The 57,671-nt window shown below is 58.5% G+C and carries 46 protein-coding genes (2 of these 46 only partly in view); 27 read left to right on the forward strand and 19 right to left on the reverse strand.

The genetic code is table 11. The annotated features are described in order from the left end of the window. Nucleotides 1-284, reverse strand: partial view of a sialidase family protein gene (locus ACSQ3J_RS05605; RefSeq protein ID WP_060500464.1) — the 5' portion only. It extends 919 nt beyond the left edge of the window; only the first 284 of its 1,203 coding nucleotides appear in the window; it begins with the start codon at nt 282-284; the stop codon falls past the left edge of the window. 13 nt (nt 285-297) lie between these two features. Continuing rightward, complete coding sequence (locus ACSQ3J_RS05610; RefSeq protein ID WP_060500466.1) at nt 298-1,203, reverse strand: dihydrodipicolinate synthase family protein; 906 nt, start codon at nt 1,201-1,203, stop codon at nt 298-300. 291 nt (nt 1,204-1,494) lie between these two features. Between ACSQ3J_RS05610 and ACSQ3J_RS05615 the strand changes: the two genes are divergently transcribed. The 12 genes from ACSQ3J_RS05615 (at nt 1,495) to ACSQ3J_RS05670 (ending at nt 22,478) form a co-directional block, all read left to right on the forward strand. Then, nucleotides 1,495-3,150, forward strand: coding sequence for an ABC transporter substrate-binding protein (locus ACSQ3J_RS05615; protein WP_060500468.1), 1,656 nt, complete (start codon nt 1,495-1,497; stop codon nt 3,148-3,150). A gap of 143 nt (nt 3,151-3,293) precedes the next feature. Further along, complete coding sequence (locus ACSQ3J_RS05620) at nt 3,294-4,250, forward strand: ABC transporter permease (protein WP_060500471.1); 957 nt, start codon at nt 3,294-3,296, stop codon at nt 4,248-4,250. A 2-nt stretch (nt 4,251-4,252) separates the two neighbouring features. Beyond that, complete coding sequence (locus ACSQ3J_RS05625) at nt 4,253-5,212, forward strand: ABC transporter permease (RefSeq protein ID WP_060500472.1); 960 nt, start codon at nt 4,253-4,255, stop codon at nt 5,210-5,212. Further along, nucleotides 5,212-6,246, forward strand: a complete 1,035-nt coding sequence (locus ACSQ3J_RS05630; protein ID WP_200954868.1) for an ABC transporter ATP-binding protein — start codon at nt 5,212-5,214, stop codon at nt 6,244-6,246. Before ACSQ3J_RS05625 ends, ACSQ3J_RS05630 begins: the two co-directional genes overlap by 1 nt. Next, on the forward strand, nt 6,246-7,238 hold the full coding sequence (locus ACSQ3J_RS05635) for an ABC transporter ATP-binding protein (protein WP_060500474.1): 993 nt from the start codon (nt 6,246-6,248) through the stop codon (nt 7,236-7,238). Before ACSQ3J_RS05630 ends, ACSQ3J_RS05635 begins: the two co-directional genes overlap by 1 nt. Continuing rightward, complete coding sequence (locus ACSQ3J_RS05640) at nt 7,235-8,335, forward strand: four-carbon acid sugar kinase family protein (RefSeq protein ID WP_060500476.1); 1,101 nt, start codon at nt 7,235-7,237, stop codon at nt 8,333-8,335. The genes ACSQ3J_RS05635 and ACSQ3J_RS05640 overlap by 4 nt, the downstream gene beginning before the upstream one ends. Before the next feature lie 8 nt (nt 8,336-8,343). Then, nucleotides 8,344-9,102: a FadR/GntR family transcriptional regulator gene (locus ACSQ3J_RS05645; RefSeq protein WP_060501350.1), complete on the forward strand. Its 759-nt coding sequence runs from the start codon at nt 8,344-8,346 to the stop codon at nt 9,100-9,102. A gap of 491 nt (nt 9,103-9,593) precedes the next feature. After that, entirely contained in the window at nt 9,594-17,177 is a 7,584-nt protein-coding gene (locus ACSQ3J_RS05650; RefSeq protein WP_060500478.1) for a type I polyketide synthase, read from the forward strand. After that, on the forward strand, nt 17,174-18,589 hold the full coding sequence (locus ACSQ3J_RS05655) for an aminotransferase class I/II-fold pyridoxal phosphate-dependent enzyme (RefSeq protein ID WP_436038872.1): 1,416 nt from the start codon (nt 17,174-17,176) through the stop codon (nt 18,587-18,589). The genes ACSQ3J_RS05650 and ACSQ3J_RS05655 overlap by 4 nt, the downstream gene beginning before the upstream one ends. A gap of 53 nt (nt 18,590-18,642) precedes the next feature. Beyond that, on the forward strand, nt 18,643-19,443 hold the full coding sequence (locus tag ACSQ3J_RS05660; RefSeq protein ID WP_060500482.1) for an SDR family oxidoreductase: 801 nt from the start codon (nt 18,643-18,645) through the stop codon (nt 19,441-19,443). Between the two features lie 124 nt (nt 19,444-19,567). After that, nucleotides 19,568-21,148: an LTA synthase family protein gene (locus ACSQ3J_RS05665; protein ID WP_060501352.1), complete on the forward strand. Its 1,581-nt coding sequence runs from the start codon at nt 19,568-19,570 to the stop codon at nt 21,146-21,148. Between the two features lie 31 nt (nt 21,149-21,179). Continuing rightward, complete coding sequence (locus ACSQ3J_RS05670; RefSeq protein WP_060501354.1) at nt 21,180-22,478, forward strand: capsule biosynthesis protein; 1,299 nt, start codon at nt 21,180-21,182, stop codon at nt 22,476-22,478. 30 nt (nt 22,479-22,508) lie between these two features. On the opposite strand, the gene ACSQ3J_RS05675 is transcribed toward ACSQ3J_RS05670, so the two are convergent. The 4 genes from ACSQ3J_RS05675 to ACSQ3J_RS05690 all read right to left on the reverse strand — a co-directional run bounded on the left by ACSQ3J_RS05675 (nt 22,509) and on the right by ACSQ3J_RS05690 (nt 26,960). Next, the gene (locus ACSQ3J_RS05675) at nt 22,509-23,132 is read right to left on the reverse strand and encodes a hypothetical protein (protein ID WP_156393804.1); all 624 of its coding nucleotides are present in this window, start codon (nt 23,130-23,132) and stop codon (nt 22,509-22,511) included. Between the two features lie 102 nt (nt 23,133-23,234). After that, nucleotides 23,235-24,563 carry a glycosyltransferase family 4 protein gene (locus ACSQ3J_RS05680; protein WP_244481787.1) on the reverse strand — a complete coding sequence of 443 codons (1,329 nt, stop codon included), beginning with the start codon at nt 24,561-24,563 and terminating at the stop codon, nt 23,235-23,237. A 498-nt stretch (nt 24,564-25,061) separates the two neighbouring features. After that, on the reverse strand, nt 25,062-25,778 hold the full coding sequence (locus ACSQ3J_RS05685) for a hypothetical protein (RefSeq protein WP_060500486.1): 717 nt from the start codon (nt 25,776-25,778) through the stop codon (nt 25,062-25,064). A 12-nt stretch (nt 25,779-25,790) separates the two neighbouring features. Further along, a complete protein-coding gene (locus tag ACSQ3J_RS05690; RefSeq protein WP_060500487.1) occupies nt 25,791-26,960 on the reverse strand; it encodes a glycosyltransferase family 4 protein in 1,170 nt (389 codons plus the stop codon). 194 nt (nt 26,961-27,154) lie between these two features. Between ACSQ3J_RS05690 and ACSQ3J_RS05695 the strand changes: the two genes are divergently transcribed. From ACSQ3J_RS05695 to ACSQ3J_RS05715, 5 genes are all read left to right on the forward strand, one after another. Beyond that, nucleotides 27,155-28,231: a polysaccharide pyruvyl transferase family protein gene (locus ACSQ3J_RS05695; RefSeq protein WP_436038873.1), complete on the forward strand. Its 1,077-nt coding sequence runs from the start codon at nt 27,155-27,157 to the stop codon at nt 28,229-28,231. A 15-nt stretch (nt 28,232-28,246) separates the two neighbouring features. Continuing rightward, nucleotides 28,247-29,290, forward strand: coding sequence for a polysaccharide pyruvyl transferase family protein (locus ACSQ3J_RS05700; protein ID WP_082511886.1), 1,044 nt, complete (start codon nt 28,247-28,249; stop codon nt 29,288-29,290). Between the two features lie 114 nt (nt 29,291-29,404). Then, nucleotides 29,405-30,601 carry a polysaccharide biosynthesis/export family protein gene (locus tag ACSQ3J_RS05705; protein ID WP_082511887.1) on the forward strand — a complete coding sequence of 399 codons (1,197 nt, stop codon included), beginning with the start codon at nt 29,405-29,407 and terminating at the stop codon, nt 30,599-30,601. A gap of 160 nt (nt 30,602-30,761) precedes the next feature. Beyond that, complete coding sequence (locus ACSQ3J_RS05710) at nt 30,762-32,057, forward strand: hypothetical protein (protein ID WP_060500496.1); 1,296 nt, start codon at nt 30,762-30,764, stop codon at nt 32,055-32,057. 30 nt (nt 32,058-32,087) lie between these two features. Then, nucleotides 32,088-32,879, forward strand: a complete 792-nt coding sequence (locus ACSQ3J_RS05715; RefSeq protein WP_060500498.1) for an ABC transporter permease — start codon at nt 32,088-32,090, stop codon at nt 32,877-32,879. A 134-nt stretch (nt 32,880-33,013) separates the two neighbouring features. Here ACSQ3J_RS05715 and ACSQ3J_RS05720 read toward each other — a convergent pair whose 3' ends face one another. The 10 genes from ACSQ3J_RS05720 to ACSQ3J_RS05765 form a co-directional block, all read right to left on the reverse strand. Then, nucleotides 33,014-34,258 (reverse strand): capsular polysaccharide export protein, LipB/KpsS family, encoded by a 1,245-nt coding sequence (locus tag ACSQ3J_RS05720; protein WP_244481809.1) that lies wholly within the window; start codon nt 34,256-34,258, stop codon nt 33,014-33,016. Nucleotides 34,259-34,453: 195 nt separating this feature from the next. Continuing rightward, nucleotides 34,454-35,464, reverse strand: coding sequence for a KpsF/GutQ family sugar-phosphate isomerase (locus ACSQ3J_RS05725; RefSeq protein ID WP_436038874.1), 1,011 nt, complete (start codon nt 35,462-35,464; stop codon nt 34,454-34,456). Nucleotides 35,465-35,605: 141 nt separating this feature from the next. Further along, nucleotides 35,606-36,070 (reverse strand): RrF2 family transcriptional regulator, encoded by a 465-nt coding sequence (locus ACSQ3J_RS05730; protein ID WP_060500504.1) that lies wholly within the window; start codon nt 36,068-36,070, stop codon nt 35,606-35,608. Nucleotides 36,071-36,221: 151 nt separating this feature from the next. Continuing rightward, nucleotides 36,222-36,452: a hypothetical protein gene (locus ACSQ3J_RS05735; RefSeq protein ID WP_060501359.1), complete on the reverse strand. Its 231-nt coding sequence runs from the start codon at nt 36,450-36,452 to the stop codon at nt 36,222-36,224. A gap of 499 nt (nt 36,453-36,951) precedes the next feature. Beyond that, nucleotides 36,952-39,483 (reverse strand): protein translocase subunit SecD, encoded by a 2,532-nt coding sequence (secD, locus tag ACSQ3J_RS05740; protein WP_060500505.1) that lies wholly within the window; start codon nt 39,481-39,483, stop codon nt 36,952-36,954. Between the two features lie 110 nt (nt 39,484-39,593). Further along, nucleotides 39,594-40,022 carry a hypothetical protein gene (locus ACSQ3J_RS05745; RefSeq protein WP_060508760.1) on the reverse strand — a complete coding sequence of 143 codons (429 nt, stop codon included), beginning with the start codon at nt 40,020-40,022 and terminating at the stop codon, nt 39,594-39,596. A 149-nt stretch (nt 40,023-40,171) separates the two neighbouring features. Continuing rightward, the gene (locus ACSQ3J_RS05750) at nt 40,172-41,782 is read right to left on the reverse strand and encodes a 5-guanidino-2-oxopentanoate decarboxylase (protein WP_060500509.1); all 1,611 of its coding nucleotides are present in this window, start codon (nt 41,780-41,782) and stop codon (nt 40,172-40,174) included. After that, a complete protein-coding gene (locus ACSQ3J_RS05755) occupies nt 41,779-42,969 on the reverse strand; it encodes a pyridoxal phosphate-dependent aminotransferase (protein WP_060500511.1) in 1,191 nt (396 codons plus the stop codon). Before ACSQ3J_RS05755 ends, ACSQ3J_RS05750 begins: the two co-directional genes overlap by 4 nt. 19 nt (nt 42,970-42,988) lie before the next feature. Continuing rightward, nucleotides 42,989-43,618 carry a TetR family transcriptional regulator C-terminal domain-containing protein gene (locus ACSQ3J_RS05760; RefSeq protein ID WP_060500513.1) on the reverse strand — a complete coding sequence of 210 codons (630 nt, stop codon included), beginning with the start codon at nt 43,616-43,618 and terminating at the stop codon, nt 42,989-42,991. Next, nucleotides 43,615-44,493: a dimethylarginine dimethylaminohydrolase family protein gene (locus ACSQ3J_RS05765; RefSeq protein ID WP_060500515.1), complete on the reverse strand. Its 879-nt coding sequence runs from the start codon at nt 44,491-44,493 to the stop codon at nt 43,615-43,617. Before ACSQ3J_RS05765 ends, ACSQ3J_RS05760 begins: the two co-directional genes overlap by 4 nt. A 210-nt stretch (nt 44,494-44,703) precedes the next feature. Here ACSQ3J_RS05765 and ACSQ3J_RS05770 point away from each other — a divergent pair, with 210 nt between their 5' ends. From ACSQ3J_RS05770 to ACSQ3J_RS05815, 10 genes are all read left to right on the forward strand, one after another. Further along, the gene (locus ACSQ3J_RS05770) at nt 44,704-45,477 is read left to right on the forward strand and encodes an ABC transporter ATP-binding protein (protein ID WP_060500517.1); all 774 of its coding nucleotides are present in this window, start codon (nt 44,704-44,706) and stop codon (nt 45,475-45,477) included. 28 nt (nt 45,478-45,505) lie between these two features. Next, nucleotides 45,506-46,288: a transporter substrate-binding domain-containing protein gene (locus ACSQ3J_RS05775; protein WP_060500518.1), complete on the forward strand. Its 783-nt coding sequence runs from the start codon at nt 45,506-45,508 to the stop codon at nt 46,286-46,288. A gap of 164 nt (nt 46,289-46,452) precedes the next feature. After that, entirely contained in the window at nt 46,453-47,181 is a 729-nt protein-coding gene (locus ACSQ3J_RS05780; protein ID WP_060500520.1) for an ABC transporter permease, read from the forward strand. Then, complete coding sequence (locus ACSQ3J_RS05785) at nt 47,178-48,017, forward strand: ABC transporter permease (RefSeq protein ID WP_112834483.1); 840 nt, start codon at nt 47,178-47,180, stop codon at nt 48,015-48,017. The genes ACSQ3J_RS05780 and ACSQ3J_RS05785 overlap by 4 nt, the downstream gene beginning before the upstream one ends. Nucleotide 48,018: 1 nt before the next feature. Then, nucleotides 48,019-49,188 carry a M20 aminoacylase family protein gene (locus tag ACSQ3J_RS05790; protein ID WP_060500521.1) on the forward strand — a complete coding sequence of 390 codons (1,170 nt, stop codon included), beginning with the start codon at nt 48,019-48,021 and terminating at the stop codon, nt 49,186-49,188. Nucleotides 49,189-49,728: 540 nt separating this feature from the next. Continuing rightward, nucleotides 49,729-51,147 carry a cytochrome ubiquinol oxidase subunit I gene (locus ACSQ3J_RS05795; protein ID WP_060500523.1) on the forward strand — a complete coding sequence of 473 codons (1,419 nt, stop codon included), beginning with the start codon at nt 49,729-49,731 and terminating at the stop codon, nt 51,145-51,147. After that, complete coding sequence (cydB, locus tag ACSQ3J_RS05800; RefSeq protein ID WP_060500528.1) at nt 51,137-52,141, forward strand: cytochrome d ubiquinol oxidase subunit II; 1,005 nt, start codon at nt 51,137-51,139, stop codon at nt 52,139-52,141. Before ACSQ3J_RS05795 ends, cydB begins: the two co-directional genes overlap by 11 nt. Before the next feature lie 326 nt (nt 52,142-52,467). Then, nucleotides 52,468-53,595 (forward strand): hypothetical protein, encoded by a 1,128-nt coding sequence (locus tag ACSQ3J_RS05805; protein WP_060500530.1) that lies wholly within the window; start codon nt 52,468-52,470, stop codon nt 53,593-53,595. Further along, nucleotides 53,592-54,746 (forward strand): DegT/DnrJ/EryC1/StrS family aminotransferase, encoded by a 1,155-nt coding sequence (locus ACSQ3J_RS05810; protein ID WP_060500531.1) that lies wholly within the window; start codon nt 53,592-53,594, stop codon nt 54,744-54,746. The genes ACSQ3J_RS05805 and ACSQ3J_RS05810 overlap by 4 nt, the downstream gene beginning before the upstream one ends. 74 nt (nt 54,747-54,820) lie before the next feature. Continuing rightward, nucleotides 54,821-55,585: a cephalosporin hydroxylase family protein gene (locus ACSQ3J_RS05815; protein ID WP_060500532.1), complete on the forward strand. Its 765-nt coding sequence runs from the start codon at nt 54,821-54,823 to the stop codon at nt 55,583-55,585. A 118-nt stretch (nt 55,586-55,703) separates the two neighbouring features. On the opposite strand, the gene ACSQ3J_RS05820 is transcribed toward ACSQ3J_RS05815, so the two are convergent. The 3 genes in view from ACSQ3J_RS05820 to ACSQ3J_RS05830 are tightly spaced (at most 22 nt apart) and all read right to left on the reverse strand, a layout consistent with a single transcriptional unit that may run on beyond the window. Next, entirely contained in the window at nt 55,704-56,393 is a 690-nt protein-coding gene (locus tag ACSQ3J_RS05820) for a metallophosphoesterase family protein (protein ID WP_060500533.1), read from the reverse strand. After that, nucleotides 56,390-57,385, reverse strand: coding sequence for an ATP-grasp domain-containing protein (locus ACSQ3J_RS05825; protein WP_060500535.1), 996 nt, complete (start codon nt 57,383-57,385; stop codon nt 56,390-56,392). The genes ACSQ3J_RS05820 and ACSQ3J_RS05825 overlap by 4 nt, the downstream gene beginning before the upstream one ends. Before the next feature lie 22 nt (nt 57,386-57,407). Next, a protein-coding gene (locus ACSQ3J_RS05830; RefSeq protein ID WP_060500537.1) for a class I SAM-dependent methyltransferase crosses the window boundary here: on the reverse strand, nt 57,408-57,671 show its end. Its footprint extends 462 nt past the window's final position; the window shows 264 of its 726 coding nt (coding positions 463-726); the start codon falls outside the window, past its right edge; the stop codon is at nt 57,408-57,410.

A 57,671-nucleotide genomic window follows, 5' to 3' on the forward strand; every position in this document is an offset into this window, starting at 1 on the left:
TTCTGCGGATCATCCGACATTTTTTCAGGTTGCGACCAGGCGTTAGAACCTGGCTTCAGCCGCGACATGTAGATCGAGATATCGCCCATGCCCTCCATGGTGCCACCGAACCAGACGCAGGTCAGAGTACCATCGGCGAGATAGGCCAGATTGGCGGCGTGGTTCTGCACACAGGGCGACGGCAGGAAGGCGTCAAAACGATGCTGCCGGGCGCCATGCGGACCAACAAGGCCGTTCATAAGCGGCGGAATTTCCTCATGCTTCAAACCCGAACCGGCTGTCATGACACAATCCTCTTTACGGCAGCTGCGCAAACTTGACCGCGAGATCAGCCTGATCTGCAGCACTCAAAGCCATCAGCGGCGGACGCGGGCGTGCCCAAGCGGAGTTGCCGTTCTTCAGTCCGACCATCGCCTTGATTGTCGGGATCTGGACATAAGAATTGGACAGTGAGCGATAGGCATTAATGCGCGCCTGCGCTGCCTCGACATCGGCTGCGCGTGCCGGATCCTTGGCATGGTCGTAAACGGTACGCAGGGAGTTTGCGACCAGGTTGGACGTTGCAGTGATGCACCCCGCCCCGCCGGCCTTGATCAGCGGCAAGAGCAGTGGATCAGCACCTGCAAGCACGGAAAAACCCGGGAATGCGGCAAGAAGCGCTTCCATATTGGCGAAATCACCAGCGGAATCCTTGATGCCGACCACCGTATCCGGGAAGGCTTCGATCAGCCGGCCGATCAGCGGCAAGCTGAGCGGAACGCCGGATACCTGGGGAATGTGGTAGAGCACGACCTGCAGCCGGTCATCGGCGATCGCTTCGATGATCCGCGCATAGGCGGCAAAAAGGCCCTCGTCCGAAACACCCTTGTAATAGAAGGGCGGCAGCATGACGACGCGGGTGACGCCAACGGACAGCGCATGCCGCGTCAGTTCAACAGTCTCGGGAATGGCGGCAACGCCGGTACCCGGCATCAACTGATCGCCGGATATCCCGACCTTCAGCGCCGCTTCCAGGATATCGCGGCGCTCGGCGGACGAAAACGAATTGGCTTCACCGGTCGTACCCAGCAAGGCCACACCGTGACACCCTTCACTCAAGAGCCGCTGGCAATGGGCCGTGAAAAGACCAAGATCCGGCGTGTCGTCAGCATTGAGCGGCGTCGTGGCGGCGCTGTAGACGCCGGTAATCCTGTGAATCGTCATTTTTGCAAATTCCTCCGCGGCGCCGCGCCATCCCGTGACTGCAGCCCTCCCGCTTTTTCCTCAACCATGACAACTTGTCAAGAAAAAATCCGGGTTAAAAATTTCAACACAAAATTATCATATTGAAAAATATGTATTTTATTTTTGATTCCTTACATCAATCGAATATGACTCGGAATTAATGTTGACATATTTACAATAAAAATCCAATGTCCGGCCTCATCATGGCGCGGCAGACTGTCCGGAACCGGCAGAAGGAGGGCGCGATGACAGCATCTATTGGAGGATCAGATGTCTAATCAGAACAAGGAAGGCGGCTCGTCGCAGCCGCAGATGACGCGCCGCAACGCCTTGAAACTCGGCCTCGGCACCAGTGTGGCGCTTGGCCTGTTCGGCCTGAATGCCCGGATCGTCATGGCCCAGGAAGGCCAGGTACTCAAGGTCGCAAACCCGGCCTTCAACCAGGATTGGTCACCATTGCGCGGCGGTGGCGTGCCGTATCGCTGGAATTCCGCCTGGTGGGCGTCGCCGATGTATTTCGACTCGAAGGGCGAACTGCACCCTTACGTCTTTACAAGCTGGGAGCCGGATGCCGACAGCAAGACATGGACCTTCAAGATCGATCCGAAGGCCGTTTTCTCGGATGGCAGCAAGATCACCGCTGAAGACGTCAAGGGTTCCTGGAATGTCTCAGCCATGCCGAACACCAAGAACCAGCGCGCCGACCAGGTCTTGAGCAAGGTTGCAGGCTATGCCGATGTCAGCGCCGGCAAGGCCAAGGAAATTTCCGGTATCGCAACGCCGGACGAAGGTACAGTCGTCGTCACCCTGTCGGAATCCGACCCGATCTTCTTCATGCGTCTCGGCAACCATATCGCGCCGATCACCAAGGCCTCGCAATCTCGAGGCGAAGATGGCGAGGAAATCACCGACTGGTACATGCCTGATAGCAGCGCCGTCTATTCCGGTCCCTTCAAGCTGACCAGCATCGATCTCGATGCCGGCAAACTGGTGTTCGAGCCCAACGAAAACTTCTTCGGTCCGAAGCCGAAGCTCGCCCGTATCGAGATCGACTCGATCGAAGACAACGTCACCGCGACATCGCTCCTGAAGTCCGGCGAATACAATGCCCATACGGAACTGGTCACCTCGACCATCATCCAGGACCTCGGCGCGAGCTTTGCCGAAGGCCCGCTGATCCCGACCAGCCAGCATTTCTGGTTCAACTCGGCGCGCGCGCCGATGGACGATCCGAAAGTCCGCCAGGCGCTGATTATGGCCGTCGACCGCGATGGCCTGATGAAGGCGTCCTTCCCGGATGGCCCGCACAAGAAAACCGACCAGGTCATCAACTCCGTTCCCGGCGCCGACAATTCCGGCTTCGAGCCTTATCCCTACGACCCGGAAGGCGCCAAGAAGCTGCTGGCCGAATCCAGCTATGGTGGCCCGGAACGTCTTCCCAAGCTGCTCTTCGTCGGCGTTTCCGGTCCCGCCATCGAGGCTGCCGCCCAGTTCATCGCCGAGCAATGGCGCCAGAACCTCGGCATCACCGCCGTCGATATGAAGCCGCAGCAGGATGCCTATGCAGGGCCTGACCAGAATGCGGTGCAGATCTTCCGCGACGACGTCGGCACCCGTGTTCCCGATGCGGTGTCCTATCTCGCCGGTTCCATCGCCTCGACTTCGTCGAACGCGCAGAACAAGCTTGGCGGCTACAAGAACGACAAGGTCGACAGCCTGCTGGCGGAAGCCGCCACCAAGTCAGTGGACGATCCGCAGCGTGTGGCTCTGGCGCTAGAAGCCCAGAAGGCCTTCCGCGAAGACTGGAGCTTCATCCCCTGGTACGCGCAGGCGATGTCGCGCTGGGCGACCGACAAGGTCACCGGCATGGACAAGAACCTCGACTGGCAGGTTGTTGCCCCCTGGGACATTTCGGTCGCTGGCTAAGGCGCCGCGCTGACACCTTATTCTGTGCGGAGGCGGAAACCGTTTCCGCACAGATTGCGAATGCTGGAGTATGATTGCGGCGCTTGACCCCGCAGGGCAAAGCTCGAAGCTTCATCTTCTGAAACCAAGGGTGGGAGACTGCCATGCTGCGTTACATCGCGACCCGTTTCGTCGTCTGGATACCATCCGTCCTTCTTGTCATGCTCGGCGTTTACGCGCTGGCCTATTACGGCGCCGGCGACCCGATCAAGTTGATCTTCCTGCGCGCGCCCGGCGACGTTGCCTATAATCCCGAGCGCATCGAGGCGATCCGCGAAAGCGCTGGCCTCAACCGGCCGTTCCTCATCCAGTTCGGCAGCTATATCTGGAACCTGCTGCACGGCAATTTCGGCAATTCGCTGAGCTCCGGCCGGTCCGTCTGGGCGATGATTTCGGCCGCGGCTCCCGTATCCTTCAAGCTGGCGCTCTGCTCCGTCATCCTGACCGCTGTCGTTGCCATTCCTCTCGGGCTGATCGCAGCGCTCAACCAGAACACCCGCACCGACTATGCCATTCTCGGCTCGGCGCTGTTTCTCTGGGCAATCCCGGCCTATGTCGCAGGCCCGATGCTGATGGTCATGCTGATCATGATCCTGCCGGGCTCCGCCGTACCCTATGGCTGGGGCGGTGTTTTCGACGTACGCATCCTGCTGCCGCTGCTCGTTCTTTCCTTCCAGCCGATCGCGCTGATCGTGCGCCAGACCCGCGCCGCCGTGATTGAAGTTCTGTCGGAAGATTTCGTCCGTACTGCCCGGGCCAAGGGCGTGCCGGAAATGATGGTGGCACTGCGCCACATCCTGCGGCCGGTCCTGACGCCCGTTGTCACCCAGCTCGGCCTGATCATGATCACCATCGTCAACGGCGCCATCTTCGTCGAGCTGGTCTTCGGCCTGCCCGGTCTTGGCCGCCTCACCGTTCAGGCGCTGACCAATACCGATTATCCCGTCATCCTCGCCATCACGCTGATCGGCTCGTTCCTGGTGATGATCTCCAACCTGCTTGTCGATGTGCTCTATCCGTTACTCGACCCGCGCGCCAACGATACAAGAAGGAGCCGCTGACCATGTCCGTCGTTCCCATGCCCGGCACCGCCGCCGAAATCGAACCACCCGTCAGCCTCTGGCGCGATGCCTGGCACCGGCTGCGCCGCAACAAGCTCGCGGTCTTCGGTCTCGCCGTCGTGGTCATCCTGGCTTTTACCGCATTGTTCGGGCCGTACCTGACGCCCTACGACTTCCTCAGCCAGGACCTGAATTCGCGTAACCTGGCCCCGTCCTTGTCGCATCTGTTCGGCACCGACGACCTCGGCCGCGATGTCTTCAGCCGCGTTGTCTACGGTACGCGCACAGCGTTCCTCGTCGCCATCGTCGTCACCTTCATTGCTGTGGTGATCGGCGTAACGCTCGGCGCCTTGGCGGGCTTCTTCGGCGGATGGCTGGACCGGATCGTCATGTGGCTGACCGACATGACCATGTCGATCCCCAACCTTCTGCTTGTCGTCGTCATCAATGCCTCGCTGAAATCGCCAATCACCAGCTGGATGGAAAGCCGCTACCTCGCAACGCTCAATCCGGTCTACCGCGAAACCATCTGGGTGGATTTCCTGCTGGTTTTCGGCTCGATGGCGTTGATCTCCTGGCCGCCCTATGCCCGTCTCGTCCGCGCCCAGGTTCTGTCGATCCGCTCGCGGCCTTATATCACCGCAGCCCAGGCGCTGGGGCTGACCAACCGCATCATCCTGATGCGCTATGTCGTGCCGAATGCGCTGGGTCCGCTGATCGTCGCCGTCAGCGCCGGTCTCGGCACCGCCATGGTTCTGGAAAGCGCCTTCTCGTTCCTCGGCGTCGGCGTCAACCCGCCGACTCCGAGCTGGGGCAACATGATCTCCGACGGCCTGCGCGTGTGGCAGCATTATCCGCATCTGCTGGCAGCACCTGCCGCAGTCCTCGGCCTTGCCTCCGTCGCCTTCTCCTTCCTCGGCGACGGCCTCAACGATGCCCTCAATCCGCGCGGAGCGAAGTGATGATGATGGCCAACGATATCCGCCCAGAACCATCGGCCAAGACCGGCGAGCGCCTGCTCGACGTCAAGGGCTTGACCATCGAGATCGACACCCGCAATGGTCCTGCCACCATCGTCGATGGCATCGACCTGCACGTGAACAAGGGCGAGACCCTTGGCATCGTCGGGGAATCCGGCTGCGGCAAGAGCCTGACCATGCTTAGCATGATGCGGCTTCTGCCCAACAAGATCAAAGTCACCAAGGGCGAAGCCAATTTTGCCGGGCGTGACCTGCAGAAAATGTCGAATTCGGACCTGCGAAAGGTGCGCGGTGGCGATGTCGGCTTCATCTTCCAGGATCCGATGACCTCGCTCAATCCGGTGATGCGCATCGGCCAGCAGTTGGCCGAGCCGCTGATCTATCACCGCGGCATGTCGAAGGCGGAGGCACGCAAGCGGGCAGGCGAACTTTTGAAGCTTGTCGGTATTCCCGGCGCCGAAGATCGTCTCGACGCCTATCCGCATGAACTCTCCGGCGGTATGCGCCAGCGCGTGATGATCGCCATCGGCCTTGCCTGCAATCCGCAGCTTTTGATCGCCGACGAGCCGACCACCGCGCTGGACGTGACGATCCAGGCGCAGATCGTCGATCTGGTGAAGGACCTGCGCGACAAGCTCGGCATGTCGGTTGTCTGGATCACCCATGATCTGGCGCTGATCGCCGGTCTGGTCGACCGCATCAACGTGCTCTATGCCGGCACGGTGGTCGAGGACGCACCGGTCGATGCGTTGTTTGCCAATCCGAGCCACCCCTATACGCAAGGGCTGCTCGCCTCGATCCCGAAACTGTCCGACGAGCGATCGACGCGTCTCAGTTCCATCGGCGGCACACCGCCAGAACCCGGCCGCCGCCCAAAAGGCTGTCCGTTCGCGCCGCGCTGTCCGCTGGCGGAAGCGATCTGTCATGAGCGCGTTCCGTCCCTGGAAGGCCTTGGCCAAAACGGCGCGCACCGTGTCGCCTGCTTCGTCGCCCAAAGAAAATTGGAGGCCGCGTGATGGGTGCTCAGCCGCTGATGCGCATCGAAAATCTGGTCAAACACTTCCACGTCCGGCTCGGCGCGTTCGGGGAGCGGGCCGCCACCGTGCATGCGCTTGATGATATCACCTTCGATATTCTGGAAGGTGAGACCTTGAGCCTTGTCGGGGAATCCGGCTGCGGCAAGTCCACCACCGGCTTCACCCTGCTCAATCTGCACCGGGCCACCGAAGGCAAGGTGATTTATCAGGGCAAGAATATCGTCGAACTCGGCGAAAAGGCCATGCGGCCCTATCGCCGCCAATTGCAGATCGTCTTCCAGGACCCCTATTCGACGCTCAACCCGCGCATGACCATTGGCGAAGCCGTCGGCGAACCGATCCTGTTTCACAAGCTTGCCACCAAGGCCGAGCTGAAGGACCGGATCGCGACACTGCTTGCCGATGTCGGCCTGCCGCCACGCTTTGCCTCCCGCTATCCGCACGAACTGTCCGGTGGCCAGCGCCAGCGCGTGGCGATCGCCCGGGCGCTCGCTTGCCAGCCGAAATTCATCGTCTGCGACGAGGCGATCTCGGCGCTCGACGTTTCCGTGCAGGCGCAGATCATCAACCTGCTGCTTGATCTGCAGCAGAAATACGGACTGACCTATCTGTTCATCGCCCATGATCTCGCCGTCGTCCGCCATATCAGCGACCGCGTCGGCGTCATGTATCTCGGGCGTCTTGCCGAACTGGCCACCCGCGAGGAATTGTTCGAGCACCCATTACACCCCTATACCAAGGCCCTTCTCTCAGCCGTACCGGAGGCCGATCCGGCGCATGAGCGCAGCCGCCAACGGCAGATCCTGCAGGGCGACGTGCCAAGCCCGCTATCTCCGCCATCCGGCTGCCGCTTCCACACTCGTTGCCCCATCGCTATGGAGATCTGTGCCAAGGCGGTGCCGGAATGGAGGGAGGCCCGCGCAGGCCATATGGTCGCCTGTCACGCCGTCACCGAGGGCCTGCCCGGATGACGCTGCAAGCCGCCATCATTGCCGACGACCTGACAGGCGCGCTCGATACCGGAACACCCTTTGTCGAAGCAGGCCTGAAGGTGGCGGTGGCGATCGACATCGAAGCCGTGGCCGAAGCGCTGGCGCGCGATCCAGATGTGGTCGTGATCAGCACCGCATCACGGGCGCTTTCGGCTGACGAAGCGGCGCGCAAAGTGCAGGCAGCTGTTGCCGCGCTGGGCTCGGTCATGCCACCCATTTTGTTCAAGAAGATCGATTCCCGGCTGAAGGGCAATGTCGCGGCGGAAAGCCTGGCGCTTGCGGAAGTTGCCGCCCGAAGCCGGATCGTCGTGGCGCCGGCCATTCCGGATCAGCAACGCTTCACTATTGATGGCGCCGTCACCGGCCGGGGCGTCGACACACCACTGCCGATCCACCTCTTGTTCCCTACCGGCGCGCTTGCGGTTGATGTTCATGATGCCCGTACCGATGCCGATCTGGATGATCTCGTTCGGCAAGCCAACTGGTCAACCGTGATCGCCGTCGGCGCGCGCGGCCTGGGGAGCGCCCTCGCCCGTTGGCTGACCATTGCAAACACCCCTGCTCCATCATTGTCACTGTCATCAAAGACGTTGTTCGCCTTCGGATCCCGTGATCCGATTACATCGGCGCAGATCAACCATCTCGCCGACCATCGCCACCTCGCAGCGATCGCCGATGCGCCTGCAGGCGAGCTGTCTGCACATGATATCCTCGCACTTCCAGCCGTGGCACGATGCTCCGGCGCACAGACCTCCAGTCCCCAACAGGTCGTTGCCCGCTTTGCCGACGGCATCCGGCATGTGGTAGAGAAAACACGGCCTGACATGTTGATGCTGGGCGGCGGCGATACCGCCCTGGCAATCCTGAAAGCGCTCGGTGCCAGTGTGCTGACCCCCAATGGCGAGATCGAAGCGGGCATTCCCTGGTTTCAGATCGAAAGCACCGACGGCGGGACAATCAATTGCGCGGTCAAATCGGGGGGCTTCGGGACGATCGATTCTTTGCTAAAACTCATTCCCGAGAATCGGTTAAGTCAAACAACATCCTCTCTGACAAGGATCGAAAAACAGGCGTGATGAAGAAAATGGCGCAGGATGTCCCCGCAGTCGAAGAGCCCGGCCCAAACGCCAAACCGGAGCGTGCTAAATCCGTGCGCCTGGTTGATCGCGTCGCTGACCAATTGCGTGAGCGTATCCGTTCCGGCAATTATCCGCCGGACTCGCGCCTGCCCGGGGAACATGAACTGGCATCTATCATGGGCGTTTCCCGGCCGATCGTGCGCGATGCGCTGGGACGATTGCGCGAAGAGGACATGGTCTATTCACGCCAGGGAGCCGGCACCTTCGTCAGCGCCCAGGCATCCCCGGCCACGCACCTCGCCTATTCGCCAGTCAAGACAATTGCTGACATCCAGCGCTGCTATGAGTTCCGCCTGACAATTGAACCGGCCGCCGCCTTTTTCGCCGCCCAGCGGCGCGACGAAGCCGCCATCCTGAAGATCGCCGCCGCCCTTGCCGACTTGCGCGAAGCGACAAGCCATCAGTTGCATCGCACCGACGCCGACTTCGTTTTCCACAGGAGTGTGACGGAGGCCGCCAACAATCATTATTACACTGCCTCCATCGAAGCTCTGAAGCCTCACATCGCCGTCGGCATGCATCTGCATGGCTTGTCGCTGATGGGCCCCCGTCTTGGACTGGAAAAGGTCTTCGACGAGCACAATGCCATCTATCAGGCGATCGCCGATGGGCGCGCAGACGATGCGCAGAAGGCCATGCGCCTCCACCTCGAAGGCTCCCGCAACCGCCTGTTCGAGGACCGCGTGCTGGACCTATCCTTCTGACCAGACGGAAAGGAAGAGGCCGGCGCTTCGGCTTTTCGTGTTTAGAAAAACACTGTCAGTCGCGATCAACCTGGACATCCTACACGACGCGCGCGTCACCAAACTTGGCGTTTGAATTTCGACCTGGGCTATTGTATTCCATGGGAATTCTAACGGCCAAAATTGTGATCACCTTTTTAAAACGACAATCATTGCTCATAATTCATAGACATATCCGACCAATGATGCCCAATGCGCCTTTCTGGCAACAGGTCCTCCAAAACGATTACCGCCTGACTTGATAATTGTCTTGGGGCCCACCATGCGCCGTGTATGTTCCCAGGAGAGGGGTTGAAACCTCGTGAACATGATTTAAAAAGCCACTAATATAGCTGACACCAAAGCAATGACGAGATGATCTGCGGACCCGGAGAAGAAGTTCCAATTGCTTTTTCGCGTATCAAGTGCAATCAGCAAGACAACTTACAGCAATCTAGAACGTTCGAGAAAATATGACAGTTGAAATCATAGGGCGCGCATGTCTCGCCCCTGGAGCGAATTCGCCACAGGCGTTGTTTCGAGTTTTGCGCCAGGGCAAATGCACGGTCACGCGCATTCCGTCTGATCGTTGGGACCTTGCGCGCTTTTGGCATCCCGTCATCGGCAATCCGGGCAAGACCTATTCCTTCGCCGCCGGGGTGCTCGACAGCATTTATGATTTCGATCCGGCAGTCTTCGGCATGTCGCAGCGCGAAGCCATGCACATGGACCCGCAACAGCGGGTTTTGCTGCAACTGGCTTGGCGCGCGCTCGAAGATGCCAACATCTCGATCCCTTCGCTGCACGGTGAAAATGTCGGTGTTTATATTGGTGCGTCGAACCTCGACCACGCCAATCTCACCGTCGAGGATCCGGCCGCCGCCGGCCCCTACTTCATGACTGGAAACACGCTCTCGATCGTTTCCAACCGTATTTCCCATATTTTCGGTCTGAGCGGACCGAGCATGACGGTCGATACCGCCTGCTCCTCGTCGCTGGTCGCGCTCGATCAGGCGATGAGGGCACTGAATGCAGGCGAAATCGACACTGCTATCGTCGGCGGCGTCAGTATTCTTGCCCACCCGCTGCCGTTTGTCGGGTTTGCGCAGGCGCGCATGCTATCCCCGGAAGGGCTTTGCCGCGCCTATGACAATGATGGTGCCGGCTATGTCCGCGCCGAAGGCGGTGTCGTGTTCGTTCTGCGCCGGTCCGACAGGGCACGGCAGGAAAAGGACCGCAGCTACGCCAAGATCGTCGCGACCGGCGTCAATTCTGCCGGACGCACCAATGGTATTTCCCTGCCATCGCGCGAGGCCCAGGCCAATTTGTTGCGCTCCATCTATGAAGGCAACAATATCGATTCCAACCAGGTTGCCTTCGTCGAAGGCCACGGGACAGGTACCAAGGTCGGCGACCCCTCCGAAGTCTGGTCAATCGGCACGGTGATCGGCGCCAACCGGCGTGCGCCGGTACCGATCGGTTCGATCAAGTCAAACATTGGCCACACGGAACCGGCGTCCGGCCTGTTCGGCATGCTTAAGGCCGTCATGGCACTTGAGAACAACTACCTGCCGGCATCGCTGCATTTCGAAACCCCCAACGAGAACATCGATTTCGACGGGTTGAACGTGCGCGTTACCGCAAACCCGATCGAACTGCTGCGCGGCAAGCGCGCCCGTCTTGCCGGGATCAACTCCTTCGGTTTTGGCGGCGCCAATGCTCACGTCGTCATCAGCGATCCGGATCCCGTCCAGGAAGAACGCAGCCGCAACAACGCGGCTGGCCATGTCTTCATGGCAAGCGCCCATACCGCCCATAGCCTCGAGGAGTTGCTGAAGTCGTACAAGTCGACGTTCGCCAAAACCTCAAAGGATGAAGCTCGGACTGTAATCGCCGCGTCCGGTGTCAACCGCACGCAGATGCGCCACCGTTTTGCGGCGCGCAGCGATCATCCGGAAGACATCATCCGCGCCATTGCCAGCCATCTCGAAAAGCCAGCCTCCGATATCGGTGAAACCGGTGAAGCCGTAACGAAGGATGCGAAGGTTGCGTTCGTATTCTCCGGCAACGGTTCCCAGTGGGCCGGCATGGGGGTTGAGGCCTTCCGCGAAAACCTGCATTTCCGCCAGTGTTTCACCTCGGTCAGCGCGCTGTTCAAGTTCCATTCGGACATCGTTCTAACCGACCTGCTGACAGACCCGGATCTGGACAAGAAGCTTTCCGACACGAAATTCGCCCAGCCGCTATTGTTCGCCGTCCAGGCAGCATTGTCGGATTCGCTTGTTGCCATGGGCATCAAGCCGACTGCGGTATTTGGTCATTCCGTCGGTGAAATCGCTGCAGCTTACGCGGCCGGCGCTCTCTCGCTCGTTGACGCCGTTTCGATCGTTGCCAAGCGCTCGCTGCACCAGGACCTTCTGGCTGGCCAAGGCACCATGGCCGCCGCCATGCTCGGCGAAGAGGCCGCAAATGCCTTCGCCAAGTCCCGCGGACTTGAGCAGATCTGTGTGGCTGCGATCAACGCGCACAACTCGGTAACGATCTCCGGCCCGGCACACGAAGTTTCCGCCTTCCGCGATGCCGCACGCAAGGCGAAGATTCCGGTTCAAATTCTCGATATCAACTATCCGTTCCACCACCCGATCATCGATCGCGCCAAGAAGGCCTTCCTCGCCGATATTCCGGACATCGCGCCGCGCAAATCGGAACTTGCCTATCTGTCGACCGTCACCGGCGAGCGGATGGATGGTACGCAACTGGATCCGGATTACTGGTGGAAGAACGTCCGCGAACCGGTCCGTTTCCAGGCAGCGACCGAAGCTGCCATCGAACTCGGCTGCAGCCTGTTCATTGAAATCTCCCCGCGGCCGATTCTATCGTCCTATCTCAAGGAAACGGTCAAGCAAGCGTCGATCCCCGGCACGGTCGTTGCGACCCTGTTGCGTGACGCCGGCGAAAAAGGTCAGGATCCCATTTCGCGTGCAATGGCGCGTGCGATTGCGCATGGTGCCGCCTTCGATGAAGCGCGCCTGTTTGGCAAGCGCAATGCGTTCGTGAGCCTACCAAGCCTGCCGTTTGAACTGGCCGAACTGCGTCCGGCATCGACAAGCGACGCCACCGACGTGTTCGGCCGTGGTGCAAAAACACCTTATACGCTGGCTGGCTGGCGGAGCGACCTCAATAGCGGCAGCTGGAAGAACCACGTCGACGCGCATCTGTTCCCTGATCTGGCGGAACACATCGTCGACGGCAAGGCTATCCTGCCAGGCAGCGGTTTCATCGAGATCGCCATTTCCGCCGCGCAGCAATACTATGGTACCACAGAGGTCGATATCACCAATCTGGAGATTGTGCGGCCGCTGGAGCTTGCCGACAATCGGATGATGGAACTTTCGACCATCCTGTCTCCAGAAACCGGCGATATCGAGATTCGCTCCCGCGAGCGCCTTTCGGAAGATGACTGGGCTGTACATGCGGTGGCAAGAAGCCGCAAACCGATCCCCGCCGATCCGGTCACCTCCGGCAACATCTTTGCCGGTGTGGAAAAGACCGCGACCGTGACACCGGCGAAGGCCTATGAAACTGCGCGTCAGTTCGGCCTGGATTACGGTCCTCGCTTCCAGCTGATGGCAAGGGCGGTCTGCTATGGCGACCGGTTCATCGATGTCGAATTGAAAGAGCCCGAGAAAACGGGCAATCCCTTTGTTTCCTACAGCCTCAATCCGATTTCCGTGGATGCAACCTTCCATGGACTGGTAGCGCTGTTTGATCGCTTTACCGGTGATGCCGGCGGTGCGCCTTATATCCCGGTGCGCTTCGGCTCCGTGCGCCTGACAAACTCCGGCCTCACGGTGAAACGCGCCGTGGTGGAGATCGAGCGCATTAGCGCCAACTCGATCAAGGCAAAATTCCGTTTCTTCGGCAAGGGTGGCGAAGTCATTGCGGCATTCGACGATTGCCGTTTCCGCCGGACCTATTTGCGCCAGCACAAGACGCTGGACATGCTGTCCTTCCACTATGAGGCTGTCCCTTCCGATCGGTCCCTACCGCTTGCAACGCTGGGGCAATCGCATGCGCTTCCGCTGCCGTTGCTTGCCGCAACGGAAGAGAGTGGCATCGACAATACGACGCTTCTGTTCAACGCAGCGATCTACCGCGCCTGCCACGAAATCGCGCTCAAGCTCGGCAAGGGCACGGCCAAGGTCGATACGCGGTCGCTTCCCGGCGATTTTGCCTTCCGCTGCTTCCTCGCCAATTGCCTCTATGTCCTGGAAGACGCCGGCTTGTGCGAACACAAGGGTGGTAGCTGGAAGATCGCCGCCGAGTTTTCGCTTCCTCCCGTTGGCGACATTCTCAAGGAACTCTATGGCGAACGCTCCGAGCGCGCCGTGGAAGCTGTGTTGATCAACAATTCCTACGCTGAAGCGCTGGATCGCATCGACAGTCTCTTTGCCGCCGAGCTATCGGGTAACGAAGTTGAAGCAATAAAGCCGCAGGGCTTCATCAGCGATGCAACGCTCGATCACCAGACCGTGCATTCCGAGTCCACCCGTCAACGCATGGATCTCATTCTGGCGGCGGCCGAAAAAGCGCTCACCAGCAAAGAGGGCAAAACCAACCTGCGGATTGTTGAAGCAGGCACCGTCTCTGCCGGCTTCACCCGCAAGCTCGCGACGTTGGCGGCAAAATATGGCGCCAGCCTGATCGTTGTCGAACCACGCGAAAATGCCCAGCGCAATCTGGAGATCGCCTTCGAGGAAGACGCACATGTCCGCGTTCTGAAAAAGGACGCATTCGCGTCGCTTCCGGCTTTCGATCTCGTTGTCAGCGCTTCGGATACGATTTTCACCCTGATCGATGAAGACGGCGCCATTCGCAATGCGCTGCGTGTCTGCCTGCGGGAAAATGGGGCTCTTGTCGCTGCGACCAATGCGCCGACAGTGTTCAGCGACTTCGCCTTCGGATTGACCGAAAGCTGGTTTGCCCGCACCCAGGCCGTCGAGTTTCCGATCGGCAAGCTGGCTACGATCACGCAATGGCAAAAGGACCTGACCGATCTCGGCCTTCGTAACATCTCCGTTGCAGATCGCGAATTGCCATACGGAAACATCATCACGGTCGAGGCGCAGGGCGGCCTGTTTACCGAGATCGCCCCAACTGCCGACGCCCAGCCCGCAGAGGTCGCAAGGCCGGTGCTTGTGCTGCACGAAGGTAATGTTTCTAGCCTGCAGAACACACTTCCTTCAGGCAAGGATGCCATTCAGGCTCCTCTTATCCAGGTTCAGTTGACTGGCGATTTCGAAATCGACAAGGACAAGATCACTGAGGCCGTCGCCGGATTGAACGAAAAACCGATCCGCGCCGTCTACCTGTCGGCAACCACTGCGGCGGATCGCAGCCAGGATTCGGCTGCTCTGCAAAATCGCGTCCTGTCGCTCAGTGCCTTTGCCGAGTCGCTTCGACAGTATTATGCGCATGCGGAACCTGCAGCCGATCAGCGTCCGCGTCTCGTGATTGCTGCTCCCGGTGGCGCGCCGGTCACATCGAACGGGCGCGGCAAGGATGTGTCCGGATCAAGCGTCAACAGTGGCCTGTGGGCATTCGCCCGCGTGCTTCAAAACGAGTATGATATCCTCGATATCCATTCGCTCGATTTCACTGGACCCAAGGCCGGACCTGGTAACCAGCTCGCTGCGGCGATCTCGCTACTGAGCGATACAAGCGGAAACCGCGAATGGCTGCTTGACGGACAGAACGGTATCCTTTCGGAAATCCGCGCCGTACCCGGCCCGGTCGATCAAAGCTTGCGCAAGACGACGGGCTTCAAGGCCGCGACCATCCGCCAGCGTGTCAGCTCGCAGGTCGGCAGCATTGCCTGGGAACAGTCAGACATCCCGCAGGCTGGCCCGGACGACGTCGTCGTTGCGGTCGCTGCAACCGGCCTGAACTTCCGCGACGTCATGTGGGCGATGGGACTTTTGCCGGAAGAAGCGCTGGAGGACGGTTTTGCCGGAGCGACGATCGGCATGGAGCTTTCCGGCCATGTCGTTGCCATCGGCAGCGGCATCAAGGACCTGTCGGTCGGCGACGCCGTAATGGCGATCGCGCCCGCAGCCTTTTCCACCCATGTGGTCGTTTCGCGGTCCGGCGTTGCCAGACTGCCGGAAACCGTCAGCCCCGTCGCAGCAGCAACCGTGCCAGTTGCCTTCCTTACCGCCTATTACGCGATGATCGAGCTTGGCCGTATTCGGCCTGGCGAAACGATCCTGATCCACGGCGCTGCCGGCGGTGTCGGCCTTGCAGCCCTGCAGGTTGCCAAGCTTGCCGGTGCCAAGGTGATCGCCACAGCGGGAACGCGCGAAAAGCGCCGTTTCCTGAAGATGCTCGGTGCTGATCACGTCTTCGATTCGCGTTCGCTGGCCTTCGTCAACGAGATCCTCGGCGTTACCGGCGGCGAAGGTGTCGATCTGGTACTGAACTCGCTGTTTGCCGAAGCCATGGAACAGAGCCTGTCGCTGGTGAAGCCGTTTGGCCGCTTCCTCGAACTTGGCAAACGTGACTACTACGGTGACAGCAAGATCGGCCTTCGGCCTTTCCGCCGCAATATCAGCTATTTTGGTATCGATGCCGACCAGTTGCTGGTCAACGCGCCGGACCTGACGAAGCGGATTTTCACAGAAATCGGCGCGCTGTTCGAAGAAGGCAAACTTGTGCCTCTCCCCTACCGCGCCTTCGGTTTCGACGAAATCGGCAACGCTTTCCGCCTGATGCAGAATGCCGGCCATATCGGCAAGATCGTCGTTTTGCCACCCGTTGCCGGACGCGATGAAGTTGCCAACCGGCCGGCCGGCCGCATGTCTGTCGATAGTCTTGGCGTGCATTTGGTCGTTGGTGGTATCGGCGGGTTCGGTCTTGCTGCTGCCAACTGGCTGGTTGAAAAGGGTGCGCGCAACATCGCGCTCGCCACCCGCCGGGGTATCGCCGATATCGAGACCCTGGAAGCGATCAAGCGATGGGAAAACATGGGCGTCTCGGCGACCATCCACGCCTGCGACGTGACGGACGAAGCTGCTGCAGACGCTCTGCTGAAAACACTTCGGCAGATCGCCCCCCTGAAGACCGTCGTTCACGCCGCAATGGTCCTCGACGACGCGCTGATCAACAATCTCAGCCGCGAGCGTAACCGTCCGGTCATCGACGTGAAGGCGCAGGGCGCAGCCGTTCTTGACCGGTTGACCCGCGCCGATACGCTCGAACATTTCATCATGTTCTCGTCGGCAACCACATTGGTCGGCAATCCAGGCCAGGCCAACTATGTGGCTGCCAACGGCTATCTTGAGGGTCTTGCCCGCGCTCGCCGGCTTGAAGGTCTGCCGGGGCTCGCCATCGGCTTCGGTGCGATCGCCGACAAGGGCTATCTGGCACAGAATACCGACGTCAACGATCTGCTTTCCAAGCGTATCGGCAAAACGGCTCTGAAGGCGCAAACCGCCCTCAATCAGGTCGAGAGCTATATCCGGTCCGATCCGGGTACCGTCGATGCCGCCGTTGCAATGGTTTCCGAACTCGATTGGGCCGCGGCGCGTAACCTGCCGGTGGTCCGCAATGCCCTCTTCGAGGTCATCCTGCGAACCGCCGACCAGCACACTGCAGGCAGCGACGGTAAGACCATGGATCTTGTGGCAATGATCGACGGAAAATCGGCGCAAGAGGCCGAAGATATCCTCTATGATCTGGTTGCCAGCGAAATCGCAGCTATCCTGCGCGTATCAAAGGATACGATTTCGCGCAGCAAGATCCTGAAGGAAATCGGTCTCGATAGTTTGATGGCCGTTGAATTGGGGATCAGCTTCCAGCAGAATACCGGCTTTGACATGCCGTTGAGCGGCGTTGCCGACAATACGACCGTTGGCGATGTTGCACGTAAGCTCTACGACAAGGTGAGCAAGCGGGATCACGGCAGCGACGAAGACAGCGAGCCAACGGACAACAAGATCGTCAACGAGCTCGCCCAGCGCCATACCGGCACCGGTACGGAAAAGGCAGTGAGCCAATGAGCGAGAATGAGGAACGCAACAGCGCTGCGAAGATGAACAGCAGCCTGAAAGAGAACCTTCTGGACCAGATGCGCAATGCGCATCAGTCGTCAGAGCGCAATCGTATGGCCCGTTCAGAGCGCGACGTTCCTCCGCCCGTCAGGCGCAAACAGACGCGATTCGAGGATTTGCCGGAGTACAAGCAGGTCCAGACCCAGAAAGTCGCCAGCGAACAGCTGGGTATCGACAATCCGTTCTACCGCGCGCATCAGACGGCAGCCGGTGCCACGACAGTGATCGACGGACGCAAGCTGATCAACTTCGCGTCTTACGATTATCTCGGCCTCAACAGGCATGCACATGTTCTGGCACAGGCCCGCGACACCATCAGCACCTTCGGTATCTCGGCATCAGCCAGCCGGCTTGTGGCCGGCGAACGCCCGGCGCACGCCGAACTCGAAGAGCGTATCGCCGCTTTCTACGGCGTCGAAGCGGCCGTCTGCTTTGTCAGCGGCTACCTGACCAATGTCGCGGCAATCAGCTGCCTGATGGGTCCGAAGGATCTCGTCGTGCACGACGAGTTCATTCACAACAGTGCACTCGCCGGCATCAAGCTATCTGGCGCTACGCGCCGCCTGTTCAAGCACAATGATGCGAACGACCTGGAACATGTACTGCGGACGGTTGCCGGCGATTATCGCCGCATTCTGGTGATCGTCGAAGGCGTCTATTCCATGGACGGTGATATCGCCAATCTGCCCGCGATCATGAAACTGAAGGCCGAGTACGGCTTCTGGCTGATGGTCGATGAGGCCCATTCGCTCGGCATTCTCGGCAAACGTGGCAAAGGTACGTTCGAACATTTCGGCATCGATCCGCGCCAGGTCGATATCTGGATGGGAACACTTTCCAAGACGACATCGAGCTGCGGCGGGTATATCGCCGGCAGCGGTGCTCTGGCAGCCGTACTGAAGGCAACCGCTGGAGGGTTCGTCTACAGTGTCGGCCTCGCACCGGTTCTGACTGCATCGGCCATCGCCAGCCTGGATATTCTGGAAGGCGAGCCGGAACGTGTCGCCGCCTTGAGGCGCAACGGCACACTCTTCCTGAAGCTTGCCCAGGAAGCCGGTCTGGACACGGGTCTGAGTGCCGGCTTCTCCGTAGTTCCGGTTCTGGTTGGTGATTCTCTGCGTGCAGTGCAACTGTCAAACGATCTTCTGGCCGCCGGCATCAACGCATTGCCAATCATCCATCCGGCAGTCCCGGAAGGAATGGCGCGTCTGCGGTTCTTCATCACCAGCGAACATACGGAAGAACAGATCCGCCAGACTGTGGCGATGACGGCTGAAAAGCTCAAGGATCTGACTGAGCGGAATTTCGGTCTCGCATCGATCGATGTCCAGCAGATGATGAAGATGCTCGCCACCCGATAACGCGCTCCCGAAACAGCCAGGCGAACGTCCATGAACCGAACCGGTCTTGCGGCATGACTCATGTGATCATTACCGGCGGATCAAGCGGGATCGGACTGGCACTGGCGCGTATCTATGCTGCCCGCGGCGTACGCATATCGCTGCTCGCACGCTCCCTGCCCACGCTTGAGGCGGCCAGAACCGAACTTATCAAAGATCACGGCGAAGCATCGATCCGCATTGAAAGTGCCGACGTTGCCGACGAAGATCAGGCATTGGCGGCAATACACAAATGCGAAGATGCCTTCGGCCCCTGTGACATCCTGATCACATCTGCCGGAATTGTCGAACCCGGACGCTTCGATACGCTATCTCCGGCTGCCTTCCATCGGCAGATTCAGACAAACCTGTTCGGCAGCGTCCACGCGGTGCGCGCGGTTTATGCGACCATGAAGCAAAGGCGCTCCGGCCGGATCATGCTGGTATCGTCCGGCGCGGGTTTGATCGGTATCTATGGCTACACGGCCTATTGTGCCTCGAAATTTGCCCTGCATGGTTTCGCCGACGCTCTTCGTTCGGAAGCAAAGCCGCACGGGGTCAAGGTTTCTGTCTGTTTCCCGCCCGATACAGAAACGCCGCAGTTTTCCCGCGAATTGGAACATCGGCCGCTTGAAGCAACGGTTATCATGGGACGGGTTGCTCCCTGGTCCTCCGCTACCGTTGCGCTGCAGATCGTGCGGGCCATCGACAGAGGCCAATTCGAGGTGTTTTTCGGCTGGACGCTGTGGGCGCTGGGACGTTTTGGCTCGACGGTGAAGCCGGTTCTCAACTGGTGGTTCGACAGGGGTATTCAACGGATAAGCGACCAGCGCTGAACAGTAGAGCCTGCTTGTATCCGCCGTGAATAGGTTTTAAGTGTCGCTCAGCCGCGGCGGTGCATGACGCATCGGTAGGCGATGAAAGATCAAAGGTATTCGTTTGGCGTTCACGTCGCTCCATATGCACTACCATCCGGTAACGCTGACCTTTCTCTGCTACGCGCTGGCCTGTGCTGTCATCCTGTATACAGACAAGTTTGCCTTGCCCGCACGCGAGCGCCGGAGACACCGGCCGCCATCCAGCCGCCGCCGCGCCACCGTCGATATCCTGTCACGGCTGCCAATCATTGCTCTCGTGTTTGCGGGCTTCTTCTCGATCTCCTGGCGCCCTCTCTATGCGAGCGCCGGAACGATGAGCTTCTTCGTCATCTTCACCGGAATATCCCGGGCCAAATACAGGTTCATTCGCGAACCGCTGGTCTTTTCAGATATCGCCCTGGTCGCCGACGTCTTCAAGTACAAGACGATCTTCTACGCCCACTCGCTCAACATCGTTTTCTGGGTTGTCGCCTTCCTGTATGTCTTCGGCGTCTCGGCGCTGTACATGTATTTCGAGCCCAGCATCCTGCCTGCCAGCCACAAGCTGCTCTGGATTATCCTGATGATCCTGATCGCCGATCTACCCTGGATTCTGCTGTTCTATGGTCCGGTGAACAGGCCGGTGGCCGATTTCGTGCAACACCTTGTCGGCAAGCCGAACGTCAAGGTCAGCACCATCCGTTTCGGAACCTTCGCATCCGTTATTTTCCATTTCATCCTCTGGCTGGGCCGCCGCCGTGAAAAGATCGTGGCCGAATTGCAAGAACGCTTCTTCGCAGCCGTCCATGATCTGATCGGTCACGATGCCGACAACAAGGCACCGCTGGTCATTGTCTGGCAGTCAGAATCCTTCATCGACATGCGCCATTGCGGTGTAGACAGCATCAAGCTGCCGACCATCGACAGGCTGCAGAAACTTGCCGTGCAGTGGGGGCGCCTCGCAACGGTGTTTGAGGGCGGGTACACGCTGCGCACGGAATTCGCGGTGTTGAGCGGCCTTGTTCCCGACGACCTGCATATTGATGCAAGTTATCCCTACCTGCGGGCGGGCCACTATACCAATGTGGTCTGGCCGACGAAGCTGAAGAATGCGGGCTGGAGCACGCATTTCATGCACCCCTATGACCGGACGTTCTTCCTTCGCCACAAAGCCATGCCGCAACTCGGCTTTGAAAAGATGACCATGCTCGACGACTTCGACCATGATCCCCTCCGCGACGGCCCCTATGTTTCGGATAGTGCCCTGACCCGCAAAGTCATCGCTGACGTGGAAAGCCAGACCGATGACAAGGGTAGTTTTCTCTTCGTCGCATCGATGGCCAACCATGGACCTTGGGAGCCCAACCGCGTTGAAGGAATCGTCGATCCTGTCGGGATCTATCTCGATATCCTGCAGCAATCCGACAAGGCGCTGGGTGAACTCGTCGATCACCTAGACACGCTCGATCGCCCCGTCTGGCTGGTTTTCTACGGTGACCACGCGCCGCTGCTAAAATCCTTTGCCGACCCCTTCCCCGATCCCCGCACCGATTACTTCATCGTGCCACTGGCCGCCGCGCGCACATCGCAGAATGCTCCGTCGTCTCCGCGTAGCGTAGAACCTTGGAAGCTGCTGGAAGCCATGTTGAAACATGCCAATCTGCACAGGGATGATCTGCAATAGTGCCGGCATTATTTTCGAAGGTGCAGGGACAATGACTTTGCAAAATGCGCCGCAACAGCGTGTCTTCCTGTTTCTGCAAGGACCATCCTCGCCGATCTTTGCCAAGACCGCCGACCGGCTGGAAGCCAAGGGCCATCCCTGCCTGCGGATCAATCTAAATCCGGGTGACCAGATTTTCTGGCGGCGCAAGGGCGGGTACAATTACCGTGGCCGTGCCGGAAACGACTGGCGCACCTATGTTGCCTCTTTCATGGACCGGCATGCGGTCACGGACCTCGTCCTCCTTGGAGAGGAACGTCCCTACCATCTCACTGCAATTGATGCAGCCAAGGACCGTGACATAACGGTATCGGTCGTCGAGATGGGCTACCTTCGGCCGGACTGGCTGACACTTGAACGCAACGGGATGTCATCCAATTCGCATTTCCCCAACGATCCGCAGCAGATCGTCGAAGCGGCCCATACCCTTCCGGAACCGGATTGGACGAGACGTTACAGCCAGAGCTTTACAGTCGAGGCCGCCTATGACCTCCTATACAATCTGCCGAATGTTTTCCTGTGGTTTCTGTTTCCGCACTATCGCCGCCACGCCCTGTTTCATCCCCTGGCGGAATATGCCGGCTGGATAATACGGCTGACGAGCGGCAGAAAAAGAGCCGTAGCCGCAACAATGCTTGTTGAGAACATGCTTGCCGGCGACATTTCGTTTTTCGTTTTCCCGTTGCAATTGCAAACTGATTTCCAGTTACGGGCGCATTCACCCTATAATGATCAACGCGAAGCAATCACCGAGGTGATCACGTCCTTTGCCGCTCACGCCCCGCGCGCATCCCAGCTCGTGGTCAAAGTACATCCCCTCGACAACGGGCTTATCGACTGGCGGGCCTATGCTGGAGAACTGGCAACCAGGCTTGGCGTTGGCGGGCGAGTGCAGTTCCTGGATGGGGGCGACCTGAATGCGCTGCTGGCAAAAACCGCTGGCGTTGTCACCATCAACTCCACAGTCGGGCTTCATGCCTTGCAACTGGGTACACCCGTTAAAGTGCTGGGAACGGCCGTCTTCGACATTGCCAAGCTTAGCGATCAGCAAGAGCTCGATCAATTCTGGGCGGCGCCAACAATCCCGCAGGAGCCGGTCCAATCAGCCTTTTTTCGCTTGCTTGCGGCGGCAATTCAGGTTCGGGGCAATTTCTACTCGGCCACCGGCACGGATGCCGGCGCAGAGGCGATCGCCGAAAGGCTACACGCCCGATCGATCAATCAACCCGGCGCCTTCATCGACCCGCCTCCGCGCAAGAAACCGCACAAAAGAGGCTCTCGTTCTCATTGACCGGCCCGGCCTCGACGTGTTTACGCCGTCTCAGCGGGACTTGCTGCTTTCGATCAGGGCGAGCACAAGCGTAGAAAGTAACGTAAGAGGCGGGGTCGCGGCGCTCTGGGGCTTGGAACTTTCGTTCGGGCTGAGGCCCACCTTGCCAACGGGTTTATCATCAGCATCCACGCCGCTATTGCCGAGCGTCCACCATCCGTTGCGCAAAATCTTTTCGATCACGAAGGTTGCAACGTCAAGCGAGCGCGAGGGTGAACCTGGCGGCAGGACGTCAGCTGACGTCGGATTACGCTCATTCATCACCGAATAATAGACACGCCGGATATCGTCATCGATGTCGTCGGTGCCTTCAGATGCAGTATTGATCTTCTGCCTGAGCTTGCGCAGGTCGGCGACAGTGACGGTCAGGGTGTCCGCTATACCGTTCAGCTCCTCGGCAAAGACATCCGGGTTGCTGCCATCCTCCGTAAACAGCTCAGAAAGCGCGGAGCCCGGGGCTGCCTGGCGATTGCGAATAACCTTTGCAGCGCCCCGGATACCATCGCGAAAAGCCTCTTTACGCATTTCGTCCTGCTTCGCAATCAGCGCCGAAGTGGCGGAACAGACTTCGAGAAGAAGCGTCGATGCATTTTGATCCGGGGATGCCAACGCCACTTCTCTCGCCTTTGCGAGAAGGTCATTCAGAGACGATATTTGATCGGTCATCGACGGCCTGATTTCTGCGTCATAAAATTTATGCCTGACGATTAAAGTATCTTATTTGAACTTTGCATAAAGATCTTGCAGGCGCTCGCGGTATTTCTCCGGGGAAAACAGCTTCGCCCGTTCCATACCAACGGCCTGATAGTGCTCCACCAGTCCATCGTCATTTGCCATATCTCTTATGGCCTGCGAGATTGCATTAACATTGTAGGGATCGACGATCAACGCACTGTCCCCCGCCACCTCCGGGTTAGCACCTTCACTGCCGGTGATGACGGCAGTACCCAATTGCATCGCCTCCAGGATTGGCAGCCCGAAACCCTCGTACAACGAGGGAAACACGACGGCTCTCGCACAGCGGATCAGGGACGTCAGCAAATTGAGAGGGAGATACTCCAGCCGGATGACAGAGGACGTTTTCGAGACATGGCCGACTGTCGGATCGCTAAACTGTTTCTTCGCTGATTTGTCCGTGTCCTGAGGAACGCCGAGGAGACGAAGTTCATTTGCGTTCTTCCAGACCAGCTGGCCAACGATAACAAGCGGGCGATTCGTCTGGCTCGCAAGATAGGCCTCGATGATACGGGCGACATTCTTTTTCGGTTCGATCGCGCCGAAAAACAGGAAATACTCCTTGTGTTCGAGGCCGAAAATGGATTGGACCTCTTGACGAACTTCATCCTCGGGACGGTTGAGAATATAGCTCGGCAGACTGGCCGCCTGATAGGTGTTGGTCACGCGGCTTTCATCAACGCCGAGCAAGTCGATAATATCTCTCTTGGAAACTTCCGAAACCGTAACGATGTGATCCGCTTTCTCGCTGATACGCCGGACCTTCTTCAAGAACTCTCTCTTGTTGTCGAGTGTCGTATAGGGCAACCTCAGTGGCACGAGATCGTGGATCGTATAGAGATTAGCAGCGTTCTTCAGTGTTACGGGCAGCGGATAGGTCCAATGCGCGATGTCAGCCGCACCGGGATAATCGACGTTCAAAAATTGGCCATAGGTCCGGAAGTGCCAGCGGGAGATCGTGTAGAGATCACGCGCATTGAAGATTCTATCATGCACAGGAAGCCCGCCCGCAGCGGTTCTTGCGATAACTTTACCGGTTATCGGAACCTGCCTTGCCGTAGCGCCCAGCGGCGAAGTGATGAGGCGCTTGACGATGTCCTGGGTCTTCATCCGCTTTATCGAGGGATCAAAAAAGCTGACTTCTGCCAGAAGTTCGTTTTTTCCGGCCGATGACCGGACCCCGTACATCAAGTCCACCTGATGACCAAGCGCCGTCAGTTGCTCGCTCAGATTCCGGGCATAGGTCGCAACCCCCGTTCCCTTTTCCAGGGCAAGATTATAGCCATCAACCATGATGCGGGCATTGGACATGAATTAATAATCCTAGTTGTTGCTGGCTATACCAGATCTGGATGATGCATTCCGTCAAGCCTGGATCCTTGCGCAAGCGCTTGACAGGGGAAGCCGGGCACCGGGTGTGATTAAGCAGTCGATTGCTATCTAGGGGATTGCCATATGGGACGCAACCTCATGCATTCCTAATCCGCATGCAGCGCCATTCTCGACGGTCGTTCCGAACCGCCAGAGAATGGCGGCACGCTGAAAAAAGCTCTTGATTTGGCCGAGACCGAGTGATTGTTCACTGAACGCCGCAAGTGGCTACTCGGTTTAGCCAGCCACCTCCAAAATTGGCAATACCTCCGGATTTCCATCGCCCATAAGGATCGGCAGCGATTACATCAAAGCGACGTACATCGCCCTGTACCTTCAAGCGCAATGCGATGTTCCGGCGGAAACAACCCGATCGGTCTCTCGGTTTTCTGACAAAAAAATACAAGCAGCAAGGCGGCTGAAGACAGCCATTTGCAGTTATACCGGAATCACATCGTTGTCTTCGCCATCCGCGACATGCTCGAGTTCTCCGGCACCGTCCTTGAGTTTATCCTTTCCGAACCAGTTTTCCGCCTCTTCGGCAGAATCGACTTCTCGAAGCATGAAATCGTCAATGATAAAAAAATCACTGCAATATTTCTTCAACAAGCTCGGTGAGGAAGTCACCATAAGAAAGCCCGCCGACTGCATGCGGTCCAAAACAAGTTGTTCGCATTGGGCTCTGAATGCCCCACGTCCACCGATGATGCTCTCATCGACAATATAGGTCTCAAAAGGGATGGCATAACAGGAGGTGAACAGAAGCTTTGTGCGTTCATCCCGATTAAGATGCTTGAATGGCTTGTCGATCGATTTCCCTATTCCCGTGAAATCCAGCACGAACCGGATAATGGGAACCGGGTCGAAACCGAAGACACGGCATAGAAAGGCCAGATTTTCGCGGCCGGTCAGTGCCCCGTTGAAAACGCCGCCAGAAGCCACTGGAAACGAGACAAGCGACGATCGCCGCACTCTGCCAATATCGGGCCGCAGCTTTCCCGTCATCAGATTAGCGACAACAGTCTTTCCACTGCGCGGCGGCGCAAGGATGCCGGTCAGACGATCCGGTCTGAATTCAGCATTCGCCCCTTCCAGCACCTTGGTCCGGTGGGACTTCTGCCTCAGCGTCTTGTGAACATTAATAAACTCGATCATCGCATCCGCCTCTCATCGGCTATCTCTATGCCCGCCTGCTCTTGCGGCAATCTCTGCGAGCCAACCGATCCCGTCCAGGGGATTCAGAAAAGTCGTACCAGGTGGACCAACCTCCCGAAACACAGGAATATCGGACGCTATGCAGGGGACACCAAGAGCCGCTGCCTCCAACATGGGAATGCCGAGCCCCTCAGCAAAGGACGGAAACAGAAGAGCACTTGCCTGTTGCAACATCGTCTGAACGTCAAAATCCGAAAGGCCGTAAAACACGAAGACCGAGTCCCTAATCGCCTCGCAGCGCTCCAGCATGTCTACTACATTCTCATTTTCCCAGCCGAGTTTTCCGATAATGCACAGACGTGGCGAACCTTCCCGCTGCGCCAATTCACGCCACACCTGCAGCAGAAGAAGGTGGTTTTTTCTGGGCTCGATCGTGCCGAGCACAATGAAGAACGGCCCCCTATTCTCCAGAAACGCTTTCACGTGCGGCGCTAAGGGTCTTTCTAGTGCACGCTGGAAATCCAGTGTCGGCACGACGACGTCCGTCGCTTTCAAAGTCCAGCCGTTCGCCGACGCGAATGCCAAGACACGTCGATGCGTATCCCACGAATTGCTGACGGCGATCACCGGAGCATCCGTCAGTTCTTTCAGAAAATCGAGGAATTGCTGCTTCGTTTCAGGCCGCTGGTATTCCGGATATTCGATGGGAATGAGGTCGTGAATATAAATAAGGCGTTGCATCTTGCGATGCGGATCGAGACGCCGCATCGCTCCTTTGATCTTCCCAACACCCGAATGCGAAGCCACCACATAGGTCGTTTGTTCGGATATTATCTTTCCACTCAGGGGCAGGAAATTCCGAACGAAAGGCTCGTTCTTCAGCCGGAACTTGCTAAGGGGGCTCTCTTTTTCTTTGAGCACGGCATCATCGTTCCAGCCATACCGAAGGTGTTCAAGAACGGCCTCTCCGAAATCCTGCGGCAGAATGCAGACGCCATGGGGGCCGGCATAAACAAAATGACATTTGGCGCCAAATCGCTCGAAAAGGTCCAGACCGATTGCCAGGTCGATACGATCCACGCCTGTGCCGAAGGATTTTCCGTAACTGCGGACAAGCCGCGAAATATCAAAAAGAACACGCGGCGTTTCAATCGAAAGAGGCCGCATAGAAAGACGATACATTTATGCCTACAGGTCCCGACTATTCTCACCCGCGCCAAATGCTGTTCATGGGCGAACAGGACTTTATATCGGGTTGCACCTGCGCCACTTTCGCACATTAAAGCCGTGTGGTATAGGCCGCCGTAACTGAAACGGCGATGGCATCTTCAGGGGAATGTATCTGAAGCCTTTATCGTAAGCCAGTATGGTGAAATTTGTCGCAAGAACTCCTTGATATCATTCGCTCCGAAAAAGCGATCCCCCTGTCGTGGGTTACCACCCGCAAAGATCAGAACTACCTCAACCTGGGCGACGCCCTTTCTCCCGTCATCGTCTCCATGATGACGGGTTTACCGGTCACTCATACAGCCACGAAGTCGAACACCGTGAGACTGGCGGCAGTCGGCACGATCGGCCATATGTTTGCGGGTGGTAATGTATCCTTCTGGGGAACGGGAACGTCTCCAAGCGCCAATCCCAATCAGTCGGAACAACCGAAGATTCCTTACACCCGGCCCGCCGATACCCGGTTTCACACCTATGCAACACGCGGGCCGTTCAGCCGGCGGATTCTGACGCCTGATGCAACCGGCCCCGCAGTTTATGGCGACCCTTTGTGGCTTCTGCCGCGCTTTCACGAGGCTCCTAAGGAAAAGACCTACGAACTGGGTGTGATTCTGCACCTGTCGGAACTGGCGGACCGGGAGCATGAAGCGCATCCGAAGGCGGATACGCTTCGTCACGGCATTGACAGCGCCGACCGGCAAACAGTGAAGCTGATCAATACGGTAACGCCCGTCTCAATAGAGGGCCTGAGAGAACGGCTCGACGAGATTCTGGCTTGCAAGCGGATCGTCTCGACAAGCCTCCATGGCATGGTGTTCGCCGAATCCTATGGCATTCCCTGCCTTTATTTCTCCCCGAGGTCCAGAACACCGGGATTGGGGCGGATCGACCTGACGCTTGAGGAAGGACTTGACCTCAGATTCGTGGATCTCTACCGTGGCCTCGGGCTGAACCAGCTTGATGTATGGTATCAGCCGCGCAATGAGCAAACGGACTGGGAGACACTGATCCGGACAATTGACCGCGTCTGGGAACAGAAATACCTCGACGAAGATCCGCTCATTGAATCCTTCCCACTTCCTTCATCGTCCATGTTGGAAAAGGGTCCGACGGGCAGCGCATTTGATCACCCCTTGATTCGTGCCGTACCAGTTGGCCGGGAACCCAGCCTTGCCGAACGCGCCAAACGCGGCCCGCTTGCACGGCTTTTCCGGCGGCTGCGATAGAGGGTGTTTGTCTCCATGGGATTAAAAACTGTCAAACGCTTGTTGCGCTTGGAAATTCCTCCGGCGGCAGGAGTGTTCTCCAAGGAACGATCAGGTCGACAAAAAAGGATCCGGTTGTCCTGGGTCTGGTCCACCAAACAGCATCCGGATGCGAACCTCGGCGACGCCCTGAGCGCCGTGATGGTGTCCGCCATGTCGGGGTTGGAAATCAAGCCCGCAGCCTTCAATCATTCTGAAGAGAGAATGGCTGCAGTCGGCACCATAGGCCATGCACAGAGCGGTGGAAAAGTGCATATCTGGGGTACTGGCTTTGATTTGAACCGCGGGCCGACCGGCGCCGTTGGGGCGTATCAGGTACCGGAAGACACCACATTGGTCGTTCACGCTGTGCGGGGAAAGCAGACGGCGATGGGATTGCGCAGGCTTGGCGTGGAAGTGCCCGACATTTTCGGCGACCCCGTCTGGTTCCTGCCACGTCTCTTTCCTTTTACCGATCTCAAGAAAAAATATGAACTGGGCGTCATCGTCCATATTTCCGAACTGGACGAACCCACAGCGCGAGCCACTGTTCGCAAAAATCTCACGCGTTATAATATCCCGCCCGAACTCGCGGAAAATATTAGGATAATCAATACTTATACCGACGCCAACCTGACCGGCATGCGCGACAAGATTGAGGAAATAGTCTCCTGCCGCCGCATTCTTTCCACCAGTCTTCATGGTTTGGTCATTGCTGAGACGTACAACATCCCGTGCGCTTGGTTCTCAACCAACCGGGGCGAGTCCGGCTCTCTGCCGATCGACGGATCACGGGCAATCGATCATCGCATGATCGATTTCTACGGCGGCGCAGAGCGGGATTCGGTGTTGAGCTATCTACATCCGCTTCATGAGGAAACGGACTGGGAAAAGGCAATGGCATTCATCGATACACATTGGCAGCCACTGGATTACTCCGGAGAGGCACTTTTCAATGCGTTTCCCCTGCCTCGCGCGGTCCGCTTCGAGGACAAGGTGTGGCGGTGTCCATCAGAAGTGTTGCAAAAAAACCGTTATTGATCGGTCTTCGTTGATGTTGTGTGTCGCCTTTAACTCAAACCTGTTCTTTCGTCAGGCAATGTCATTGTCTGGACGCTGACGGTGCGATATCCAAGACGCAAATCGAGTTTGAAAATGGGCTTGGATAAGAGCCGGCAGTGCAGGGTTACCATGGGGCATTTGGACAAATTCACCAAAATTTCGTTGATTGCGCTCTGTATTGCATTGTCGTCCTGTACGATGCCAAGTTCGGGTCCGAGCGCGAACAAGATCGCGGCGGAAGCCAAGGAACAGTATGCGCCATACACGCTAATCAATGTGAACTCCAACGTCGTTGCGGCTCTGGATCAGAACTCCGACCAGCAACTCGCGGCGTCACTGGGAAATAACAAGAAGCGGAGCTCGGCGCTGATTGGCGTTGGCGACACGGTGGCGATTTCCATATGGGAAGCATCGCCTGACGGTCTGTTCTCAAGCGGCGCAGGTCGCGGCGGCGGAACGCAGATTCCGGAGCAGCCGGTCTCGGAAGCCGGGACGATCAGTGTCCCATATGCAGGTGTCATCCAAGCAGCAAACAAGACGCCGGACCAAGTAAAGGAACTGGTCGAGCAGGCCCTCGTTCGCATGGCCGTTCAGCCGCAGGTTCTCGTCAGCGTTATAAAGAACGTTTCCAACACGGTCACCGTAACTGGGGAAGTCGCAAACAGCGGGCGAGTCCCCCTCTCCCCGCGCGGCGAGAAACTACTGGACGTCATCGCCATAGCTGGCGGGCCGCGTATGGAATCCCATCAGCTTTCCGTACAGATCACACGAGGCAGACGGACAGAAACCATTCCGATGGAACGCCTCATTTCCGATCCCAGCGAGAATATCTATGTCCAATCGGACGACGTCGTGGCACTCATCCGCCAGCCTCGCAGCTTTACGGTCTTTGGAGCTTCGACCGCCAATGCCTCGGTGCAATTCGACGAATCGCAGCTTTACCTGAACCAGGCACTTGCAAAGGTTGGCGGCCTGAACGACGAACGGGCGAATGCAAAGGGTATCTTTATCTATCGCACGGAATCGACAAAGCTGCTTCGTCGCCTCATGCCGGGAAAGGACTTTTCGTCATACGGCCCGACAGCGAACGTTATCTACCAGGTCGATTTGACCGATCCGAGCGGTTTCTTCCTGTTAAAAGGGTTTACCCTACGTAACCGCGATCTGATTTACATTGCGAATTCGTCGCTTGCCGAAGTGCGCAAATTTGCCACTCTGGTCAGTTCGACGGCGGCACCGATTGCGCAGGCAGCATCTGTCTCGAATACGCTATCCGATCTGAGGGACTAACGCCTGAAAAGGCGTCATCTTAAAGCTGCCTAGTTGTTGTGTTTAGAGCCCCATCGGCTGTGCCGATGGGGCTCCTCGTCTGATGCACTTTTTCGAATTATGAATCCGTGGTATGAGGCCTGCTCGGAGCAGGCTAGGCGCTCAATTCAGGAGATGAAGTTTGAAGGACATGTCCGGGGCGGCAAAGCTCGATAAATCGAAAGCACGCTCGGAGGATACCGGCGCGTTGGTTTTAAGGCTCGACGAAGTGAGGCCAATGCGTCAGCAACCCGGCGCAGCGCCCGTTGTTCTTCCGAAGCAATTTCCACGCAAGACGACCGTAACGTACAAGTCGGCGCGCATAACCGGGATGGTCGCCAAGGCCAAGGGTGGCCTCTCCGCCACCGCGATTTCCTTTTTCCTGATGGTCGTCCTGCCGACGATCATCGGCGCTCTTTATTTTGCCTTTGTCGCGTCTCCCCAATATATGTCCGAGTTCCGTTTCTCTGTTCGCCCGACCGACGGAGCCGCCGCCTCTTCCACGATCGCGGCAGACGCGGCGCTTGCCATGTCGAACAGTTATATCGTCTCCGATTACGCGTTGAGCCGCGATGCAGTCGACGCCCTGGAGAAAAAAATCGGCCTGCAGGAAATTTATTCGAAAGCCAGCATTGATGGCTTTTCCCGCCTCTCCGAAGGAGCGTCTCTCGAACGGCTCGTGGATTATTGGCGCAAACGCGTATCGACGAGCTACGATATCATGACAGGCATCAACGTGATCGAAGTCACGGCTTTTTCGCCAGAGGACGCTCATAAGATTTCCGCCGCTTTGCAAGCACTCTGTGAGCAGCTGGTGAATGATATCTCCGAGAAGGCGCGACAGAGCCAGATGGCCTTTTCCAAGGGTGAGCTCGATCGCGCTGAAGCGCGTCTGAAGGAGGTTCGCCAAAGCGAAACGGAGTTGCGCTCCGGTCAGAAAAGCATCGACATCAGAAAAGAGGCTGAAGGAAAAATCCTTTTGAACAACAAACTGCGCGGCGACCTCGCCGATCTGGAAGGGCAGTATTCGGCACTGTCGAGCTATATGGATCCGACGTCGCCGCGCCTGACGGTCCTCAAGAACCAGATTGCAGCCGCCCGCGAGCAGATCGGAAATCTGAAGACACAGATATCAAGTGGCGATGGCTCGACATCCGGCAACCTGGACGATGCCCAGCGCGTCACAAAGTATGACCAGCTGCAGACCGATGTGGAAATCGCCACGAAACTGTATGAATCGTCTCTCACGAATTACGAACAAGCGCGCATGCGCGCCAACAACAACCAGACCTATCTGGCAACCTATGTCCAGCCGAGCCTGGCGCAGATTGCGTCTTACCCCCGCGTTTTTGTCGATACGTTGCTTGTGTTCCTGTCAGCCATCGGCATCTGGGTAGTATCGACGCTGATCTATTACAGCATCCGCGACCATGCTTGAGCAGGGTGGACTTGAGTTGGGATTGCATCCATGAATTCACTCGCGCTCGGCCTTTCCCGGCAGATGCGGATTGTCAGCGCGCTGACGATCCGAGAGGTCAGGCTGCGTAACAGCAAGCACGCTTTCTCGCAGTTGTTCGACCTGCTTGAGGCCGTCGTCTTCATCGTCGCGCATTTTATCATTTTTAAGTTTCTGGGACGGCATCTCCTTATTGGAGACAGCCTCCTGCTGTTCATCACCACCGGCATTCTTCCCGTTCTGTTCTTCCGAAGCATAAGTATACGAACATCTTCCGCGCTGGAGTCGGCAAAAGCGGTCACTAGCATCCCGTTTATTGAAGCCATCGATTACGCAATTGCACGTGGATTTGTGGAGTTCTTGTCCTTTACGCTGGCTTTCATCGGCTTTTTCGCGCTGATCGCCGCCTTCGACATGTCGCGCTATGCAGTACCCTTCAACCCGGTACCCCTCGTTCAGTTTATAGTTCTGATTTCGTTTTTTGCCTTCGGGATCGGCCTGATCAATTCGTTTTTGATTTTCCTGTTTCCTTTGTGGAAATTCATTTGGGGCATGTTTTCGCGCGTTCAGATTTTCTTCAGTGCGGTATTTTACATCCCGGAATACATGCCACCGCAGATTAAGAATATATTGTCCTACAACCCGATCATGCACTTTGTGGCTTTGTTCCGTACGGCTTTTTACCCGACATACCCAACGCATATGATATCGATGAACTACATGCTCGGTTGGACCTGTGTCGTGATGATACTGGGTCTGGCACTTGAGAGAACGCTTCGAAACCATCGAGCCCATGGCCATTGAACGCTCAACCAAACTGAGATGATCCAGCGACTCCTCCACGAGAGCGACATGCGATTAACATGACCGGCATCCCGTTGCGTTGAAGCGGTTCAGGAAGCCCGCTCCGTTCCGGCTTCATATCGCGGATGAGATACCTATCCAAACGGATAGATGATGCGGCCGATCAACCGAAACCTTGGATTGGACAACTCCCGGAAGAACAGGATCGGATCCTGGCGGAATATCGCCGCGTCATGACTGTTGCCAATTTTGGAGACGATCATTGCCAAGAGCGGTGTTATCAAATGCCTCCAGCCAAGAACGCCATAGGGGCCCCACGCCCGCCACTTGGGACCAGGGGAGTGCCGCGGCAGATCGGGCTCTCTTCTTGTTGCGAAGTACCGAGATATCCCCTCCACCGTTTCCTCAAATGAGAGGCTCTTTCCGCTCTGAGGATCAAAGTATCGTGGATAGAGAAGGTAGGCACCGGCAAACAACGCTTCGATGCTAAGGGCGCGCCCGCGGCGATCATTTGGCTGGCGATCGTCGGTCAGTCCCCAGCCAGCGTAGAACGGGCAGCCATAGACGGTCACCTTCAAACCTCGCAGCAGGGCCTCGAAGCCGGCGAGCGAGGTGATTGTATAGACGTGATCGACTGTTTCGAATGCCTGACTTAGCGAGAGAGGTTGCTTAATTATCTGGCAAAGATGCTGAACATCCTGAGGATCGGATTGGGCAAGACGAACGCGGTTGAGAATATCCGGATGCGGCTTGTAGATAATCTGCGCGCCCGGGTTCTCCCTGGCCGCCAAGCGCACCAGATCGTTGTTCGTCACGGGGGAGAGGCAGCCAAATTGAATGGATGCGTCGTCCTCGACCTGACCAATCACCAGGACGCGCTTTCCAGATTTCGGACCATAGAGGCGATCAAGATCGGCCCTGGCGCCGCTGTTGTATTTACTGACGCCGGTGTCGAGCAGGAACCGGATGCCCGCCGATGCACGCGCCAGAAGCTCCGGCGCGCCATCGAAATCATAGCAGCAAAGCAACCGCTCCAGATCGGATGGTTCGCGGCAATCGAAATAGGCCGTACCCTGGTCAAGTGCGAGGGACAAAGGCGGGGTGCGGCTGGCATTGGCCACGACCGAACGGATGAAGCCGTCTTCAATGTAGAAGACCGGGATATCATGCTCTAGCGCGAAGGACTTGAGCCTCTTTGGCGCCCGCAAGCTCCAGACGAAAATCTGAGGATCGGCCTCACGAAGAATTCGAGCCGCCCAGCCCTCAAAATCGGACTCACGCGCATACATCGGAACGAAAACAAATGCCCGATCGGGAAAATAGCGCTTGAAAAGCTCCTGTTTCCAACCGTGGATATGAAACGCATAGGTCGTAATCATCTTGGGCGGTTGAGACACAGCAGGCACCTCGCCAGCGAACGGTTGCTCAGAATGCAAATTCGCGGGTTGGTGTTGCTCAGACAAGGGCATCTGCTCGCAAGGCCATTTTCCGAACCCATCTCTTCAAAGGAGCAGAATCAATACCATCGAAAGCCAACGGCTGGAAACCCTGCTCACCAAGCCTGCGTCTTCAATTCAGGCGACACCAGCGCGCAACAGATCGTGGATATGGAGTATTCCACTCGGCAGCCCGGCATCGTCCACAAGGAAGAGTACGGTTACCTTCTGTGCCTGCATGATTTCCATGGCAGCGCTTGCTAACGAGCTACCTTTGATAACCCGTGGACTATGTGACATGACCGTATCAACGGTCTCAAGCAGCAGATCGTGTGACATATGGCGGCGCAGGTCACCATCGGTGATCACGCCAACGAGCTTACCTGTGTCGTCGGTGATTCCAACGACCCCAAAACCTTTCGACGACATCTGGATAACCGCGTCGCCCATCGCGCTGCCAAGCGGCAACAGCGGGATCGCATCGCCATCATGCGCCAACTCCTGAACGAGAAGAAGCTGCGAACCGAGCTTGCCACCAGGGTGGAATGTCTTGAAGTCCTGCGCGGAGAACCCGCGCCGCTCAAGAAGAGCAATTGCCAGAGCGTCGCCCACGGCCAACTGCAGCATCGCCGAAGTGGTTGGCGCCAGTCCGTGCGGACACGCTTCCTGCACCTTCGGCAGCGTGATGGCGACGCTGGAGTTGCGCGCCAGCAGGCTTTCGGCATTGGATGTGACCGAGACGACGGGAACATTGAAACGCTTGGCATAGGCCAGCATGTTGCCAAGCTCGACGGTTTCGCCAGACCAAGACAAGAGGATAAGCAGATCCTCGGACGTGATCATGCCGAGGTCGCCGTGGCTGGCCTCTGTCGGATGCACGAAATAGGCGGATGTCCCGGTCGATGCCATGGTTGCAGCGATCTTGCGGCCGATATGGCCACTCTTGCCAACCCCGGAAACGACCACGCGGCCACGGCCCCCTGCGATCAGTTCAACAGCATCAACCAGACTGCGCGAAAGTGCCGGATCGGCGGAAAACTGGGTTGCAAAGGCGCTGATGCCGTCAACCGCCGTCGCGATCGATCGCTTCAGCGATTCAATGACAATACCTTCCAGAGGAGTGTTCATATCGACTTGCCTGAGACCCATAAGTACCGCTCCAAACCACAACGAGGCATCCGGTTATAACCAGAGCGCTCTCAGATCAAACCAAAACGGCCAATTTGCGTTCGTTATTGACAAAACAGGAAAAACCACCAACCCTGGGAAGCGTGGAAGGGTACCTGCGGATCAGCTTGCGCGCTGCGCTATGATTTCGTCTTCCCCGAGGATCATCTGGCCCGGATTGCTGATAAACGCTTCCAGCGTCATCGTATCGAGAATATCAGCGATGGCATCGCGCACCGTTGTCATCGACCGGCGAACTTCACAAGTATCCGGATCGTTGCAATCGTCACAAACTTCGTAAGCCGTACGGCTGGCACAGCGGATCGGCGCCAGTGGGCCGTCCAGCGTTCGCACAACCTGCCCGATGCGGATTTCGGATGCCGGCCGCGACAGCGAATAACCGCCACCAGGCCCCTTTTTCGAGCGCAGGATGCCGGCGTTTCGCAGTTCCAACAGAATAGTATCGAGAAACTTCTTCGGGATATTGTTCCGGCTTGCGATCTCGGTAATGAAGGCTGTCTCGCCCGGATCAAGCCGCGCCAGATCGACCAGCGCCTTCAATCCGTATTTTCCCTTTTTGGTCAGCATCGCAGTTCGCTCTTTGAACAAACAGGCACTGAAACCGCGCCTGTCTGCAGATTGCCATCACATGACCCGGCATACCACATGGGAAGCCGTGCCAATATACCGATTTAGTGAAAAAATGGCCAAACTGCGGTTTCTGCGGAATATTTATGCCTCACGCCGCCGCGTAGGCGGCGGGTGTGACCAAAGATGCCGATACCGGCAGCGGAGAACGCTGCGAAACCATCAACTGGCGAACGGCTGCCCTCGCCTCGTCGGCCGAACGAAAATGCCGTGAGTCGAGATCCCAGACATGGTATTTGACAGCGACGAACTTCAACCGGCCCGCATCCGGAACCACGACACCGACAGCTTCCCCGCCGAATTCTATAACCTGCTTGCTCATGGGATAATGCTCCTGCCGCGCCTTGGCGCGGATCATTCAAATCGTGCAACATTCAAGGAAAAGACTGCGTAGAATTCACATTCGCCAGAAGGTGCGAATGCAAAGGTCTTTCGTTGTGCGACAATGGGAATGTTTGCCGCGGAAAGTGGCTATGCGGGCATTGTCAGACATGGCTCTCTCCTTCGGCAAAGGCCCGGCGGGATGCTCCCGGGCGTGTTACAGGTCTCCGCTCTGGCTCCTGCCATCAGCGAATAACCACAAAATATGGTAGACCACAAATTTAGTCAATTAAATTTGTCTACCTGCGAAAAATAATACTACTTCATTCGTCATTCCAGCCAAACGAAGCAAGGCTTGTTCATGATCCGGGACATCGTAGAATGAAAATCTAGTTTTCGTAGAAATCCGAATCGCGTTCACCGCCATTATGTAGGCTCTCCATGAGACGAAAAAAGGGCAGCCGAAGCTGCCCTTTTGATTTTTTCCATTGAGAGACCGATCAGCTCTTGGCGAGCTCGGTTCCCGGTGCGCGGGTCGCCTCGCGGTCCTTCCACCAACGGCTGAGGAACAGAAGGATCGGGCCACCGATATAGATCGACGAAGTTGTCGCAACGACGACGCCGAACACCATCGGCCAGGCGAAAGGCTTCACCGGATCGCCACCCCAGATCGCCATCGGCAACAGCGACGCGAGAATAGCGACAGAGGTAAAGATGCATCGCATCACCACCTGGTTGATAGACAGGTCGATCAGGTCGGTAAACGGCATCGTCTTGTACTTACGCAGGTTCTCACGCATACGGTCATAGACGACGACCTTGTCGTTGACCGAGTAACCAATCAGCGTCAGCACCGCCGCAATAGCCGTCAGGTTGAAGTCGATCTGCGTCAGCGCAAAGAAACCGATCATCTTCGTAATGTCGAGGATAAGGGTAACGATTGCACCCACCGCGAAATGCCACTCGAAGCGCCACCAGATATAGAACAGGATCGCCACCATCGCGAGGCCGACGGCGAGGAAGCCCGAACGCGCCAATTCCGCACTGATGGTCGGCCCGACCACTTCGGTACGCTCGAAAGCAGCACCCGGGATGGCCTCAGCGACGGCACCCTTGATGGCGTTCAGAGCAACCGTCTGCTCCGCCTCACCGCCCGGCTGACGCTGGACGCGGATCAGAACCGACTTGCCCTGATCGAAATCCTGCAGCGCCACTTCACCAATGTTCAATTCCTCGAGCTTGGGCCGCAATGCGCCAAGGTCGAGCTGCGTCTGCGAGGTTGCCTCGACTTGAATACCACCGACGAAGTCGATGCCGTAGTTGAGGCCAGGCGTGAAGAACAGCACGACAGAGCTGGTCGACAGGAACGCCGACATGCCGATCGCAACGTAACGGCCGCGCATGAACGAGAAAGTCGGGATCGCAGGAACCTTGCCGAAGATCGAATGGATCTCGATCTTCTTTAGCTTCTGACGCACAACCATCTGGTACATCATCAGGCGTACGACGGTGATCGAGGTGAACATCGAGATGACGATACCGATCATCATGGTGATGGCGAAGCCGCGGACCGGGCCAGTGCCGAACATGAAGAGCAGGATGGTGCCAACCAGCGTCGTCACGTTGCCGTCAACGATTGTGGCAAATGCCTTGTTGAAACCGACATCGAGGGCCTTCATCGCACCCGCGCCAGCCGCCGTCTCCTCACGGATACGGGCGTTGATGAGAATATTGGCATCGACGGCCATCCCGATACCCAGAATGATACCGGCAATACCGGGAAGCGTCAGCGTCGAACCCAGCATGCCGAGCACGGCGATCGTCAATACGGTGTGCAGGACGAGGCCGATATTGGCGATCACACCCCAGGATGTGTAGAGCACCAGCATCATAACGACGACGGCGGCAAAGCCGGCAAGACCGGTATAGACACCCATGCGGATGGAGTCGGAACCGAGATTTGGACCGACGGAGCGTTCTTCGATGATGGTCAACGGGGCCGGCAGGGCGCCGGAGCGCAGCAGTGCCGAAAGGACAGTTGCTTCCTGTGCGGTGAAGTTACCGCTGATCTGGCCCTGGCCGCCAGGGATCGGTTCGTTGATGCGCGGCGCTGTCAGAACCTTGCCGTCGAGAACGATGGCGAAAGGCAAGCCGACATTATCGCGGGTGATTTCGGCAAACTGACGTGCACCCTGGCTGTCAAACGTGAAGGAAACGATTGGTTCGTTGGTCTGCTGGTTAAAGCCGGCCTTGGCGTCTGCGAGACGTTCGCCGGAAATCGCAACCCGGCTTTCGACAGCGTATTTCGCGCCATCATTGGTGCCCGGCAGGATGTCAACGCCGCGCGGCGGTGTCGTGGTGTTCGGGTCGACCGACGTGTCGACCATATGGAAGCTCATCTGCGCGGTCGAGCCAAGCAGCTGGCGCAAGCGTGTCGGGTCCTGCAGGCCCGGCAACTGGACGAGAATACGGTCGGAACCAACACGCTGGATCAGCGGTTCGGCAACGCCGACTTGGTCGACGCGGCGGCGGATGATTTCAAGGCTCTGATCTACAGCCGCCGTCATACGCTCGCTGAGACCGGCCTCTGTCAGCTTGATGGTGATCGTATCGTCAGCCGTCGTGACGTCGATATCGGAGGTTGCCGTACCGAAGCCGAGCGTACCCGCCGGAACGGCAAGTTCCTGGATCTTCGGCATGATCTTGTCGCGATCGGCCTGATCGGGGATCTTGACGGCGATGGAATCACCGGCAATGCGAGCCGAGGATGTTGGAAGCCGTTCGGTGCGAAGCGCACCGCGGATATCGTCGAGCAGCGTGTTAAGACGCGCTTGCCGCAGGCCGGCCGCATCGACCTCCAGAACCAGATGGGAGCCGCCCTTCAGGTCAAGGCCGAGCGTAACCGGCTTGACCGGCAGGAAAGAAGCATATTGCTGCTGGACCGAGGCCGGCAGTACGTTGGGCAGCGCCGCGAGTATCCCAAAAAGGGTAACCGCGACATAGGCCAGAATGGCCCATTTCGAAGTGCGCATGTTGAGGTTCCATTATAGTCCGCGTTCCTCAGGCAATGCCCAGGACAGCGGATGTGATGCGTAAAGGAAATGTTGCGCTGACGCGCTAGGACTGCCCGCAAGGACAGTTATCAGACGTTGGACGCAGGTGGTCCACGTACACGAACAATACCGCCAGGCGCGGCGGTGAGAACAGCTTCCGAAAAAGCTGCAAGGGACATGCTGCCGTAAAGGACAGTAGCAACCAAAACCGGTGCCGGAAGCAGCAATGGCCCCGGCCCACCCGGCGAGGCTTTGCCATCGGCCCTGTCAGCGGTAAAGCGCAGATCTGCAACGGGAAAAGCCCGTACGATGTGACGCGAAAGGGCGGTATCGGACGTGCCGCTTTCCGGAATGGAGAAATTCCCGGCGCCTTGCTGCGTGGCAAACCGCGACGAAAAACCTTGCGCCGAAGCAACGAACTGCATGGCAATGGCAGCTGCCAGAATCCACAGCACGGCAAAAAGCTTGCCTGCCTGGCTCCTGTCGATGCTGTTGCCGTTCATGCCCATCGAGGACATTGTCCTTCCCGTTGGCGTGCCATTTTCACAGCAGGTCGCCGAATTGCACGCCGATTCACCGTTCAAGCGGGCCTAAAAACCATCGCCCGGCGCCAAAGTCAAATCTTACCATCAGTCACGTCCGTTGAACATCCTTGAGGCTGCCGCTCTCAGGCCGTGACCCCAGCGGTTCGCGTCTGGTGGATTTCAATCAGCGAAGGACCGCCGCGTTTGCGTGCGTCCATCAGTGCCGCGCCCAGATCGCCCGCCTTCGACAGCCGCACCGCCGGTACGCCATAGGCGCTGGCGGCGAGCAGGAAATCCGGGGCGGATGGCTTTACGCCTTCCGGCGTGATCCCGGATTCAACCATGAAGCTCTCGATCTCCTGGTATCCGTCATTGTTCCAGACGGTGAAGATCACATTTGCGTTGATATCTGCCGCCGACCCAAGTTCGGCCAGCGAGAACTGGATTCCCCCATCGCCGACAAGGCAGATGACCGGGCTTTCCGGATCAGCCACAGCCGCACCGACAGCTGCTGGTGGCGCATAACCCAGCGCACCGAAACCGGTTGCTGAGTTGAACCAGCTCTTTGCCCGCGGCGCGTCGCAATAGAGATTGCCGGCGTAAACGGCCTGAGTGCTATCCCCAACGATCACCGCATCCGGCAAGGCTTGATAGATAGTGTCGATCACGGCAATTTCCGCCCGCATCTTTGCGGTCAGCTCGGCCATCGCTGCCTTGCGGGTTGCCGCTGCACGCTCTGCAGCCCGTGCCGCGGGTTTTGCGGTAAGGAATACAAGGATGCCGGATATCGCCGCCTTGGCGCCCGACAAAATGGAAAGCGCTGCATGTGGCCCGCGCGCGAGCTGTGCTGCGTCGATATCGGTGCGGATCAGATTTCCGAGGATCGGGAAGCCGCCATCCGCATACATATCGTAGTCGGTCTGTCCCATCTCGGTTCCGAGTGCGATCACCAGGTCGGCATCGGAAATCAGCGAGCGGACGGCCTTAAGGCTGGGGCTTGCCGGAACCCGGAGCGGATGACCAGCGAGCATGCCACGCGCATTGACGGTCATGACAACAGGCGCGCCGATGCGCTCAGCCAGCTCTCGAATTTCAGCTTCGGCCGTGATTGCGCCGCCGCCACAGAGAATGACCGGGCGTTGCGCATCGCCACAGAAAATGGCGGCTTTCTGCAGTGTTTCAGCATCAGCTCGCGGACGGGTCGCCGCCGCTTTGCGGAGTGGCGGCGTGCTGATGCGCGCCGTCATCACGTCGGTCGGGATTTCGATATGCACCGGCCCCGGCCTACCGGAGGTGAGGATGGCAAAGGCGCGCTCGACCACGGGACCAAGATCAGCGGGGTTGAGCAAGGTCTGCGAATAGAGCGCCAGCGTCTTGATCATGCCGTGCTGGTCAGGCAGTTCATGCAGCAGTCCACGGCCATGGCCGAGGGAATCGCGGCGGTTGACGCCTGATATCACCAGCATCGGGATCGAGTCCTGCCGCGCCTGCGCCATCGCTGTGATGGTATTCGTCAGTCCCGGCCCGGTGATGACCAGCGCCACACCTGGCTTGCCGCTGACCCGGGCGTAACCATCGGCCATGAAGCCAGCGCCCTGTTCGTGGCGCGGCGTCACATGGCGGATTTTTGAAGCCGCAAGGCCGCGATAGAGCTCGACCGTATGCACACCCGGAATGCCGAACACGACTTCGACGCCATTGGCCTCAAGCAGATCGACCAGCACTTCACCGACGGTTTTCAGTGCCTCGCTCATGCCCGGCGCTCCTTAGGCATCTGCAGCCGGATCGCCAGCTTGGTGATGCGCTGGCAGGCTTCCTGAATGACGGTATCCGGCACCGTCAAGCTAACGCGCACGAATGAGGTCGCCTCATTGCCGAACGAAGCACCCGGCATCACTGCGACATGCTCCTGCTCCAGAAGCATCCAGGCAAAGGCTTCACCCGTCAGGCCAGTGCCTGCCACGTCGATCAGGGTGAACATACCGGCTTCCGGCGGCAGCGGCACGATACCGGGCACATTCGACAGCCCCTCGACGATCAGGTCCGCCCGCGTCTTGTAGGACGCGCGCATAGCAGCGGACGTGCCGATTTCATGGGTCAGCGCATAGGCCGTCATGTCGGCGATGAAGGGCTGAACGCCGAAAAGCATGGTTTCGGATACCGGGAGCAAACGGCTGGCGAATTCAACGGGGCCGATCGCCCAGCCGCTGCGGAAACCGGGCGCGGCGTGCGACTTGGAAATCGACGATACGACGATGGTGCGTTCGGCAAGGTCCGGATCGTCAAAGGGTGAGGCGAACGGGCCGTTGAAGATCAGCTCCTCATAGACCTCGTCGCAGACGATCCAGAGATCATGCTTGCGGCAGATATCGCCGATCGCCTTGATCTCATCCGCGGTCAGCACGGCACCAGTCGGATTGTGCGGCGTGTTGAGCAGCAACACCCGGCATTTCGAGGTGATCGCCTTTTCAAGGTCGGCGGCCTGCATGTGAAAGCCATGCTCGGGCTTCAATGGCACGGTGACGCGATGAGCGCCGGTCGACTGGATGACCCCGTCATAGGTGGCATAGAGCGGATCGCCGACCAGCACACCGTCACCCGCCTCGACCAGGCCGAGCATGACCGCAAACAACGCGGTCTGCGTGCCCGGGAAGCAAAGCACGTTTTCCGCCGTCACATCCGCGCGGCGCTTGCCGTAGCGGGCGGTCAGCGCATTGACCACCGAGGGCTCTCCACGACCATTGGAATAGCGGTAACGTCCAGCATTCATCGCCCGCTGTGCTTCAGCCAGCAACGAGGCATCCGGCGGCATGTCGGGTTCACCAATCGTCAGCTGGATGACCTCCGTGCCGCTTGCCTGCATCTGCCGTGCGCGGATGTGCAGCGCCCATTTTTCCGATCCGAGATCGGCCAGACGGTCGGTGATCGATGAATAGCGCATAGGAGCCTCCTGCCCTCAGTCAAAATATTGCGGCATCCCTGCCAAACGGCAATCCCAACAGGGCCTCGCTCGACGACAATGCGATTGCCACAAGCTCGGCCTCTTCGAAAAGCTCGCCGGCAAGGCAGGCTTCCAGCCACAACCCGTCTATCATGCCATTGATGGCAATCGCATGGCGGCGGCAATCTGCCTCCTCCGACGGCCGACCTTTCGCCTTCAGGAAATCGCCGATCAAGCCCTGCAAATCATTGCGGAAACCGAGATAGCCTTCGCGGTGGATGGCGGCAAGCTCCGGATCCAGCCGGACCTGGCTGATGAACGACGCCCAGAGCGACAGGCTGCGGTCATTGGCAACCGGCGCCGTCAGGTTGAGCGTGATGAAACGCTTCAGCCGTGTTCCCGGATCGCCCGAAACATCGGATGCCTTGGCCGCAAATGTGGCGAGCACCGAGCGATAGGCCTCCTCCACCATCTGGTCCTTGGACGCGAAATAATGCCGTACGAGACCGGCGGTGACGCCGGCCCGGATGGCGATCTGGCGGACGGTCGCACCGCGCAGGCCAAGCTCGGCAATCGTATCGAGGGTTGCCTCGATCAACTCCTGCCGCCGCTCTCCCTCCGGTGCGCGATGGAACGTCCGGCGGCTCATGCGGCTCGCCGCAGGACCGGCCGGGTCAGGCAGGTCGGGCCGCCTTCGCAGGCGATACACAGCGCGTCAGCCTCGAAGGTCTCGACCTTGCAGCCCGCCGCTTCCATCGCCGCCTTGGTCTTGGGGAAACCGGCGACCATGATGACTTCGTTCGGCCGGACCGGCAGCACGTTGAGGCTCAAACCGTTGCTGGCATGAAACTCGTCGGCCGGCGCCTCGATCAGGGTGATGCCCCATTCTTTCAGGAGTTGGTAGAACGACGCCGGCAACAGCGGCGCGAACACCAGCGCCAGATCGCGCGACAGCGGGCTCATCACCGACATCAGGTGCAGGCAGGCTTCCTCGCCATGCCAGAGCGGCAGGTCGTAACCCAGCACGGTGATGCCGTGCGGAGCGAGCATTTCCGTCAGCTGGGAGATGCCCTCCTCGTTGGTGCGTACGCCGCGGCCGACAACAAGCGTTTCGGCATCGAGCCAGATGCAGTCGCCGCCCTCCACGGTTCCCGGTGAAACGATGCGGCCGAGGATCGGGATGCCGGCCGCCTTGTAGGCCGCTTCGTGCAGCGCTGTTTCCTTTTCGCGCAGCGGCTTTCCCATGCGCAGGAGGATAGCGCCATGATCGGACATCAGCGACGGATCATGTGTGAACATGGCATCGGCGAGACCATCGCCCTTGTCCTCCAGCCAGAGGATTTCTGCACCGGACTTTTCCACCAGCCGCGCAAATTCCGTATACTGGTGCACGGCCTTCTCGCCGTTAAAGGTGGGGCCATAGTGCCATTTCGCAGGATCGGCAGCGGCAAGGCTGGCGCCTGGCCGGCGCATCAGCACGCGTGTCAGATTGGCCGACATTTCCTGCGAACCATAAGCCGTCATCGTCTACTCCTGTTGGAAAATCATTCATCTGGCGGGGCTGCCAAAAAAGCAGCGTCGAAATTATTATACGGTTGAATAATTTCTGCACAAGTGCCACGATGCGCTTCATGGAACAGCGTGACAGGCAAAAATGCCGCACGACAGACTAAACAGGGGAACTGTTTTCATGCGTTCAGATTTGGCGACCTGTCTCGACAGGACAGACTTTTCATGACGAAACCAGCCCAGGCGATTGCGGTCACAAACCTCCACAAACGTTTCGGGCCGCTCGAAGTGCTCAAGGGCGTTTCACTGACTGCAAATGAAGGCGACGTCATCGCCATCATCGGCGGCAGCGGTTCGGGCAAATCGACCTTCCTGCGCTGTATCAACATGCTGGAACTGCCGACATCCGGTTCGGTCACGGTGCATGGCGAAACCATCGCCATGAAGAAAGACGGTCACGGCGGCCTGATGCCCGCGGACCGCAAACAGGTGCAGCGCCTGCGCACCCAGCTCGGCATGGTGTTCCAGAGTTTCAATCTCTGGCAGCACATGACCATCCTCCAGAACGTCATCGAAGTTCCGATCCATGTGCTCGGCAAATCCAAGGACGAGGCCACGGCCACCGGCGAAGCGCTTTTGCGGCGCGTCGGCCTGTTCGAGAAACGCGATGCCTATCCGGCCTTCCTTTCCGGCGGCCAGCAGCAGCGGGCGGCGATCGCCCGGGCCTTGGCGATCCAGCCGCTGGTTATGCTGTTCGACGAGCCGACTTCAGCGCTTGATCCGCAGCTCGTTGGTGAGGTGCTGACGGTCATCGGTGATCTTGCCAAGGAAAAGCGCACGATGATCCTGGTCACCCACGAGATGAAGTTTGCCCGCAACGTTGCCAACCACATCGTCTTCCTCGCCGATGGCGTCATCGACGAACAGGGAACGCCGGACGAAATCTTTGGAAATCCGAGGTCCGAACGCCTGAAGAAATTCATCAGCTCCATCCACTGAAACCACGAAAACCAAAAAAGGGAACAGCATGAAAAAGACGCTCAAAACCATCGCCTTGTCGCTCGCCCTGGGCATTGTTGCCGCCGGCGCCGTCGCCGCCGAACCCCTCAAGGTCGGCTTCGCGGCCGAGCCCTACCCGCCCTTCACCTCGCCGGATGCCTCGGGCAACTGGGAAGGCTGGGAAGTTGAATTCGAGAAGGCCATCTGCGCGGAAGCCAAGCTTGAATGCGTGATCACGCCGGTCGCCTGGGATGGCATCATTCCGGCGCTGACCTCGAAGAAGATCGACATGATCATCGGTTCGATGTCGATCACCGAGGAACGCCTGAAGACCATCGATTTCTCCGACAAGTACTACAACACTCCGACCGGCGTCATCGGCCCGAAGAGCGAGAGCTTCGAAGCCACACCTGAAGGTCTGAAAGGCAAGACGATCGGCGTTCAGGTTTCGACCATCCACCAGGTCTATGCCAACAAGTATTTCGGTGAAAACGGCGCGACCGTGAAGGAATATCAGACGCAGGACGAAGCCAACAACGACCTCGCCGCCGGCCGTCTCGACGCCGTCCAGGCCGACAGCATCGCGCTCGGCGCATTCCTGAAAAGCGATCAGGGCAAGGAATGCTGCGACCTGAAGGGCATGGTCAAGGATGATCCGGCCATTCTCGGTGCCGGTGTCGGCATCGGCATCCGCAAGGGTGAGGACGAGCTGAAGGCCAAGCTGAACGCCGCCATCAAGGCAATCCGCGCCAACGGCACCTACGACACGTTCTCCAAGAAGTATTTCGACTTCGACGTTTACGGGCAGTGATGCGGCCGACAGAGCGGCTCAACGCCCCTCATCCGGCCTATCGGCCACCTTCTCCCCGTTTGTACGGGGAGAAGGAACTTGCGGCAAACTCCGTCATCCCCTCTCCCCGCCTGCGGGGAGAGGGTTAGGGTGAGGGGCAACCACCGAGGCAAAGACCAAGTTTCATGGCCGATCCTGTATCCTTCATAAACTGGAGCCTTCTGGCACTGGAACCGCCCGGCTGGGGTGGCGTGCTGTTGCGCGGCCTACTGAATTCCATCCAGATCGCCATCGGCGGATACGCGTTCGGGCTGCTGCTCGGCATCGGCGGTGCATGCGGCAAGCTTTATGGCGGCCCGATCACCCGCGACCTGATGGAATGTTACACGACGATCGTGCGCGCCGTGCCGGAACTGGTGCTGATCTTGCTTCTCTATTACGCAGGCACCGACGCCCTCAATTATGTGTTGAGCCTCGTCGGAATCGGTGAGGTCGATATCAGCGGGCTGGTCGCCGGCATTTTCGTCATCGGTGTGGTGCAAGGCGCCTATACGACCGAGGTGTTGCGCGGCGCGATCAAGGCCGTGCCAGCAGGCCAGATCGAGGCGGCGCGCGCCTACGGCATGTCACCCACCAAGGTGATGACGCGGGTGACCCTGCCTGCCATGCTGCCCTACGCCATTCCAGGGCTTTCCAACCTCTGGCTGATCGCCACCAAGGATACGGCTCTTCTTGCCGTCGTCGGTTTCTCCGAACTGACGCTGGTCACCCGTCAGGCGGCCGGGTCGACCAAGGCCTATCTGCTGTTCTTCTGCGCGGCCGGTGTGCTCTACCTGATCCTGACGCTTGTCTCCGACTTCTTCATCAAGATCATCGAGCGCCGGGCACGGCGCGGCTTCGTGGAGCAGTCATGACCGAGACGCCCACCACCGACGTCACCACCCATGCCATGGCGATCACGCCGGAAGACCTGCCGGCGGCAGACAGCTTCTTCAAGCCGCATCGCATCGTCCTGCTCGCTATCGCGGCCGGGTTGGTCTTCTGTATCGTCTGGTTCATGCGCTGGGACTGGATCCCGCAATATCTGCCGCGGCTCGCCAACGGAATTCTGGTGACGCTTGCCATGCTGTTCAGCACGGCGATCCTCGGCTTTCTTCTCGCCGTCCCGCTCGGCCTTGTGCAGGTCACCGGCCCCTGGCCGCTGAAGGCACTGGCGAAGGGTTTCTGCACGATCATTCGCGGCACGCCGCTGTTGCTGCAGCTCTGGCTTCTGTACTACGGGCTTGGTTCGCTGTTTCCGCAGTTTCCGGCGATCCGCCAGTCGTTCCTGTGGCCATACCTGCGCGAATCCTGGCCCTACGGTGTCGCGGCACTGACGATCTCGTTTGCGGCTTATGAAGGTGAAGTCATGCGCGGTGCCTTTGCCGGGGTTCCCGCGGGCGAAATCGAGGCGGCGCGCGCCTATGGCATGAGCCGCTGGACACTGTTTCGCCGCATCTGGCTACCGCGCGCCATCCACCGGGCGCTGCCGACACTCAACGGTGAAACGGTGCTACAGTTGAAGGCAACGCCGCTGGTTGCGACCATCACCGTCATCGACGTCTATGCCGTCATTTCCAAGGTGCGGCAGGATACTTATATCACCTACGAACCGCTTCTGCTGCTGGCATTGATCTACATGTGCCTGACGGGCATTCTTGTCTTCGCCTTCCGTTATCTTGAAAATCGCATACCAACCCGTGGTGCCTGACATGACCTTGAATGTGAACCTGACCAACGCGATGCCGGAACTGGTGGCCATCCGCCACGATCTGCATGCCCATCCCGAACTGGGGCTCGAGGAGGTCCGCACCTCCAATTTCGTCGCTACGTGCCTTGAAGGCCTTGGCTATACCGTGACGCGGGGCCTCGCAAAGACTGGCCTTGTGGCAACGCTGAAGAACGGCACCAGCAACCGTTCGATCGGTATTCGCGCTGACATGGACGCGCTGCCGATCCTTGAGGAAACCGGGCTCGACTACGCGTCGAAGACACCCGGCCTGATGCATGCCTGCGGCCATGACGGCCACACGACCATGCTGCTGGGCGCTGCCCGCGCCATCGCCGAGCGCAAGAATTTCGACGGCACCGTGCACCTCATCTTCCAACCGGCGGAAGAGAATTTCGGCGGCGCCAAGATCATGATCGACGAAGGCCTGTTCGACAAATTCCCCTGTGACGCCGTCTTTGCGCTCCACAACGAGCCCGGCCTGCCCTTCGGCCAGTTCGCTTTGCGGGAAGGCCCGATCATGGCTGCCGTCGATGAAGCGAAGATCACCGTTCACGGCCTTGGCGGACACGGTGCCGAACCGCAGGAAACCGCCGATCCGATCGTCTGCGGCGCATCGATCGTCATGGCGCTGCAATCGATCGTGTCGCGCAACATCCACCCGATGGACCCGACCGTTATCACCGTCGGGTCGTTCCACAGCGGCTCGGCCAGCAACATCATTCCGGAACGAGCCGAAATCGTCGTCGGTATCCGCTCGTTCGATCCGAAGGTGCGCGACGAACTGGAACGCCGCATCCGGCTGATCGCCGAAAATCAGGCGGCAAGCTATGGGATGACGGCAACGGTCGACTACAACCGCAGCTACGATGCCACGATCAACCACAAGGCTGAAACCGATTTCGTCCGCGATCTCGCCATACGCTTTGCCGGAGCAGACAAGGTTGTCGATCTCGAACGGGCCTTCATGGGCAGCGAAGACTTCGCCTATATGATCAAGGACCGGCCGGGCACCTATTTTTTCCTCGGCTCCAGCGTCACCGGAACTGAAAAATCGCTGCATCACCCCGGCTACAATTTCAACGACGATCTCCTTCCGATCGGCGCCGCCTTCTGGACCGAGCTGGCGGAAGCCTATCTCGCCCGGCCCTAACCGGTCCAAAAGAAAAAGCCGCAGGAAGGGACATTCCTGCGGCAAGTCGGGACAGTGTAAGCAGTCGATCGCCAAAAACGATCAGTCGAAAGATCGGGCCTGCACGCGACCGCAAAGATTTGACGGGTGGTGCAGGCCATCAGGATCGAAACCCGGCAAAGACACAGTTGGCATCGTGCAACGGGACCGTTCGGCAGGCTTCGTTCTTCGATACACCGACCATAGCCGCCAGGATTTTCAGGCCGCTTAAAACGACTGTTAAAATTTTACGGATGTCGCATTTCAGGACGACCACCCTCAAGCTCCCCGACAACGGATGAAGAATCTGCGGCCTGAATCTGGCCGATGCAACTATGCCGCAGGTGGGCGATTGTCGCAGTGTGACATCATGGTTGCAACGATGTCATTGATTTTTTGCGGCATTGAGCCAGACTATGATCGCAAGGGTTCGGCGCCATGCTCATCCGCCACGGCCGGGGACAAACCGTGGCGAACGGACAGGCCAAGAGACGGCGGCCAGACCCTCGAAAGGATTGTACCGTGTTCGAGAGTTTTGACGCGACATTGCTCGCCCGTATCCAGTTTGCCTTTACGGTGTCGTTTCACATCATCTTCCCAGCCTTCTCCATCGGCCTTGCGAGTTTCCTCTGCGTGCTCGAGGCGCTGTGGCTGTGGAAAAAGGATCAGGTCTACATGGACCTGTTCAACTTCTGGAAGACGATCTTCGCCGTCGCCTTCGGCATGGGTGTTGTTTCGGGTATCGTCATGTCCTACCAGTTCGGGACCAACTGGAGCGTCTTTTCGGACAAGGCCGGGCCGATCATCGGGCCGTTGATGGGTTATGAGGTACTGACCGCGTTCTTCCTCGAAGCTGGCTTCCTCGGCGTCATGCTGTTCGGCCTGCACCGGGTCGGACCGAAGCTGCATTTCCTCGCCACCTTCATGGTCGCCTTCGGCACGCTGATCTCGGCCACCTGGATCCTTGCCGTCAATTCCTGGATGCAGACGCCAGCCGGTTTCGGCATGAACGAGGCGGGGCAGTTCATTCCGCTCGACTGGTGGAAAGTGGTCTTCAACCCATCCTTCCCCTACCGGCTCGTGCACATGGTGCTGGCCGCCTACCTCACCACCGCCTTCGTCGTCGGCGGCGTCGGCGCTTGGCACCTCCTGAAGAACACCGCGCCGCGCCGCTCGCGCACCATGTTCTCGATGGCCATGTGGATGGCGACCATCGTCGCACCGATCCAGATCATGGCCGGCGACTTCCACGGCCTCAACACGCTGGAACACCAGCCGGTCAAGGTCATGGCGATGGAAGGGCATTTCGACAGCCATCCCAACGGCGCGCCGCTGATCCTGTTCGGTATCCCGAACACGGCGGAGAAGCGCATCGATTACGCGATCGAGATCCCGAAATTTTCGAGCCTCATCCTCAAGCATGACCTCAACGCGCCGCTTGCCGGTCTCGATACTATCCCGGACAATCTCGAGCCGCCGGTCGCTGTCGTCTTCTGGTCCTTCCGCGTCATGGTCGGCATCGGTTTCGCCATGCTCGGCATCGGGCTGTGGAGCCTGTGGTGTCGGTTCAGAGGTACGCTCGACAGCGCCGACTGGCTGCATCGGGCGGCCGTCCTGATGGGGCCTGCCGGTTTTGTCGCCGTGCTCGCCGGCTGGATCACCACCGAGGTTGGCCGCCAGCCCTATACGATCTATGGCCAGCTCCTGACGGCGGACTCGATCTCGCCGGTCGCAGCGCCTGCCGTCGCCGCCTCGCTGATCGCCTTCATCGTCGTCTATTTCTTCGTCTTCGGCTCCGGCACCTTCTATATCCTGCGGCTGATGAAGCGCCTGCCACGCGATCCAATGCCCGATCTTGACGACGGGCCGATCAGGACCTCGGGCATCATGCCAGGACCCGCGACCGGACATACCCATGGGAGCACACATCATGGCCATTGATCTTCCCTTCATCTGGGCTGCCATCATCGCCTTTGCGGTGCTCGCCTACGTCATCCTCGACGGCTTCGACCTCGGTATCGGCATCCTCTTCCCGTTCTTTCCGGAAAAACGCGACCGTGACGTGATGATGAATTCCGTCGCCCCGGTCTGGGACGGCAACGAGACCTGGCTGGTGCTCGGCGGCGGCGGGCTGATGGCGGTGTTTCCGCTGGCCTATTCCGTCATCCTGTCTGCTCTCTACGCGCCGATCATCGCCATGGTGCTGGGCCTCGTCTTCCGCGGTGTCGCCTTCGAATATCGCTGGCGCACCAAACGCGGCGAGTTCCTGTGGAACTGGGCCTTTGCCGGCGGGTCGATGGTTGCAGCCTTCGCGCAAGGCGTGGCACTCGGCGCCTTGGTGCAGGGTATCCCGGTGGCCGACCGTGCCTATACCGGCGCCTGGTGGGATTGGCTGACGCCGTTTTCCATCGCCACCGGTTTTGCCATCCTGATTGGCTACGCGCTTCTCGGCTCGACCTGGCTGGTGATGAAGACCACCGGCGAGTTGGCCGAGAAAGCCCGCAGGATCGCGTTGCGCACATGCTTTGCCACCGTCGCCGCCATGGGTATCGTCAGCCTGTGGACGCCGTTCCTCGAGCCGATCTACCTGGAGCGCTGGTTCAAATGGCCGACTGCGATCTTCAGCTTCATTGTGCCGGTGCTGGTGCTGGGTTGCTTTGCGCTGCTGCTCATGGGAATTCGCGGCAAGCGTGATGTCCAGCCGTTCCTGGCCGCACTGGGGCTTTTCGTGCTCGGCTTTGCCGGCATCGGGATCAGCTTCTATCCCTATATGGTACCGCCATCGGTGACCATCTGGGATGCGGCAGCGCCGGACTCGAGCCTGGCCTTCCTGTTGTGGGGGGCGGCCTTCCTCGTGCCGATCATCCTGATCTATAGCGGATATGCCTATTGGGTGTTCCGCGGCAAGATGGATCCGGAAGAGGGCTATCACTGATGCCGGACGAAAATAGCGTTTCGAAAAAGCTCCTGTGGTTCGTCGGCCTGTGGTTTCTGGGCGTTCTGACCGTCACCATCATCGGCTTTGCCATCAAACTCTCGCTCGGCGCATAACGCGCCGTGCATCCTGCCTCTCCATGCAAAGCTTCGCTCAAGTTTCCTGCGTTATCCCTAAACCACACGTCAGCAGGCAATGGCTTCCGCCGAGAGACAGGACCGCACCCTCCTCTTCGCAGAAGGTACTTGTCTGCTGATGTGACCATTTTCCGGATTGGTCACGGCAGTGATGGTCCGGCAAGGACCGCTGACGTCACGAGGCAAGCCATGACCAAACTCTCGATCTGCATTCCCGTGGAAACCGCCACGCAGGATGTGCTGCCGCTGGTGACGCTGCTGCTGGAAAAACCCAGCGAGAATTTCGAGATCGTTATCGCAAAACCGGCAGATGTCGCGCTCCCAGGCGCCATTGCCGAACTTGCCGCCGACAGTGCGCCGATCGTGATTGCCGATGTCGCCGCAGGCTCAACCCGCCAGCATCTCTGGCGCCACGCCGTCTCGGCCACCAAAGGCGATTGGGTGACATTGGTCAATCCTGGCGACGTCATCGAAAGCGACCTCGCAACCATGGTCGCCTTCCTTGAAACGACGTCGCCCAATGTCGATGCGCTCGCATGGAATGCCTTTCAGATCGATCGCCATGCTGAGCCCGGCAACGCGAGCTCGGTCGCCATTCCGGCCAGCTACCACATCGAAAAACTCGACAAGACCATCATGCTGAAGGCTTTTTTCTACTGGGAAAACAGCCTCAACAGCCCGAAAATGCCGTTCGGCCTCTATCATGCGGCGATCCGCAGGTCGCTTCTGGATGCACTGTTGCAATTACCGGAGCTGCAGGACTGGTCGACGCCGGTACCGCAATATGAATGGGCGGCCAAGGTTCTTTTGTTTGCCAATGAACTGGCCTTCTGCGCCAGACCGATGTCGGCCATCAACCTCGTCCCATTTAGCGCTGAGCCGCCGCTTCATCCCTGGAATTTCCCCTTCCATTCCGGCCTAGGTATCGCCGGAGCAGTGGCGGAGGTGCAGTTTCATGTACTGCGCGAGCTTGATACGCCTTGGTCCGGCGGCGGCGAAGCCTTTGTGCGTGCGCTGATGATCGACTGCATGATGGAAACCAGCCGCGAGGCCTACAAGAACAAGGGCAACGCCTATTTCGCTGCGCTGAAAGAGTTCGAGGGCGGCCATCTCGCGCCGTTTTTCCGTCCCGAATTCCACGAGGTACGGCAAAAGGATCACCGGCGTGGCTTGCATGACGGTGTACTGCTGATCGATCGTTTCGTTGCTGGCGCACGCGACGCCACGGAATTCTATACGACAGTCAGACTGATGATGGCGCCGGTCGAGCTGATCTGTGGAGGCGCCCTTTACAGCAAGGACACCAAGGCCGCATGAACCCGACCGTGTCGAGAATCTCCTATACCAGGCCCTCGATTACCGAGCTAGAAGTTGCCTACGCCGCCGACGCCGCCACCAATGGTTGGGGGGACCGCTGCTACGACTACATCATTCGTTTCGAGGACGGTTTTCGCCAACACCTTGGCGTCAGCCATGCGATCGCCACATCGAGCTGCACCGGCGCGATGCACATGGGCCTGGCAGCCCTTGGCATCGGGCAAGGCGCCGAGGTAATTCTCGCCGATACCAACTGGATTGCCACGGCGGCCCCGATCGTCCATCTCGGCGCCACGCCGGTCTTCGTCGATATCCTCCCTGACAGCTGGTGCATCGACCCGACCGAAGTCGAGCGCCACATCACGCCAAAGACCAAAGCGATCATCGCCACCCATATCTACGGCAATCTTTGTGACATGGACCGGCTTCTCGATATCGGCCACCGTCACGGTATTCCGGTCATCGAAGATGCGGCCGAAGCGATCGGTTCCGAATGGCACGGCCGCCGCGCCGGATCGATGGGTACGTTCGGAACCTTCTCCTTCCACGGCACCAAGACACTGACGACGGGTGAAGGCGGCATGTTCGTCACCAGCGACGACGCCCTGTTCGAAAAGGTACTGACGCTCAGCAATCACGGCCGCGCCCGCTACCAGAAAAAGCAGTTCTGGCCGGATGATATAGGCTTCAAGTACAAGATGTCGAACATCCAGGCGGCACTCGGCTGTGCTCAGCTTGAACGCGTCGATGGCCTGATCGCCCGCAAGCGCGAGATTTTGGCCAGTTATGCCGAAAAATTGAATGCCTTTCAGGGCATCAGCCTCAACCCTGAAAACACCGGCACCATCAACGGTGCCTGGATGCCCACCGCCGTCTTCGACCGCGACATCTGTATCACCCGCGAAATGCTACAGCAGGCTTTCAGCGCCGCCAATATCGACGCGCGCGTGTTCTTCCATCCGCTGACCAGCCTGCCAATGTTTCAGGAGCAGCGCAGCAACCAGCATGCCTGGGATATCCCGGAACGGGCCATCAATCTACCGAGTTATCATGACATGACCGAAGGCGAGATCGGACGAGTAACCGATGTCATCGTCAGCCTCATCCACAGCCGGGCAGCCGGCGAACCACCCCTGGCGAAATCCGCTTGAAACATCGGCGCATCACCCGCCGCCGGCCACACGGCCCCAGACAGCCGTCTTGAATGACAAAGGTACCGCATTCCATGACAACCAAAGACGATCGCCAGGAATTTGAAGCGCACAAGCAGGAGATGTGCCTGGCGCTTGGCAAGGATACGCAACTCTTCAAGCAGTCGCTCGATACGATGATTGCGCTGGATACCTACGATTACTCCTATCTCTGGAGCTGGATGGGCGTACCGATTATCCAGCTGCCGGCCGATATCATGGCGACGCAGGAGATCATCTGGAACACCCGGCCCGACATCATCATCGAAACCGGCGTCGCGCGCGGCGGCTCGATGATCTTCATGGCCTCTCTGCTGGCGATGACCGGCAATGACAAGGGCAAGGTGATCGGCGTCGATATCGACATCCGCGCCCATAACCGCGACGCGATCGAGACCCATCCGATGGCGAGCCGTATCGCGCTTATCGAAGGCGGCTCCGTCGACGGCAGCACCCTGCAGGCCGTCCGTGATCTCATCCCTGACGGTGCAAGGGTCATGGTGGTTCTCGACAGCGACCATTCCTACGACCACGTGCTGGCCGAATGCCGCGCCTATGGTCCCCTTGTGACGCCCGGTTGCTATCTGGTGGTCGCCGATACGGCCGTTGGGCATGTGGAAGAAGAACAGTCTCCGAAAAAACGCTCGAAATCCTGGTTCCGAGGCAACGATCCTTTGACTGCCGTCAACGACTATCTCCAGGAAAACGACCGCTTCCAGGCCGATCCAGTGATCAACGGGAAGCTCGTGTTGGCATCGTCTCCGGGCGGATACTGCATCCGTCTACCCGACGCCGCCTGACACGCAGTCTTCATTGCTCAAGGCCTGCGTTCTGTTGGTGCAGAACGCAGGCCTTTGCATGCCTGTACCGTAAATTTGGGGCAAGGGGAATGGCCAGGATCCTCGCCATCCGCCGCAATCAGACGGCGAGCGTAATCCTGTCGATCCTGCCGCCGATCTGTGCGCCGATGTAAAGGTTTTCGTAGAATCTCGCCTCGAACCCTGCTTCCTTCATGTGGAATGCAGTCTCATCGATGTCGTACTCGACCCGGCGCAACTCTATATGTCCATCCTCGAACGTCGCAAACGCAGCGCGCGGATCACCATCACGCGGCTGCCCGACGGCGCCAGGATTGCAGAACGTCTTGCCGTTCACGTCGAGCAGAACCTGTACATGGGTATGCCCGGCAAAGAACGTCTCGGCCTCCACGGGAATATCCGTCTCGGCAATAGCATAAAGATACTGATCGACCGGGTCCTGCCAGCCTCCGTGGATGAAATAGATCGCCCCGTCGATGATGTAGGAACGCGACTGCGCGAGCCAAGCGATTTGCTCCGGCGAAATGATGCCGCGCTGGTACTCGGTAATGTCGGAGACCAGTTTCGAGCGCGGGCAGCCCTCGCCGCTGACAATGTAATGATCATGATTGCCGAGGATATTGACGACGCCTCGATCGCGCAGCAGGTCAACGCATTCGCCGGGTTGAGCATAATATCCAACGACATCACCAAGCGAGATGACCGTTTCGCAGCCAAGTGTATCTATCTTTTCCAGCACCGCTTTCAGCGCTGGAAGATTACCGTGAACGTCCGAAATGATCGCGATCATGTCACCACAAGATCTTCATAGTAACGCCAGCCACGTCCCAGGCGGATCTCGGGCAGCGGCGGTCTCTTACCCCACAGATAATATTCAACCGACATGGCAGCCTCGTTATACCCGAAAGCTGCCCGCAGCGACGTGCTACTGGAAAAACGCGGATTGATCTCCAGAAGATAAGGCGTCTCGCCGTCCATGCGGAACTGGTAGTTCGTCGGCCCGACCGGTTTGAAGATTGCTGCAAGCCGGGTCACTGCCTCAGCAAGGACAGGGTGATCGACAACCTCGGCATACTGGGTATTGCCGGCAACCGACAGCTTTCGCTTAAAGATGATCGGCATCAGCGCCGTGCCGTCGCCAAATCCGAAAGCACCGACGGTAAATTCCTGCTCATCACTCCCGATGAATTTCTGGATCAGGAATGCGTCCCTGCTCTTGCCGCTCCAGTAGTTAAAGTCGTCCTCGTCGCGCAGAAGCGCGATACCGCGCGAACCGTTGCCCTGTCGAGGTTTGAGGAGGAGCGGCAGGCCGAGATCCCGGACACATTCTGCCCAGCCAGCGCCGAGCAATGCCGGAATGACGGATAGTCCGAGCCGCTGCAGTTCCAGTCCGAAATCCCACTTGTCCTGCGCCAGTTCGATAACGTCGGGGTCGTTAAGCACGATGCGGGCATTCATATTCGCAAATGCTGCCCGGTTTCGGCTGAAGAACAGGACATCGAGTTCCAGCCCGGGCAGGACAAGATCGACGCCTTCATCTGCCAGCAGAGTTTTCCAGAAGTCGAGATATGTGTCTGAGCTCTCATCAGCTACTGGCTTGGCAAAGAACACGTCGCACCAATAAGGCCCGATACCGTGGGGATCGCGGTCCACACCGATGATTCGCATCGGAAGCCCCGACAAACGCAGTGAGCGAATGATCCCCTGTCCGATCAGCGCACCGACCGCTGTCACCACGACGGCGATCGTGTCGCCGGGCTTTTTCACTGCGCTGTTTGGCATATCCCGACCTGGCTGATCATGTTCATTGAGGCCGGGCTTCCATCAGAAGCGCCACACAGAGATCAGGGAAATCGATCCCAACGCGCAGCATAGCATCGAGATTTTCCTGGAAATCGGGGAGTGTCTTCAGGACGCCAAGTGGCAAGGGTTTAAGGTAGATGCCTTCCTCTAAGCTGACGGAGTAGCCGCGGCTCTGCACTTCATGCTTGAGCGTATCCCGGCAATATTGCCTTTTATGGCCGAAAGCATGATCATTGGCATTCAGACTGTAGATGTCGTCGATCTT

It is taken from the genome of Rhizobium sp. LjRoot98 (assembly GCF_964252935.1).
Taxonomy (GTDB): Bacteria; Pseudomonadota; Alphaproteobacteria; order Rhizobiales; family Rhizobiaceae; genus Pararhizobium.

Bases quoted from the DNA above. Each gene is read 5' to 3' on its own strand.
- ACSQ3J_RS05690 (WP_060500487.1), bottom strand. From the start codon at position 26,960: ATGTATCGTCTTTCTATGCGGCCTCTTTCGATTGAAACGCCGCGTGTT.
- ACSQ3J_RS05660 (WP_060500482.1), top strand. From the start codon at position 18,643: ATGACTCATGTGATCATTACCGGCGGATCAAGCGGGATCGGACTGGCA.
- ACSQ3J_RS05670 (WP_060501354.1), top strand. From the start codon at position 21,180: ATGACTTTGCAAAATGCGCCGCAACAGCGTGTCTTCCTGTTTCTGCAA.
- ACSQ3J_RS05700 (WP_082511886.1), top strand. From the start codon at position 28,247: ATGGGATTAAAAACTGTCAAACGCTTGTTGCGCTTGGAAATTCCTCCG.
- ACSQ3J_RS05715 (WP_060500498.1), top strand. From the start codon at position 32,088: ATGAATTCACTCGCGCTCGGCCTTTCCCGGCAGATGCGGATTGTCAGC.
- ACSQ3J_RS05765 (WP_060500515.1), bottom strand. From the start codon at position 44,493: ATGACGGCTTATGGTTCGCAGGAAATGTCGGCCAATCTGACACGCGTG.
- ACSQ3J_RS05770 (WP_060500517.1), top strand. From the start codon at position 44,704: ATGACGAAACCAGCCCAGGCGATTGCGGTCACAAACCTCCACAAACGT.
- ACSQ3J_RS05775 (WP_060500518.1), top strand. From the start codon at position 45,506: ATGAAAAAGACGCTCAAAACCATCGCCTTGTCGCTCGCCCTGGGCATT.
- ACSQ3J_RS05730 (WP_060500504.1), bottom strand. From the start codon at position 36,070: ATGCTGACCAAAAAGGGAAAATACGGATTGAAGGCGCTGGTCGATCTG.
- ACSQ3J_RS05820 (WP_060500533.1), bottom strand. From the start codon at position 56,393: ATGATCGCGATCATTTCGGACGTTCACGGTAATCTTCCAGCGCTGAAA.
- ACSQ3J_RS05665 (WP_060501352.1), top strand. From the start codon at position 19,568: ATGCACTACCATCCGGTAACGCTGACCTTTCTCTGCTACGCGCTGGCC.
- ACSQ3J_RS05785 (WP_112834483.1), top strand. From the start codon at position 47,178: ATGACCGAGACGCCCACCACCGACGTCACCACCCATGCCATGGCGATC.
- ACSQ3J_RS05825 (WP_060500535.1), bottom strand. From the start codon at position 57,385: ATGCCAAACAGCGCAGTGAAAAAGCCCGGCGACACGATCGCCGTCGTG.
- ACSQ3J_RS05755 (WP_060500511.1), bottom strand. From the start codon at position 42,969: ATGCGCTATTCATCGATCACCGACCGTCTGGCCGATCTCGGATCGGAA.
- ACSQ3J_RS05640 (WP_060500476.1), top strand. From the start codon at position 7,235: ATGACGCTGCAAGCCGCCATCATTGCCGACGACCTGACAGGCGCGCTC.
- ACSQ3J_RS05750 (WP_060500509.1), bottom strand. From the start codon at position 41,782: ATGAGCGAGGCACTGAAAACCGTCGGTGAAGTGCTGGTCGATCTGCTT.
- ACSQ3J_RS05815 (WP_060500532.1), top strand. From the start codon at position 54,821: ATGACAACCAAAGACGATCGCCAGGAATTTGAAGCGCACAAGCAGGAG.
- secD (WP_060500505.1), bottom strand. From the start codon at position 39,483: ATGCGCACTTCGAAATGGGCCATTCTGGCCTATGTCGCGGTTACCCTT.
- ACSQ3J_RS05720 (WP_244481809.1), bottom strand. From the start codon at position 34,258: ATGATTACGACCTATGCGTTTCATATCCACGGTTGGAAACAGGAGCTT.
- ACSQ3J_RS05620 (WP_060500471.1), top strand. From the start codon at position 3,294: ATGCTGCGTTACATCGCGACCCGTTTCGTCGTCTGGATACCATCCGTC.
- ACSQ3J_RS05685 (WP_060500486.1), bottom strand. From the start codon at position 25,778: ATGATCGAGTTTATTAATGTTCACAAGACGCTGAGGCAGAAGTCCCAC.
- ACSQ3J_RS05655 (WP_436038872.1), top strand. From the start codon at position 17,174: ATGAGCGAGAATGAGGAACGCAACAGCGCTGCGAAGATGAACAGCAGC.
- ACSQ3J_RS05790 (WP_060500521.1), top strand. From the start codon at position 48,019: ATGACCTTGAATGTGAACCTGACCAACGCGATGCCGGAACTGGTGGCC.
- ACSQ3J_RS05615 (WP_060500468.1), top strand. From the start codon at position 1,495: ATGTCTAATCAGAACAAGGAAGGCGGCTCGTCGCAGCCGCAGATGACG.
- ACSQ3J_RS05735 (WP_060501359.1), bottom strand. From the start codon at position 36,452: ATGAGCAAGCAGGTTATAGAATTCGGCGGGGAAGCTGTCGGTGTCGTG.
- ACSQ3J_RS05745 (WP_060508760.1), bottom strand. From the start codon at position 40,022: ATGTCCTCGATGGGCATGAACGGCAACAGCATCGACAGGAGCCAGGCA.
- ACSQ3J_RS05780 (WP_060500520.1), top strand. From the start codon at position 46,453: ATGGCCGATCCTGTATCCTTCATAAACTGGAGCCTTCTGGCACTGGAA.
- ACSQ3J_RS05680 (WP_244481787.1), bottom strand. From the start codon at position 24,563: ATGTCCAATGCCCGCATCATGGTTGATGGCTATAATCTTGCCCTGGAA.
- ACSQ3J_RS05705 (WP_082511887.1), top strand. From the start codon at position 29,405: ATGGGCTTGGATAAGAGCCGGCAGTGCAGGGTTACCATGGGGCATTTG.
- ACSQ3J_RS05635 (WP_060500474.1), top strand. From the start codon at position 6,246: ATGGGTGCTCAGCCGCTGATGCGCATCGAAAATCTGGTCAAACACTTC.
- ACSQ3J_RS05805 (WP_060500530.1), top strand. From the start codon at position 52,468: ATGACCAAACTCTCGATCTGCATTCCCGTGGAAACCGCCACGCAGGAT.
- ACSQ3J_RS05760 (WP_060500513.1), bottom strand. From the start codon at position 43,618: ATGAGCCGCCGGACGTTCCATCGCGCACCGGAGGGAGAGCGGCGGCAG.
- cydB (WP_060500528.1), top strand. From the start codon at position 51,137: ATGGCCATTGATCTTCCCTTCATCTGGGCTGCCATCATCGCCTTTGCG.
- ACSQ3J_RS05650 (WP_060500478.1), top strand. From the start codon at position 9,594: ATGACAGTTGAAATCATAGGGCGCGCATGTCTCGCCCCTGGAGCGAAT.
- ACSQ3J_RS05810 (WP_060500531.1), top strand. From the start codon at position 53,592: ATGAACCCGACCGTGTCGAGAATCTCCTATACCAGGCCCTCGATTACC.
- ACSQ3J_RS05625 (WP_060500472.1), top strand. From the start codon at position 4,253: ATGTCCGTCGTTCCCATGCCCGGCACCGCCGCCGAAATCGAACCACCC.
- ACSQ3J_RS05725 (WP_436038874.1), bottom strand. From the start codon at position 35,464: ATGGGTCTCAGGCAAGTCGATATGAACACTCCTCTGGAAGGTATTGTC.
- ACSQ3J_RS05610 (WP_060500466.1), bottom strand. From the start codon at position 1,203: ATGACGATTCACAGGATTACCGGCGTCTACAGCGCCGCCACGACGCCG.
- ACSQ3J_RS05645 (WP_060501350.1), top strand. From the start codon at position 8,344: ATGGCGCAGGATGTCCCCGCAGTCGAAGAGCCCGGCCCAAACGCCAAA.
- ACSQ3J_RS05630 (WP_200954868.1), top strand. From the start codon at position 5,212: ATGATGATGGCCAACGATATCCGCCCAGAACCATCGGCCAAGACCGGC.